47 protein-coding genes and 3 tRNA genes are annotated in these 54,933 nt (G+C 44.8%); 40 read left to right on the top strand and 10 right to left on the bottom strand.

Going from position 1 to position 54,933, the window contains the following annotated elements:
- The first annotated feature begins 155 nt into the window (after window positions 1-155).
- Complete coding sequence (locus GM612_RS10135; protein WP_155432248.1) at window positions 156-533, top strand: PH domain-containing protein; 378 nt, start codon at window positions 156-158, stop codon at window positions 531-533.
- Window positions 534-656: 123 nt separating this feature from the next.
- Here the strand turns inward: GM612_RS10135 and GM612_RS10130 are convergent, their stop codons facing one another.
- On the bottom strand, window positions 657-1,001 hold the full coding sequence (locus GM612_RS10130; RefSeq protein ID WP_155432247.1) for a hypothetical protein: 345 nt from the start codon (window positions 999-1,001) through the stop codon (window positions 657-659).
- A 1,182-nt stretch (window positions 1,002-2,183) separates the two neighbouring features.
- Here GM612_RS10130 and GM612_RS10125 point away from each other — a divergent pair.
- Window positions 2,184-3,716: a glycoside hydrolase family 30 protein gene (locus GM612_RS10125; protein WP_155432246.1), complete on the top strand. Its 1,533-nt coding sequence runs from the start codon at window positions 2,184-2,186 to the stop codon at window positions 3,714-3,716.
- Window positions 3,717-3,840: 124 nt separating this feature from the next.
- Here the strand turns inward: GM612_RS10125 and GM612_RS10120 are convergent.
- A tRNA-Thr gene (locus GM612_RS10120) sits at window positions 3,841-3,913 on the bottom strand.
- A 116-nt stretch (window positions 3,914-4,029) separates the two neighbouring features.
- Between GM612_RS10120 and GM612_RS10115 the strand changes: the two genes are divergently transcribed.
- Together GM612_RS10115 and GM612_RS10110 are read left to right on the top strand one after the other, a co-directional pair.
- Window positions 4,030-4,103: transfer RNA gene (locus GM612_RS10115), tRNA-Pro, on the top strand.
- A gap of 65 nt (window positions 4,104-4,168) precedes the next feature.
- Window positions 4,169-4,253: transfer RNA gene (locus GM612_RS10110), tRNA-Leu, on the top strand.
- Window positions 4,254-4,295: 42 nt separating this feature from the next.
- Here GM612_RS10110 and GM612_RS10105 read toward each other — a convergent pair.
- A complete protein-coding gene (locus GM612_RS10105; RefSeq protein WP_155432245.1) occupies window positions 4,296-4,847 on the bottom strand; it encodes an NUDIX hydrolase in 552 nt (183 codons plus the stop codon).
- An 84-nt stretch (window positions 4,848-4,931) separates the two neighbouring features.
- Between GM612_RS10105 and GM612_RS10100 the strand changes: the two genes are divergently transcribed.
- Entirely contained in the window at window positions 4,932-6,128 is a 1,197-nt protein-coding gene (locus GM612_RS10100) for a cation:proton antiporter (RefSeq protein ID WP_343031887.1), read from the top strand.
- A 136-nt stretch (window positions 6,129-6,264) separates the two neighbouring features.
- Here the strand turns inward: GM612_RS10100 and helD are convergent, their stop codons facing one another.
- Window positions 6,265-8,574, bottom strand: coding sequence for an RNA polymerase recycling motor HelD (helD, locus tag GM612_RS10095; protein ID WP_155432243.1), 2,310 nt, complete (start codon window positions 8,572-8,574; stop codon window positions 6,265-6,267).
- 450 nt (window positions 8,575-9,024) lie between these two features.
- Between helD and trpS the strand changes: the two genes are divergently transcribed.
- The 21 genes from trpS to GM612_RS09990 all read left to right on the top strand — a co-directional run bounded on the left by trpS (window position 9,025) and on the right by GM612_RS09990 (window position 29,866).
- On the top strand, window positions 9,025-10,041 hold the full coding sequence (gene trpS / locus GM612_RS10090) for a tryptophan--tRNA ligase (protein ID WP_155432242.1): 1,017 nt from the start codon (window positions 9,025-9,027) through the stop codon (window positions 10,039-10,041).
- A 62-nt stretch (window positions 10,042-10,103) separates the two neighbouring features.
- Window positions 10,104-11,030 carry a Ppx/GppA family phosphatase gene (locus tag GM612_RS10085; protein ID WP_155432241.1) on the top strand — a complete coding sequence of 309 codons (927 nt, stop codon included), beginning with the start codon at window positions 10,104-10,106 and terminating at the stop codon, window positions 11,028-11,030.
- A gap of 12 nt (window positions 11,031-11,042) precedes the next feature.
- Window positions 11,043-12,299: a hydroxymethylglutaryl-CoA reductase, degradative gene (locus tag GM612_RS10080; RefSeq protein WP_155432240.1), complete on the top strand. Its 1,257-nt coding sequence runs from the start codon at window positions 11,043-11,045 to the stop codon at window positions 12,297-12,299.
- A 38-nt stretch (window positions 12,300-12,337) separates the two neighbouring features.
- A complete protein-coding gene (locus GM612_RS10075; protein WP_155432239.1) occupies window positions 12,338-13,297 on the top strand; it encodes an IpaB/EvcA family protein in 960 nt (319 codons plus the stop codon).
- A 21-nt stretch (window positions 13,298-13,318) separates the two neighbouring features.
- Window positions 13,319-14,017, top strand: a complete 699-nt coding sequence (locus GM612_RS10070) for an NAD-dependent protein deacylase (RefSeq protein ID WP_155432238.1) — start codon at window positions 13,319-13,321, stop codon at window positions 14,015-14,017.
- 59 nt (window positions 14,018-14,076) lie between these two features.
- Window positions 14,077-14,664, top strand: a complete 588-nt coding sequence (locus GM612_RS10065; protein ID WP_155432237.1) for a TMEM175 family protein — start codon at window positions 14,077-14,079, stop codon at window positions 14,662-14,664.
- A gap of 26 nt (window positions 14,665-14,690) precedes the next feature.
- Complete coding sequence (locus GM612_RS10060; protein ID WP_343031886.1) at window positions 14,691-15,536, top strand: DUF72 domain-containing protein; 846 nt, start codon at window positions 14,691-14,693, stop codon at window positions 15,534-15,536.
- A 229-nt stretch (window positions 15,537-15,765) separates the two neighbouring features.
- A complete protein-coding gene (gene metG / locus GM612_RS10055) occupies window positions 15,766-17,823 on the top strand; it encodes a methionine--tRNA ligase (protein ID WP_155432236.1) in 2,058 nt (685 codons plus the stop codon).
- Between the two features lie 92 nt (window positions 17,824-17,915).
- On the top strand, window positions 17,916-18,692 hold the full coding sequence (locus tag GM612_RS10050; protein WP_155432235.1) for a TatD family hydrolase: 777 nt from the start codon (window positions 17,916-17,918) through the stop codon (window positions 18,690-18,692).
- Window position 18,693: 1 nt separating this feature from the next.
- Window positions 18,694-19,263 carry a ribonuclease M5 gene (rnmV, locus tag GM612_RS10045; protein ID WP_155432234.1) on the top strand — a complete coding sequence of 190 codons (570 nt, stop codon included), beginning with the start codon at window positions 18,694-18,696 and terminating at the stop codon, window positions 19,261-19,263.
- Window positions 19,260-20,144, top strand: coding sequence for a 16S rRNA (adenine(1518)-N(6)/adenine(1519)-N(6))-dimethyltransferase RsmA (rsmA, locus tag GM612_RS10040; protein ID WP_155432233.1), 885 nt, complete (start codon window positions 19,260-19,262; stop codon window positions 20,142-20,144). The genes rnmV and rsmA overlap by 4 nt, the downstream gene beginning before the upstream one ends.
- A gap of 202 nt (window positions 20,145-20,346) precedes the next feature.
- Window positions 20,347-20,607 (top strand): Veg family protein, encoded by a 261-nt coding sequence (locus tag GM612_RS10035; RefSeq protein WP_155432232.1) that lies wholly within the window; start codon window positions 20,347-20,349, stop codon window positions 20,605-20,607.
- Window positions 20,608-20,876: 269 nt separating this feature from the next.
- Complete coding sequence (locus GM612_RS10030) at window positions 20,877-21,956, top strand: hypothetical protein (protein ID WP_155432231.1); 1,080 nt, start codon at window positions 20,877-20,879, stop codon at window positions 21,954-21,956.
- Between the two features lie 341 nt (window positions 21,957-22,297).
- The gene (gene ispE, locus GM612_RS10025) at window positions 22,298-23,149 is read left to right on the top strand and encodes a 4-(cytidine 5'-diphospho)-2-C-methyl-D-erythritol kinase (RefSeq protein ID WP_155432230.1); all 852 of its coding nucleotides are present in this window, start codon (window positions 22,298-22,300) and stop codon (window positions 23,147-23,149) included.
- Window positions 23,150-23,161: 12 nt separating this feature from the next.
- Window positions 23,162-24,085: an alpha/beta hydrolase gene (locus GM612_RS10020; RefSeq protein ID WP_155432229.1), complete on the top strand. Its 924-nt coding sequence runs from the start codon at window positions 23,162-23,164 to the stop codon at window positions 24,083-24,085.
- 108 nt (window positions 24,086-24,193) lie between these two features.
- The gene (locus GM612_RS10015) at window positions 24,194-24,889 is read left to right on the top strand and encodes a metal ABC transporter ATP-binding protein (RefSeq protein ID WP_155432228.1); all 696 of its coding nucleotides are present in this window, start codon (window positions 24,194-24,196) and stop codon (window positions 24,887-24,889) included.
- Window positions 24,882-25,673: a metal ABC transporter permease gene (locus tag GM612_RS10010; protein ID WP_155432227.1), complete on the top strand. Its 792-nt coding sequence runs from the start codon at window positions 24,882-24,884 to the stop codon at window positions 25,671-25,673. The genes GM612_RS10015 and GM612_RS10010 overlap by 8 nt, the downstream gene beginning before the upstream one ends.
- Before the next feature lie 250 nt (window positions 25,674-25,923).
- Window positions 25,924-26,769, top strand: coding sequence for a pur operon repressor (gene purR, locus GM612_RS10005; RefSeq protein WP_343031885.1), 846 nt, complete (start codon window positions 25,924-25,926; stop codon window positions 26,767-26,769).
- A gap of 68 nt (window positions 26,770-26,837) precedes the next feature.
- Window positions 26,838-28,217, top strand: coding sequence for a bifunctional UDP-N-acetylglucosamine diphosphorylase/glucosamine-1-phosphate N-acetyltransferase GlmU (gene glmU / locus GM612_RS10000; RefSeq protein ID WP_155432225.1), 1,380 nt, complete (start codon window positions 26,838-26,840; stop codon window positions 28,215-28,217).
- Between the two features lie 58 nt (window positions 28,218-28,275).
- Window positions 28,276-29,253, top strand: a complete 978-nt coding sequence (locus GM612_RS09995) for a ribose-phosphate diphosphokinase (protein WP_155432224.1) — start codon at window positions 28,276-28,278, stop codon at window positions 29,251-29,253.
- A gap of 274 nt (window positions 29,254-29,527) precedes the next feature.
- The gene (locus tag GM612_RS09990) at window positions 29,528-29,866 is read left to right on the top strand and encodes a DUF3899 domain-containing protein (protein WP_173021263.1); all 339 of its coding nucleotides are present in this window, start codon (window positions 29,528-29,530) and stop codon (window positions 29,864-29,866) included.
- Between the two features lie 277 nt (window positions 29,867-30,143).
- Here the strand turns inward: GM612_RS09990 and yidA are convergent, their stop codons facing one another.
- Genes yidA through GM612_RS09975 form a run of 3 tightly spaced genes read right to left on the bottom strand, consistent with a single transcriptional unit; the run spans window position 30,144 to window position 33,167 of the window.
- Complete coding sequence (gene yidA / locus GM612_RS09985; RefSeq protein WP_155432222.1) at window positions 30,144-30,950, bottom strand: sugar-phosphatase; 807 nt, start codon at window positions 30,948-30,950, stop codon at window positions 30,144-30,146.
- Between the two features lie 15 nt (window positions 30,951-30,965).
- Window positions 30,966-32,315, bottom strand: a complete 1,350-nt coding sequence (locus GM612_RS09980) for an HD domain-containing protein (protein ID WP_155432221.1) — start codon at window positions 32,313-32,315, stop codon at window positions 30,966-30,968.
- Window positions 32,316-32,342: 27 nt separating this feature from the next.
- A complete protein-coding gene (locus tag GM612_RS09975; protein WP_155432220.1) occupies window positions 32,343-33,167 on the bottom strand; it encodes a lipoate--protein ligase family protein in 825 nt (274 codons plus the stop codon).
- Window positions 33,168-33,408: 241 nt separating this feature from the next.
- Here GM612_RS09975 and GM612_RS09970 point away from each other — a divergent pair, with 241 nt between their 5' ends.
- From GM612_RS09970 to GM612_RS09950, 5 genes are all read left to right on the top strand, one after another.
- Complete coding sequence (locus GM612_RS09970; protein ID WP_155432219.1) at window positions 33,409-33,852, top strand: YwiB family protein; 444 nt, start codon at window positions 33,409-33,411, stop codon at window positions 33,850-33,852.
- Between the two features lie 44 nt (window positions 33,853-33,896).
- On the top strand, window positions 33,897-34,556 hold the full coding sequence (rpoE, locus tag GM612_RS09965) for a DNA-directed RNA polymerase subunit delta (RefSeq protein ID WP_155432218.1): 660 nt from the start codon (window positions 33,897-33,899) through the stop codon (window positions 34,554-34,556).
- A gap of 351 nt (window positions 34,557-34,907) precedes the next feature.
- Window positions 34,908-36,518 (top strand): CTP synthase, encoded by a 1,611-nt coding sequence (pyrG, locus tag GM612_RS09960; protein ID WP_155432217.1) that lies wholly within the window; start codon window positions 34,908-34,910, stop codon window positions 36,516-36,518.
- A 233-nt stretch (window positions 36,519-36,751) separates the two neighbouring features.
- The gene (locus tag GM612_RS09955; protein ID WP_155432216.1) at window positions 36,752-38,032 is read left to right on the top strand and encodes a UDP-N-acetylglucosamine 1-carboxyvinyltransferase; all 1,281 of its coding nucleotides are present in this window, start codon (window positions 36,752-36,754) and stop codon (window positions 38,030-38,032) included.
- Window positions 38,033-38,137: 105 nt separating this feature from the next.
- Window positions 38,138-38,389: a type B 50S ribosomal protein L31 gene (locus GM612_RS09950; RefSeq protein WP_155432215.1), complete on the top strand. Its 252-nt coding sequence runs from the start codon at window positions 38,138-38,140 to the stop codon at window positions 38,387-38,389.
- Between the two features lie 120 nt (window positions 38,390-38,509).
- On the opposite strand, the gene GM612_RS09945 is transcribed toward GM612_RS09950, so the two are convergent.
- Window positions 38,510-39,754 carry a multidrug efflux MFS transporter gene (locus GM612_RS09945; protein WP_155432214.1) on the bottom strand — a complete coding sequence of 415 codons (1,245 nt, stop codon included), beginning with the start codon at window positions 39,752-39,754 and terminating at the stop codon, window positions 38,510-38,512.
- Window positions 39,755-39,931: 177 nt separating this feature from the next.
- On the opposite strand from GM612_RS09945, the gene GM612_RS09940 reads away from it, so the two are divergent.
- A complete protein-coding gene (locus GM612_RS09940; RefSeq protein ID WP_155432213.1) occupies window positions 39,932-40,633 on the top strand; it encodes a class A sortase in 702 nt (233 codons plus the stop codon).
- A 126-nt stretch (window positions 40,634-40,759) separates the two neighbouring features.
- On the opposite strand, the gene GM612_RS09935 is transcribed toward GM612_RS09940, so the two are convergent.
- Window positions 40,760-41,218 carry a low molecular weight protein-tyrosine-phosphatase gene (locus GM612_RS09935; RefSeq protein WP_155432212.1) on the bottom strand — a complete coding sequence of 153 codons (459 nt, stop codon included), beginning with the start codon at window positions 41,216-41,218 and terminating at the stop codon, window positions 40,760-40,762.
- 198 nt (window positions 41,219-41,416) lie between these two features.
- Here GM612_RS09935 and GM612_RS09930 point away from each other — a divergent pair, with 198 nt between their 5' ends.
- The 7 genes from GM612_RS09930 (at window position 41,417) to GM612_RS09900 (ending at window position 48,124) form a co-directional block, all read left to right on the top strand.
- Window positions 41,417-42,202 (top strand): hypothetical protein, encoded by a 786-nt coding sequence (locus tag GM612_RS09930; protein ID WP_155432211.1) that lies wholly within the window; start codon window positions 41,417-41,419, stop codon window positions 42,200-42,202.
- Between the two features lie 106 nt (window positions 42,203-42,308).
- Entirely contained in the window at window positions 42,309-43,679 is a 1,371-nt protein-coding gene (locus tag GM612_RS09925; protein WP_155432210.1) for a UDP-N-acetylmuramoyl-tripeptide--D-alanyl-D-alanine ligase, read from the top strand.
- A gap of 208 nt (window positions 43,680-43,887) precedes the next feature.
- Complete coding sequence (gene cshA, locus GM612_RS09920; protein ID WP_155432209.1) at window positions 43,888-45,417, top strand: degradosome RNA helicase CshA; 1,530 nt, start codon at window positions 43,888-43,890, stop codon at window positions 45,415-45,417.
- Between the two features lie 303 nt (window positions 45,418-45,720).
- Window positions 45,721-46,083, top strand: coding sequence for a holo-ACP synthase (acpS, locus tag GM612_RS09915; RefSeq protein WP_343031884.1), 363 nt, complete (start codon window positions 45,721-45,723; stop codon window positions 46,081-46,083).
- A complete protein-coding gene (gene alr, locus GM612_RS09910) occupies window positions 46,080-47,192 on the top strand; it encodes an alanine racemase (protein ID WP_155432207.1) in 1,113 nt (370 codons plus the stop codon). The genes acpS and alr overlap by 4 nt, the downstream gene beginning before the upstream one ends.
- A 264-nt stretch (window positions 47,193-47,456) precedes the next feature.
- Entirely contained in the window at window positions 47,457-47,705 is a 249-nt protein-coding gene (locus GM612_RS09905) for a hypothetical protein (RefSeq protein WP_155432206.1), read from the top strand.
- 32 nt (window positions 47,706-47,737) lie between these two features.
- Window positions 47,738-48,124 (top strand): type II toxin-antitoxin system PemK/MazF family toxin, encoded by a 387-nt coding sequence (locus GM612_RS09900; protein WP_155432205.1) that lies wholly within the window; start codon window positions 47,738-47,740, stop codon window positions 48,122-48,124.
- A gap of 61 nt (window positions 48,125-48,185) precedes the next feature.
- On the opposite strand, the gene cbpA is transcribed toward GM612_RS09900, so the two are convergent.
- Complete coding sequence (gene cbpA / locus GM612_RS09895) at window positions 48,186-48,827, bottom strand: cyclic di-AMP binding protein CbpA (protein ID WP_155432204.1); 642 nt, start codon at window positions 48,825-48,827, stop codon at window positions 48,186-48,188.
- A gap of 569 nt (window positions 48,828-49,396) precedes the next feature.
- Here cbpA and GM612_RS09890 point away from each other — a divergent pair.
- Window positions 49,397-54,933: mucin-binding protein (locus tag GM612_RS09890; RefSeq protein ID WP_155432203.1), on the top strand; the 5,537-nt coding region annotated here is incomplete at its 3' end.

Raw genomic sequence — 54,933 nt, 5'->3', positions numbered from 1 at the left:
TTCGATGACTACTTTTTTTGTTTTTTCGATTGCTGTTTAATTAGACACCTAATTAAACCTTGCTGTTCTTTTTTAACGTTAAACACCTCTAGCATTCATTTTATTATAGATGTATGATTATTCCGTTAAATCAATCTTATAGGGAGATATACATTATGAAATTAGTAACCAAGATACTCAGTACAAGTTTGGTATTGGGAATAGACTTCGTAACCGTGGCAATTGCCAAGCCAGTCAACGCTCTCGCAGCCTGGCAAGATCACTATCGAGACAAAATATACTTAGTGCGTGTAAAGAAAGCAACTAAAGCAGAAAAGGTTAGAACAATTGGGGGTTCTGTGGCATATCGTACAGTCAAAAGAGTCACTTTACATAAAGGTGAAGTGGTTAAAACGTGGTATCGAACACAGGGTGGATTTATGTGGATGTTAGAAGGTGGTAAGCACGGGAAATATAATAGCAATTATCACTACAGTTGGAATGTAAATTGGTCGAAAAAATCATTTAAGGTCGTAAAGACCTATCGTGCATAAGGTCTACCTTTTAAAGAAAGTCATTGCGAAATGAGAATAGCAAAACCATTTGTATATATTAAAAAACCCGCCTTCTGAGCCATATTTTAAAGCTCAGAAGGCGGGTTTTTAATCGTGTGAAAATCAATATATATCATGCCAATTGTCATCATCATGCGAGTGCATTGCCCAACTATCTAGCCAGCCATTATCATAGCCGGAATCCCAGCTATCATCGGTGGGGGTATCAGCATTGACACCCAAAAGCCAAAATACAAACCGCATGATCATCAAAACGACAATAATAGGAATGAGCCATATTAATAATAGTTCGACTCCGGACCAAATAATCGCCCAAAAACCAGCTGTCACGTGGGCAAGCCATTTAATAATTGGCTTCAAAATCTCAAAAAAGAATAGAAAAGTTCCACCAACTGTAAACCAGTGGTAAGACGCTTGTTTTTTCTTGAAATGGTGTCCCTGTGCCATGATACCACCAACCTTTCTGGGTTAACTGGCTATGTAGAGTAATATGATTATTTATTGTCATTTTGATTTTCGCTTGTTGCTTTGATTTAAAAAACCCGTATTTTAACCATTTGAATATTTTAGGTTCAAAGTTTTTACGACTAGCAGAAATACATATTATCAACCCTTATAGTTATTTTAAACTGTAATAGTTGAATTAATTCTGACTTGCTTGTTATGAACAAGTTAATCATCAATTTCAATCAGCAAATTCACGCATATCAAATTATACTGAAAATAGCATTATTAACTGAGGTATCCGAACTGAATTTATAGTAAAAAATTCCAATATGATTATTCTGTACAACTTTTGCCATGTCACTCGTATTTTTAAATGTTTATTAGTGAATATTTTGTGAACTAGAATCAGTAGTAAGTTTGTCTGTTAGTTGAACTATGTTTGTTTTGCTGTTCTATACTATAGTACAGGTTGCAGATTTAACCATTTGCTTTACCTACATATAACTCCATAATTTCAGTATAACAGGGTATACGTAAAGTACAATATTATTTCTGACGCGTGACGGCTAATTTGGGACAACTTTTCTGCAACTAGTTAAATAAAGTTTTATTTGTTGCTGTCAAATTATAATCACAGTTCCGAAATCAAATTACAGAGGCATATTATAGAAGTACCATGTTAGTTTGTGGTTCATTACTAAATTCTCAATAGAGAAAATTTGAGAAAAAGCGCTATCTGAAGAACATCTGATTTAATGACCTTTCATCGTAATCCTCTCTATATTTTTTTGGAGCATTCCAAGTTTTAAACGCTATTTGATATTCTCCTTGATTGTTTGATTAATTCCAGCAAAATTTATTTATGACATTTCAAAGTATCCTACCTTGACTGGGTATCAGTCCTTAACATCTCAACTATACTTAGCTTCTTTATTTGTAACAATCATGAAATGGATTTACCAGCCTTGCAATGCCTAATTTGTCTGCTAACCTGAAAGTCTGCATACACTTCATTAGCAAACTATCTTTCAGAAATTGTCAGTAATCTACTGAACAATTTCTATTGACAAAGAAACCGTTTTCAAAGTAAACTTAAACTGTTATATTAGTTTGCTAACCAGAACAAATGAATGCTAAGAATAGCATTCGATTAGCTGAGTTGTGAAGAAAGGATGTATTTGAATGTCTACAAATAGACCAAGTCAAAAGTATACGAATGAATTTTGGACTGCCACTTCCGGAGATTTAACCCAGAAACGGGAACCACTTAGTACACCAAAGTACTCATCAAAGCCTGACCAAGCTATACCAATCGTAATTGATCCCGCAATCAAACAACAGGATTGGATTGGGGCTGGAGCTGCATTGACGGATTCTGCAGCATCTCTGATTTGGCACTCCCAAAACGAAAAACAACGTGATCAATTACTCCATGAACTTTTTGATCCAGATCAAGGCGGTTTCTCAACACTTCGGATTCCCTTAGGATCATGTGATTTCCAAAGCCAGGAATATTATACGTATGATGACGTTCCATTTGGTGAACAAGATTATAAACTGGAACATTTTTCAATCGGTACCGGCAAGCCTGGAGCATCGGATGCAACTAAAGACTTAAAGTATATTGTGCCAGTTTTGCAGAAAATTCTAGCAATTAATCCGGCTGTAAAAATCATTGCCTCTCCTTGGTCTTCGCCTGCATGGATGAAGAACACAGGCCATTTAACTCATGGCGGGCGTTTACGATTTGGCGAATTTACAGGGAATGGTTATGATCCCTTTATTGATTCGTTTGAAGGAGTCTATGCTAATTATTTTGTAAAATACATTGAAGAATATCAAAAATTGGGGATTCCAATTTACGGTGTGACTGTCCAAAATGAGCCTTCTAATGCTTCACACTGGCCATCGATGGTTTGGACTCTTGATGAACAAGCAGAATTTGCTAAAACATATCTTCGTCGAGCACTGGACCAATCATTTCCGTCTACTAAGATTTTTATCAATGATGATAGCTTACATGCTCTGGACACACCAATTAGCGAACATGTTTCCCCTGAGCAGGCGGCTTCAATCGACGGGTTAGCTGTGCACACGTATGCAGTTCCATATAATAATTTATTCAACGGTATTCGTCGTTATCCAAACTGGCAGTTAGTTATGACCGAACGTCGTTGCATGATGGAGGAAACTCCAGAAGATGCTGCACATATTATGTTTGGTTCGATTGGTAATTGGTTAGTACGTCATGGTCTTAGTATGATTACTTTGTGGAATTTAGCGCTGGACGAACGCGGTTTACCAAATGCTGCAGATTCAACTGGTCGCCGTGGGGTGGTCACTATCGATCATAAAACGGGTAAGGTCCAACGGAATCTTGAGTATTATATGTTGCGAAACTTTGGCCAAGATGTTCCAGTCGGTGCAACCGTTGTCCAATCTTCTAACTACACAACAGATGGCATTAAAGGTGGTCTTGGCTCGGTTGCATTTGTAGCAGAGGGAAGCCTGACAGCCCACTTATATAATCCTTCTAGTGAGCCGATTACAGCAGCAGTTACCGTAAATGGCGATGGGGCTGCTTGGCAAACAGTTGTGGTTCCAGCATGGGGAACAGTCAGTTTGCATAAATCAGTTCATGAGATTAACACTTCAAAAATTCCTGAAGATGATTCATTCCCATTAAACCCAACGCCTGCTAATAATTATAAATAGTCGGTTGACAGATTTTACTGAATACTTTTTTGTTTATAATTTCAATATTTTTAATTTAAAAAAGAGCAATCAACGTTAAATCTCACGCTGGTTGCTTTTTTCATATTTCCCAAAAGTTCGTGCAAGCCGCTTATCGGATTTGAACCGATGACCTCTTCCTTACCATGGAAGTGCTCTACCTTCTGAGCTACAGCGGCATTTATATTATACTACATGAACTTGAAGCAATGCATTTCTTCTAGAAAATGAAAATTAACTAGTCAAAATAAACCGAGCGTAGTATACTTATAAAGTTGGTATTTTATCAAGGTATCGGGAAGTAGCTCAGCTTGGTAGAGCACCTGGTTTGGGACCAGGGGGTCGCAGGTTCGAATCCTGTCTTCCCGATTGTATATCATAAAAGGCTTGGATTCTTCGAGTGAGTAAGATATGCTTTTTACAAATATGCTTATGCCGGAGTGGCGGAACTGGCAGACGCGCTGGACTCAAAATCCAGTGTCCGTTGAGGACGTGTGGGTTCGAACCCCATCTCCGGTATATTAAAAGGGAACGTGCATGAGCACGTTCCCTTTTTGCCTTTTAAGCAATGAAAAGTTGATAGTAGCCCACCGCAGCTAGCGCCTGGGCAGTATTGATCTTTCCCTGTTTAAGGAATTGCAGGACTTCGTTAAGACTGACAAGCTGGACATTCACGTACTCGTCAGCATCAAAATGAGTCTCGGTTTTGTTTTGCGGATCAAATTTGAGCAGCATTAGCGCAGCTGTTTGATCCATAAAGCCCTCAGAAGAAGTGATGGTGGTCATTACTGTAGCCGAGTCAGCAATAAAACCAGTTTCCTCTTTGAACTCGCGTTTGGCAGCATCTTCTGGTGACTCACCTTGGTTGATGATGCCAGCAGGCAACGAAACTGAATCCGCATTGATCCCGACTCGGTACTCGCTGGTTAACGCAACCTGATTATCCGGAGTCACCGCTAAAATCGTAATTGTTGGATCAGTATGAATCAAATCACGTTCGACAGTCAGACCATCTGGCGTGTCGATTTGAAGTTGATCGACCGCGAAGACTCGGCCTTGATATTGACGCTGACGCCGTTTAATTTTGCCAGATTGATGCCAATTTTTAAACATGTGCAAGATTTCCTTTCAGGTTCGTGTTATATTCTAATTAGTACTGTGTATAGCAGCACCATTTTACTACAAGAGGTGGTTCAAGTGAACTTCATTGGAACATTATGCCTCCTATTAGTTTTAACCACTTTTGCAGGGCACTTCTCGACCCGTCTTGGTATTCCATCCGTGATCGGTCAAATTCTGGTTGGTATCTTAGTTGGACCGGCGATTCTTAACTGGGTTCAGCCAACTCAGATACTGAGTATTTTTTCAGACATTGGGGTTGTCCTACTGATGTTTATTGGCGGATTGGAAAGCGACTTGACGCTGTTACGGCGCTTCTTTAAACCAGCCATTGTGGTAGCGTTGAGCGGCGTTATTATGCCGGTGGTTCTAATGGGCGGCGCAGCAACTGCATTTCACTATTCATTGTTCGAAGCAACATACATAGGTGTTATTTTTAGTGCAACGTCAGTTTCGATATCAGTAGCAGTTCTTCGCGATTACCACGCTCTGGATACCTCCGAAGGGGCAACGATTCTCGGTGCAGCTGTTGCCGACGATATTATGGGTGTTATTTTACTGTCGATTATGATCAGCTTGATGGGTACGCAGGGATTAAATACAGCTGGGTCGCACACGAATTTAGCGTTGATACTTTTAGAACAGCTAGCCTTCTTTGGTGGTACATATTTGGTTGTGCGCTGGATTGCGCCATACCTGATGTCGCTTAGTGAACGAATGTTGATGAACGCTAGTGTGACGATCATGTCAATGGTAATCTGTCTCGCGATGGCTTGGTTATCTAACGCTGTCGGGCTGAGTGGGGCTGTTGGCGCCTTTTTTGCCGGAATTGCTGTCGCTCATACGCCGTATCGTGAAGTTGTCGAAGCACACACCGAGCCTATCGGTTATGCGGCCTTCATTCCGTTATTTTTCGTTGGGATCGGGTTGAGTATGTCATTTCGCTATTTAGGACAATCCTTGTGGCTGATTATTGTCATGACTATTCTAGCCTGCCTAAGTAAATTGTTAGGTTGCGGTCTGGGTGCCCGTTTAACCGGGTTTGGCAACCACAGTAGCTACGTGATCGGTACCGGCATGATCTCTCGAGGTGAAATGGGCATGATCACTGTTCAGATTGGGTTGCAGTCTGGCTTATTGTCAAACGCGACGTACTCTAAGATGGTTTTAGTCATTATTTTAGCGACGATGATTGCACCATTCATGCTGAAACAGTCACTGAGAACCGGACCAAAGCAGCAGGCTAGACAAGTGGCAGTAAAAAGTGACAACTGAGCTAAGTGCTTTTTTGAATGAACAGGGACATTCGATTAATTTTTTGAAATGCATTAGTGCATCAACAAAATTGGCCATAAATTAAAGCGGCAACCGATTTCCTTTTGAGGGGGATTCGATTGCCGCTTTAGTAGTTTTAATTTGTTAATTCGTGTTCGATCTCTAATACTGAATCAGGCATCTTTTCTGAAGCAATCAATGGTGAAACTGGACCGATACTCATTAATACCAGCTGGTGCATTGCACGAGTCGCAATGGTGTATAACGTACCGGTAAATCGGTCATCGGGGAAATTAGTAGCTGAGACATCCCAGGCGATCACGGCGTCAAATTCCAAGCCTTTTGCGAGGTAGATTGGCATGACAAGTGTGCCCTTGGGCAGCGATAGGTCAGCATCCGTCATTAATGTCACATCATCGTTTTCGAAGTGCAGTTTTTGGTAAACCTGATGGGCTTGTTGCAGATTCTTTGTGAGGATCGCGACCGTACCGTTATCCGCGCGTAGATCGGCAACTTCTTGTATCAAGGCGTCTAAACCGCTATCTAAATCGTAACGAATGACCATCCGCGGCAGTTTGCCTGGACGATTAAAGGCTTCAATTTGATCACCATCAGGTAATAGGGCTTTGGCAAACGTCGTGATTGGCAACGTGGAGCGATAGGAACGGTTCAGTTTTAGGAGCCGCGGTCGGCGAACATGAAAGGCTGACCGCAAGCTGGTCAGTAACGCTTCCGGAGACTGCACAGCCTTAAAAAGGGCTTGTTCAGCATCACCAAGAAAAGTCATTTGCGCCTTTGGGAAGGCGTGGTGAAGATACTGCAACTGAGCAATCGAATAATCCTGCATCTCATCCACAAACAGGTGTTGCATGGCGTGATTTTGGCCACCACCGGTCAAAATATCACGCATGTAAAGGAGTGGGGCAGCGTCGACGAGGTCGCACTTATGAAATTCGATGTCGTGCATGAACCGCTTCTTACTGTCAGCCATTGCGTGGGGCGCAACGTCTTCTGGTGGGGTGACCGTGTCCATGAAGTCGGCATACTGGCTATCAATATCTAGGAAGTAATTATTGTAAATGGCATCGTAAACTTTTCTCAGCCGACGAGTCACAATTTTGCGGGCAATGTAGTTGGTCTCCGCATCCACTTCTTGAAAGTCATAACGCCGTTTTGATCCCAATAATTCATGATATTGTTCATCGGAGAGCTGATCGATTTGTTCGGCGACCCAGTCAGACTGAGCTTCCTGATTGATCCGGTGTTTCAAACGTTTGATCAAGATATTCTTGGTTCTTAAAAAACGTTCTGCAGGTTGCAGCTTGGGTAAGTCTTGATAGATTTTTTCGATTTCGGCTTTATTAAAGAATATCCGACCATCAAAAAAGATGTGGTTAAATTTGAAGTGCTCAGGTGCTAAGTGCTGACAATAATCAGCAACTTGGTGCATATAAGCAGACGAAGACTTAAAGTCTTGTAGTGCTTGTTGCTCGAGGGACAATTCAGCATCTTTTTCATAGCGGTCAAAGAGTGACTCAACATCGAGGCCTTCCAGGCGCTGTGAGAGAAATTCAGCTAGTGTGACCTGACGCATATTACGTTCGCCTAAACTTGGCAGCACGTCTGAAATGTAGTGGCTGAAAAGTTTGTTAGGTGAGAACAGCACAATTTGATCGGCCTGCAATTCCTGTCGACTATGGTAAAGCAGAAAAGCAATCCGCTGGAGGATGGCAGAGGTTTTGCCAGATCCGGCAACTCCCTGCACCACTAGTAGGTCAGAACGAGTATCGCGGATGATATCGTTTTGCTCGTGCTGAATGGTAGCCACGATATTTTGCATCGTTTCGTCATTTTGCTGACCAAGGACGTGTTGCAGTAACTCGTCGCCAACAGTTTCATTGGTGTCAAACATACTTTCAATGTGGCCGTTTTGAATCAGAAACTGACGCTTTTTCTTAAGTGAAGTCATTTGCTTGCCGGCCGGGGTGTCATAAGTGACATCACCTAACGTCCCGTTATAGTAAATGGCTGAAATTGGTGCCCGCCAGTCGTAGACCAGAAAGTTGGATTCGTCATCTGTGAAGGAGGCTGTGCCAATGTAAAGTTTTTCCTGTTCTGATTCACCGGGATCTTGAATATCAATACGACCAAAGTAGGGTGATTTTTGCAGTTCCTTATAAACGTTTAATTGACCTGCGATGATCTGTTCATTTTCAATTAGTCGTGAAGCAAGAGCCCGTTGCTGCTGCAGCTCGGCTGAAGTTTCAATTCGGTCGTCAACTTCAACGTAGTTTACGGAAGTATTGGCACTGTAATTTTCCTGTACCAACTTCATTTCCGAACGGGCTTTGCTATATTCCATAGAAACCGATTTAACTTTAGCGGCAATTTGGTGAATCACCGAATCAACGCGCTTTTGTTCTACTTTTTGTTCATGTGATTCCAAAGAACCGCCTCTTTCGTTTAATGTGCTTGAACCATTTTAGTGTGCTTAACCAAGGTTGTCAATCGGTATTACTCAATCGATGTTTTCACTTAAACCCTGCTATTTTTTGCATGCCGAATTAACCTTAAACCACCAGACAATTTTGACATTCCAGCAAATATTGCTTAGAATAGTAAGCATTAAATAGTAAGCATTGAATAGATGATAATTCGTCAGTGCGTACGCTAGCCGTCACGTAAGAGAGACCGAGAAAGCTGAAATCGGTCACGATGGCTGCTTTGGAGCTGACTTGTGAATTAAGGGTGCCTCCGTATCGGCGAGAGTGGTGACTTTTTGGTCACAATTAGGTGGTACCGCGGTTGACGTCCTATTGCATGCGCAATGGGACGTCTTTTTTTATCCGGTAGCATCGCGATTGATACGAGCCTGACAACTGAAAGGATGACGATGATGAGTAACAAGAAAATTATATTAACGGGTGACCGCCCAACTGGTAAGTTACATATTGGACACTACGTTGGTTCATTACAGAACCGGGTCAAATTACAGAATTCCGGTGATTATGATTCTTTCATTATGATTGCTGACCAACAGGCTTTGACCGATAATGCCCGTGATCCAGAAAAGATTCGTAATAGCCTTATTCAGGTCGCCTTAGACTACCTAGCCGTTGGAATTGATCCTGAAAAATCAACGATTTTAGTCCAATCACAGATTCCAGCTCTCAGTGAATTGACCATGCACTACCTTAACCTCGTCACTGTGTCACGTTTGGAACGGAACCCAACGGTAAAAACTGAGATCAAACAGAAGAATTTTGGCCAAAGCGTGCCAGCCGGATTCTTCATTTATCCAGTTAGTCAAGCTGCTGATATTACGGCCTTTAAGGCTACTACGGTTCCCGTTGGTGAAGATCAGGAACCGATGCTGGAACAAACACGCGAGATCGTTCGCAGTTTTAATAGCATTTATGGTGAGGTACTGGTTGAACCAGAGGGCTACTTCCCACCAGAAGGTGAGGGCCGAATTCCTGGCTTAGACGGGAACGCCAAGATGAGTAAATCCTTGAATAACGCGATTTACCTGTCTGATGATGCGGATACCGTTCAAAAAAAGGTCATGTCAATGTACACTGATCCGACTCACATTCACGTTGAAGATCCTGGTCACATTGACGGTAATACCGTGTTCACTTACCTGGACATTTTTGATAGTGATACGCAAAAAGTTGCAGAACTGAAGGCACAATATCAACATGGCGGCCTTGGAGATGTTAAAATTAAAAGGTATCTAAACGATGTTCTTCAAGCCTTTCTAGACCCAATCAGAGCCCGTCGTCAACGGTACGCTCAAGATATTCCTGGTGTTTACAAGATCCTTAAAGACGGCAGTGAAAAGGCTAACCAAGTGGCTAATCAGACACTTAATGAAGTCGTCAATGCCATGGGATTAAACTATTTCGGTTAATCAAACTCTGAAGGCGACGTTTTTGAGGAACTTTGCTGTTAAGTAGAAAGGAAGTTCGGCATATGGATAATTTAGTGATCGTTGATTTGGGCTCTAATTCGGTTCGGATGACGATTAATGAGATTCGGCCGGACAGAACCTTTCGTGAAGTTAGCCGTTTCAAAGAAGATTCACGCTTGTCTGAGGGCATGGGTTCAGAAAAAGTATTACAGGAACCAGCCATCAAGCGAACCTTGTCGGCGTTGCAGCACTTTAAGGAACGTTACGAAGATTTGCCTAATTTGACGGTCAAAGCAATTACAACGGCCGCTGTCCGTCAGGCAATTAATAAGGAAGACTTTTTACGCCGGGCTGCCAATGAAGTTGGTCTGCATTTTGACGTTTTATCCGGCGATGATGAAGCCTTTTATGATTATCTAGGCGTCATGAACCGGCTGCGGGTCGAAGATGGCTTGATGCTTGACATTGGTGGCGCTAGCCTTGAAATAGTCGACATTCGGTCTGGTAAGGAAGCTAATTTAATCAGCATTCCTTTCGGTGCCGTTAACCTTTCAGAACAGTTTAAGCTCGCAGATCGAATCGACGCTGCCGATTTCTTTGAGGCCACGATCTTTTTGCGGCAACGGTTAAAGGATATCTGGTGGCTCAATGAAGCCAAGAACAAACCGTTTATCTTACTGGGGGGCGCTAACCGCTCCCTTGCCCGGATGAGTCGGCGGCAGCAGCAGGTTTTACACGTTGAGCAGATTCACGGCTACCAGCTTGCCACGCAGGAAGTATTTCGCCTGTTTAGCATGTTGCTGAGTAAAAATGGCGCTGAACGACGGCAGATTTCCGGCCTTGAACCAGATCGCGCCGACATAATTGTTGGTGGAATCATGCCATTAGTGCTATTGTTGCAGATGTTGGACTCCGACCGGGTGATTTTCTCGGAGAGCGGGGTACGTGAAGGCATTATCAACGCGTATCTAAATCAAGATTATGAATAAGGATAGGTAAGCATGAAACCTGCATTTTCACACTTTTACAAGCGGACACCTGCTGAACGGCTAGCAATTTTAGCCAAAACAGTGGGACTGTCTGATGATGAGCAACAGACCTTAGCAACTCGTGCGGCGGATGGGGATGCGCCGTTACTGATTGAAAATTATTTGACCGCGTATCAGTTACCAGAAGGCGTAGCGGTCAATTTTCGCGTGAACCAGCACGATTTCATTGTCCCCATGGTAACGGAAGAACCCTCCGTGATTGCCGCTGCCAGCAACGGGGCAAAGCAGTTAGCACAGGCTGGTGGCATCACAGCCACGTTGCGTTCGCGGCTGCTAACGGGTCAAGTGGTTCTGAGCGACGTGAAAGTGTTTGCGTCCATTGATGACTGGGTGGCACTGCACCAAAGCGAATTGCTGGAGGTTGCAGCTCAAGCCCACCCGTCCATCGTTAAACGCGGCGGTGGTCCTCGCAAGGTCAGCGTTCGTGATTTGGGGGAGGGCTTCGTGTCCGTTGACTTAACGGCTGACGTTAAAGCGGCGATGGGTGCAAACATGATGAACACCATGCTGGAAGCCATTGCACAGTTGATTCAAAACAAACTGCATCATACGACGTTGTTTAGCATCCTGTCCAATGCGGGTGATCAAAGCTTAGCCACGGCGGAGGTCTCAATTCCGGTCACACAGCTAGGCACGGATACTGCAACGGCGCAGCAGACTGCGACCCGCATTGCCCAGGCCAGTCGTATCGCCCAACTGGACCCGATGCGAGCGGTGACCCATAACAAGGGGATCATGAACGGGGTTGACGCGGTGGTTATTGCCATGGGTAACGACTGGCGTACAATTGAGAGCGCCGCCCATGCATTTGCCGTGCAAAACGGGCAGTACCGCGGGCTGAGTCAATGGCGAGTCGATGGTGATCAACTGGTTGGCAGCTTAACGTTACCATTACCAGTTGGGACAGTCGGCGGTGCCACCAAGGTGCTGCCACTCGTCACGATCAATCAAAAAATTGCCCAGGTTGATTCACCAGAAACATTGATGAAGTTGATCGTTGCAGTGGGGCTGGTACAGAATTTTGCAGCGCTTAAAGCTTTGGTCACGACTGGGATCCAAGCCGGACACATGAAAATGCAGTTGCGGTCGCTTGCCATGTCAGTGGGCGCTACGCCGGAACAGGTTCCAACCCTCGTCAAGTTGCTGCAACAGCAAGCTGACCCCAATGAAGCCGTTGCCAAGCGGCTCTTAAATCAATTAAAATATTAATCAAATAAGTCTAGATTAGGAAGTAAGGGAAGACGACCATGCAAAACATTGAAATTAATTCTGAAGTTCAATCTTTATTGGATGCAGTGAATAAACTGTTCCCAGGAAAAGTTGAACTGCAGTTTATTGGTAAATTGCAGAGTGGCTATGTTCGACATGATCAAGCACAGGCTGTTCAGGATAAGGATCAGATCATGGTTCAAATTAGTGATCTGACGGCACCGAATTACACCGCGTCACACGAGTTATTGCACATCTTAATGACTTTGAAGGGTTTTCCACAGATCTACTTTGCCATTTCTACCGGTGAGACCCAGTTAGACCAGCAGCTTATGATGCTAGGCACCGAACTGTACGATACGGTCAGCCACTTAGTTGTCGTCAGTGAACAGCGAAAGCACGGGCTGATCGATGATGAGATTGAAGCGGACTACCTCAAAGGGATTCAAGCTACGATCACGCCGGAACCCGATCCAGTGGATGATAAAATGACGTTGCGGTTATTGACGCTGACTGATGCATTAGTCTTTTACGGCGACGGCAACCAGCAGATTAACGCGCAATTAAAAAAGGATTATCCGACTGCATTTGCCGCCGCTAAAAAACTGTATGCGCTGATCACGGAGAAGCCAGTTGATTCGCCATTCACGCTTCGGCGCAACATTGTGAAGCTTTTTAAGGCTTTTGATTCTCAACTACAGGACTGGGGCTTGCCACCAATCAACATGACCGAGTTCGCTACCATTTCTAACGTCGTTTCTAAACGGCAGTTGCGCTTGGAAGTGCGTCAGTTGTTTGAACTTTACCATTCCGACATGGTTGACATTAAGTCCAAACGTCGTGCGTACGTGGGCATTAACCGAACGGATGGGCAGAATTCCTTTGTCATTTCCGCACCAACCAAAAATAATGATACGCCAGACTACTATAAAGCGGTGTATGCACTATCGGTGGAAGAACTGTTTAAGAAACTTGAAATGCCGTATATTTTACGGTAAATCCATGAGGAGGGTTTGCTGATGGATGAAACGATTCAAAACGCGTTTGAACAATCAAAACACATCGTTTTTCTAACTGGTGCCGGGGTCTCAACACCGTCTGGGATTCCTGATTACCGGTCAAATAACGGTTTGTACACGCATCACAAGAATGCGGAATACTATTTAAGCCACACGTGTTTAACGCAGGAACCAGCCGTTTTCTACGACTATGTTAAGACCAATTTATATAAGCCAGATGCTAAACCAAACGTGATCCACGAAAAGCAGGCCGCTTTGACGCAGCAGGACCGCGCCACTATCGTCACGCAAAACATTGATAACCTGTACCGTGAGGCTGACGCCAAGCACCTTGTGGAATTTCACGGTAATCTATACCGCGTCTACTGCCAGAAATGCGGCCAGCAAGTAGATTGGCACCAGTATCTAAAGAGTTCGGTTCACGAGGGCTGCGGTGGTCAGTTACGGCCAGATGTGGTTTTGTATGAGGAGGGGCTCAACGAGCAGAATATATCAAATGCAGTTTCAGCGATGAGTAATGCTGATTTGATCGTCATCACTGGGACCTCGATGCGCGTCTATCCGTTTGCCGGTTTGCTGGACTATCGTAATCCGATGGCGCCAGTGATCGTGATCAACAACGAGCCACTATCATTTCCCTTTCACTTTGAAATGGTGCAAGAAGATGCGGCGAAGTTTTACGATGACCTAAAAGTTTAAGTGCTATTTGTTTTGACGGCCGGTTTTACCGGTCATACATAGGAGAGGGGTGTGACACAGTGGGAAAAGACCGCTTAGAGGCGTTTACTGACGGTGTGATGGCAATTATCGTGACCATTTTAGTGCTGGAAATTCCGGAACCGGACGGCACCACGTTTGCTGCATTATGGCCACTGCGGTATAAACTGATGTTATACCTACTCAGCTTTTTGACGGTCGCGGTTTACTGGAATAATCATCACCACCTCTTTCAAATTACAGAAACAGTGAGTGGCACGGTACTCTGGGCCAATAATTTATTCTTGCTAACGATCAGTTTAATGCCTATTGCGACTGCCTGGGCGGGCACGCATATCGATTATTTTGCGCCGGAATTCACCATGGGAGTCATTTTTCTAACTGTTAACATCAGTTTCTTTTTGCTAGTCCGGTCGCTGGTATCCGCCCATGAGCGTGATTCCGCGTTTACTCAGTTCTTTGGCCGTGGTTATTTTAAACCTTGGTTTTCAATGGCAATGACGCTGATTGGTATTTTACTGGACTTTGTTTGGCCACCGTTTGTTGCCATCTTCGCGTTTGCCAACTTAGTCCCTTGGATTATTCCGGATCATCGAGTTGACCATTATTTGAAAAATAATCCTTCCTAGATCAGCAGTAAAGTGAGGTGTCAATTGTGATCACCATCGGATTAACAACTTGGACGGAACATCCAGCGCTGATTCAAAACGTCGACCGGCCAGTTAAACTGGCTGAGTACGCGGCGGCTTTGCCAGTGGTTGAAGTCGATACAACTTTTTATGGAATTCCCAAAGTTAGTACGGTCGAAAACTGGCAGAGACAGGTTCCTGCTAAATTCCAGTTCATTGTCAAGGCCAATAAACTGATGACTAAGCACGACTACGGTGAGGAAACCGCGTCAGATGAGGAGCGTACCCAGGCGTTTACAGCCTTTCGCCGCATGGTTCGACCACTCGTGAAAGCCCATCAGTTGAAGGCCGTCTTGTTTCAGTTTCCACCCTTCTTTCAGCGCACAACTGAAAGCTTGCAGTGGCTATTTGAAGTCCGTGACCAGATGGCTGACCTCCCAATTGCCGTTGAATTCCGGAATCCAAGCTGGTATGATCCGGCGTTAACGGATGATTTAATGCGCTATCTAAAGGGCCTTCATATGACCCACGTGATTGTTGATGAACCCCACCGGCTAAATGACGGCGTACCGTTTACACCGACAATTGCGGATGATCAGCTAGCATTACTGAGGCTTCATGGCCGAAACGAAAAGGGCTGGTTTGACCGTGGTCAAGATTGGCGGGGTAAACGGACGCTGTATCAATATAGTTCCGAAGAGTTGGCATCCTTTGCCCAAACAGTTCGGAAACTTGAGCCTCAAGTTAAAGAAGTCTGCGTGATTTTTAATAACAACTCGGCTCACGATGCCGCCCCCAATGCTTTGACATTCAAAGACCTCCTGCATTTATCATGGCACGGCTTAGGGCCACAGCAGATGAGCTTGTTTTAACGGTCAATAAAATTTATAAGATGAGTCGAAGCGTTTTGGAAATGTTTACCACCCATTTGCATTTCATTAAAACCCGGCTATCATTAACCTCAACGCGATTCTAGCAGAGTTAATGACGCCCGTGCGCTTCCTCCGCTTAGCGCTTTATGCTATACTGTTAGAGACTTTTTAAACTATTTTAATAATCAAATTTAAAAATAAAAACTATCGAAAGGGGCCTGTTGATAACATGACAGAAACCAAACCAACGTATTACATCACTACACCGATCTACTATCCATCTGGTAAATTACATATTGGTAACTCCTATACCACGATTGCCTGTGACGCCTTAGCTCGTTACAAGCGTGAGACTGGTTATGACGTGTTCTTCTTGACTGGAACGGATGAACACGGCTTAAAAATTGAGGAAAAGGCGGAACAGCTTGGTACCGACCCCAAGAGTTACGTTGATGAAATGGCAGCTGGCATTAAAAAGCTCTGGAAGAAGTTGGAGATTTCCAATGATAAATTCATCCGGACGACGGATGATTATCATGAAAAAGCCGTTCAAAAGATGTTCCAGCAGCTTCAAGACCAAGGTGATATTTACCTTGGTGAATATGAAGGCTGGTATTCAGTTGATGATGAAGAGTACTTTACCGAAACCCAACTGGCCGAAGTTTACCGTGATGACAATGGTAAGGTGATTGGTGGTAAAGCACCAAGCGGTCATGAAGTGCAACTGGTAAAAGAACAGTCATACTTCTTTAAAATGGGTAAGTATGCTGATTGGTTACTGAACTATTACAAGACGCATCCTGATTTCATTAAACCAGCAACCCGAATGAATGAAATGATCAACAACTTTATTAAGCCTGGTCTAGAGGATCTAGCGGTTTCTCGGACTACCTTTACTTGGGGTGTACCAGTAAAGTCTGATCCTAAGCACGTGGTTTACGTCTGGATCGATGCCTTGACCAACTATATTACTGCACTGGGCTACGAAACTGATGATGACAGCCTGTTTAAGAAGTATTGGCCGGCTGACGTACACATGGTGGGTAAGGAAATCGTTCGGTTCCACACTATTTACTGGCCCATTATTTTGCACGCCCTTGGTTTGCCGTTGCCAAAGACCGTCTTCGGTCACAACTGGCTCTTGATGAAGGACAGTAAAATGTCGAAGTCAAAGGGAAACGTAATCTATCCCGAAACGCTGGTTGACCGTTACGGCCTTGATTCAGTTCGTTATTACCTGATTCGTGCAATGCCTTTCGGAAATGACGGCTCGTTTACGCCGGAGGATTTTGTTGATCGTCTCAACTACGATCTAGCAAACGACCTCGGTAACTTGTTAAACCGGACCGTTGCGATGATCAATAAGTACGAAGATGGTGTTGTTCCTGCCTATCAGGCCGGAGTCACTGATTTTGACGCCTCTTTGGAAGCTACCACTGTTGAAACCTTAGCGAATTTCCATCAGCAAATGGATGATCTTCATTTGTCCGATGCACTGGGTGAGATTTGGAAACTGATTGCGCGGACGAATAAGTACATTGATGAAACTGAGCCATGGATCTTAGCTAAAAATGACGATGATGATAGTCGCGCCAAGCTGGCTGCAACAATGGCTCACCTGGCTGCCAGTCTGCGGGTGATCGCTTATTTGATCAGTCCAGTTATGACCCACGCACCGAAAGAAATTTTGAGCCAGTTAGGCATGAGTTTTGACCAGGATATTAACTTGAAAGATTTAGCTCTGGCAGATTTGCCAGCGAACACTAAAGTCGTTGAAAAAGGAACACCGATCTTCCCTCGGCGAGACGCTGATGAGGAAGTTGAGTTCATTGCCAATCAAATGACCAAGTCAGACAAGAAGAAGGGTCGGGCCGCAATGGAAGCTGCTAAGGAACAGGCCCAGACAAATAACGGTGTTTGGAATCCTGAAGATACCGAGTTGAAGTCTGCCAAGAAGCAGGTTCGTTTTGAAGCCTTTGATAAGATCGAACTGAAAGTTGCTGAAATTATTGATGTTCAGCGCGTCCAGGGTGCCGATAAGTTATTGCAGTTCCGGTTGGATGCCGGTGACTCTGATGACCGTCAGATTTTGTCTGGGATCGCCGAATATTATCCAGAGCCAAAGGACCTATTGGGTAAAAAGGTGCTGATCGTCGCTAACTTAAAGCCCCGTAAGATGCGTGGTCAGGTCAGCCAAGGCATGCTGCTGTCCTCTGAAGACAGCCATGGTAAAGTTCAGCTAGTCACGGTTCCTGACAGCCTCGAAAATGGCTCAACAGTTGAATAAATAACTGAACTTTCGCATGGTGCGAGAGCCGAAATCCGAATCTTCAGATCTTTGAATTTTCGGATTTTTGTGTCAATGCAGGAGATATAATTATGAAAATATTTGATTCACATACGCATTTAAATAGTCCCGAATTTATTAACGACGTCCCGCGATATCTTAAGCAAGCTGCCGACTTAGACGTCGACAAGATGACCATCGTGGGGTCAAACACGGAATTGAACCGTGACGCACTTAAACTGGCGCATACGTACCCGCAACTCTACGCTGCGGTTGGCTGGCATCCAGAAGATGCTAAGTTTTATGACGCTAATGCAGAAAAGGAATTAGAAGAACAGCTCGATGAAGACCGCGTCGTTGCACTGGGCGAAATTGGGCTTGATTATCATTGGGACAGTTCCCCGCAAGATCTGCAGCGTCGCGTTTTTAAACGGCAGATTGAAATTGCTAAATCGCATGGTTTGCCCATTGTGGTTCACAATCGAGATGCATTTGAAGATACCTACAACATCATCAAATCAGTCGGCATTCAAGATACTGGCGGTGTGATGCACAGCTTTAATGGTGACCCCGAATGGCTGAAGAAGTTCCTTGACTTGGGAATGATGATTTCTTATTCTGGCGTCGCTAGTTTTAAGAATGCTCATGAAGTACATGATTCAGTTCGGGCAACCCCACTTGACCGGATGATGGTGGAGACTGACGCGCCTTATTTGACGCCGGAACCCCATCGCGGTGAACAAAACGAACCCGGTTTCACCCGCTACACCGTTGAAGCAATCGCTAAAGAACGGGAAACAACACCGGAAGAAATTGCGGCTGCCACTTGGTCCAATGCCCATCACTTTTTTGGCATTAAGGAGTCCTAGATTGAAAACTATCAAAGAAGTCATTGTCGTTGAGGGCAAGGACGACACGAAACAAATTGCTAAAGCGGTTAATGCTGACACCATTGAAACTAGGGGGTCAGCAGTTCCAGAAGAAACGCTAGACTTGATTGAAGAAGTTGCTAAAAAACGCGGCATCATTATTTTTACCGACCCTGATTTTTCGGGTGAAAAGATTCGTAAAATTGTTTCTGAAGTGGTGCCAAACGCCAAACATGCATTTCTACCGAAGGCGGAGGGCGTTCCAAGCAAGGCTGGTGGTTCTTTAGGTGTCGAACATGCCAGTCCGGCAGCTATTCAAGAAGCGCTGGAAAACGTGTATACTGAGGCTGATGAAACCGTTGAAACCATTAGTCAGGCTGATTTGATCAAGGCTCGATTAGTGGGCGGTCCCGAAGCAAAGGCGCGTCGAGAAGCGCTTGGCGAGCGACTGCGGATCGGTTACGTTAACGGCAAACAACTAAAAAAAAGGCTATCAATGTTTCAAATCAGTCAGAAAACTTTTTGGGATGCAATTCAAACGATTGACCAAGAGGAGCGTGAACGCCAATGAATATACCGTTAATAGCAAGTCCGGCACGAACACAGGCGATTATTAACCGCTATGGTTTAAACGTTAAAAAGAGTTTAGGTCAAAACTTTTTAACGGATGCTAATATTTTGGAACACATTGTGAAAGCCGCCGATTTATCGCCGAAGGATGATGTGATTGAGATTGGGCCAGGAATTGGCTCTTTGACCGAATTTCTAGCCAAAAATAGCCACCAAGTTTTGGCGTTTGAAATTGATGAACAGCTCATCCCGATTCTTGATGAGACGCTTTCACAATATGACAACATTACCATCTTGAATCAGGATATTTTAAAGGCCAATTTACCCAAGGTGATCAAGGAACATTTTGAGGCAGGACGACCCTTGAAGCTGGTCGCCAACTTGCCTTACTACATTACGACGCCGATTTTGATGAACGTTTTGCAAAGTGGGATTCACTTTGATGCCATTACGGTCATGATGCAAAAAGAAGTCGCTGATCGCTTAGTTGCTGTTCCTGGAACGAAGGCTTATGGCTCCTTGTCGATCGCGGTTCAATATCAGACTGATTGCCGGGTTGTTTTTGAGGTTCCCCGGACGGCGTTTATTCCACAACCAAACGTTGATTCAGCGATTATTACTATGACTAAGCGGGAACCGTTTGATCCGGTACCGTTTGATGAAAAAGCCTTTAGTAAATTTGTTAAAGGTAGTTTTCAGCACCGACGTAAGAGCTTTTGGAATAACTTGCTGGCAATTTTTGGTAAGGATCAAGAAGTTAAAGACCGCCTAACAAATGTCTTGAATGCAGTTCGAATATCACCACAAATTCGTGCGGAAAAGCTGACCATTGAACAATTTATTGAGATGGTGAATGCACTTCATGATGAGGGTCTTTTGTAATAACAATAATTTTTACAAAATAATTTTGGGTAGCCCACTTGTTCACAGTAATATACTGTCAATGTTATTGGGTCAAATCCCTGAGTTATCACTATGTAATCGAATTTTTAATCACTTAATACTTGTTGTCGATTGCGTGTTGTGGTATAATTTGACTTTTTTGTGAAACCATGATAAAATGTTTCACACAAGGGGTGAGGTTATGCCAACAAGTTTAGCAACGATTAAGGACCGGCTATCAACTCATATTGGTCAGGAACTTATGGTAGTCGCCCAGGCAGGGCGCAAAAAGACAACGGAACGTCACGGAATTTTAAAGGAAACCTATCCAGCGGTTTTTGTTGTCGACTTAGATCAAGATGAAAATTCATTCGAGCGTGTCTCGTATAGTTATACGGATATTTTGACACAAAATATCCAACTTAACTTCGGCGATGACGATAAGGCGGATGACAATCAGTAAAAAAAGGTCGTTCAGGCCTTTTTTTATTGCCCTGATGATCTGGAAAAGTCGATGATGTCTTCTTGATTTAACGATTGACGATTGATTGCTAATGAATTTGAAATTGAAAGAAAAAGGTTATTTTTCGATTAACGTTTTAACTAGTTGTGCTATCATTAATACGTACGCAATCTTGGGGGAAGTTGGTGTGGGTACTGTTAGCCACAGGTTAGCAGTCTAACTAGTTTAGTCCTGGAAAGTGTATAAATAGTCTGTAGGGGGAATATGACATGAAACATTCAGCATTACTTTTAGGTACGGTTCTTGGAACGGTCGCACTATTTGCATCTTCAACGGCTGCCAACGCGGCTTCGTATACGCAGCGGAGCAACGCGTTAACGCAGTATTCTTCAAGTAGCTTGCGCGTCGTTAATAACAAGGCTACCGGTTTCGTTAAGGCTGGTACATATCAGTTCGCTAAGAACACGTCTGGCGCCAATACCATTTCAGGGGTTGCCGGCAATCAGAAATGGACGTTGAAAACTAAGTATCAACTACCAACGACCCACGCTGCAAAGGGTAACAGCAAGTACGATATGACTAATCCGCAATCTTCAGCTTACGATGGTGGGCACTTCCTTTACGTTGTCTACCAGCCACATTACACCAAAGGGATGACTAATAAGGGGTTTGTTGCCCGTTATGACCTGCGAAAACTGGATGGCATGTCACTTGCTAAGCAGCAGGAACTGCTTGACAGTAAAACTGGCAGTTCAGCTGTTAAAATTGGTGGCATCTTTACGACTGGTCATGGTCAGTCTCTGGCTTACGATAAGAAGCACCATTCGTTGTACATGTGGCGTGATAAGACCTTACAAGCGACTCGAACTTCCACTTTGCAACGCATCAGTACCAGTTCGTTGAAACCAAACAAAGCCATCACTTTCCATATGACTAACCATGGTGCAAACGTACCTGGTGGCCATGAACTGGCCTTTGATCACAGCGGTAACGCCTATTTTTGGACGGTTTCAGGATCACGTGTCAAGGTTTATAAGGGGACGATCGGTTCCAAGACCGTTCATTTCCGCTTGACCAAGCAGATGTTCTCACATCGTCCTGGTACCCACGAACAAGCGATGGGCTATAATGCGCATAACGGTCGTTTGTACTTAGTTGCTGATGATTCAATCACCAGTTTCCCAGCTAAAAAGCTGAATGGCCGAGGATCGTTAAAGGCCAGTGATTTCAAATACACAAAGTTTAATTCACACCGTGAATTTGAAGCACTGAACTTTGACAACAGCGGTCATGGGATGCTGTTAAGTAACCGGAATCCTGAAGTTTTACGCAGCACCACTGCTTACTAAGATAATTTTTAATGTTTGGCGAATGTGAAAAAAGCGTTTGAAAGCGATACACCAGTGAGTTCTCCGAAGTTTTTGAGGGAACTCTCTTTTTGTATTATTTTATGGACGTGAGCTGATTTTTGGCGTCAATTTAAGTCAATTAGTAGTCTAGAAATAATTGGAGATCAACTTGTAATTGTTAGTTTTACCGCTTTTTAAAGGGTGAAGGGAGAAGATACTCCCGAGTGCCTAAACGCCTTGCCTACACCCCTAAAGTCTGCGTATAATACCTATAATAACTTTATACAGAGGAGTACCAATATACGAAAACGTTTCATAACTGAACTGTAGGTGATCAGAATTTGAAAGTAGTTGAAAAGGCAGCAGCTAAAGTAAACCTGGGCCTTGATACACCGTTTCGCCACCCTGACGGCCAGCCAGAGTGGGATATGGTCATGACTTCCATTGACCTTGCGGACTACGTTGAAGTTCGTGTGACCGGATCTAGACACATTAGTGTGTCTTCTGATTCTGGCTTTTTGCCCAATGATCAACGTAACTTAGCATTCCAGGCAGCCTCGTTATTGCAACACACGTATCAAATAAAAGCTGGCGCCAACATTAAAATTAAAAAAAATATTCCGGTTGCAGCCGGCTTAGGCGGTGGCTCGTCGGATGCTGCCGCGGTGCTTCGCGCGCTCAATCGATTATGGAAGATCGACCTGCCAATGAGCCAACTAGCTAAACTTGGACTCAAAGTGGATTCGGACGTGCCATACTGTGTATTTGGCAAAACAGCACACGTTACTGGTCTTGGGGAGCAGATTCGGGTTTTAGATCCCGCTTTGAAACCAGTCTGGATCGTGCTTGCCAAGCCAAATGTCAGTGTTTCCACGCCAAGTATTTTGCGTCAGATCAATTATGATTCTTTGGCTCATCCTAATATTAGCGGTGTTTTAACAGCCATTGATCAGGGCGACCATGATTTATTGCTGGCCAATATGGGTAATGCGTTGGAACCGATATCGGCCAAGCGCTACCCAGAGATCAAACGAATCAAGGAACGGATGAAAGGTTACGGTGCCAAAACAGCCATTATGAGTGGCACTGGCCCCACAGTCTTTACTGTTTTCAATAAGGAATCCCGTGCTCAGCGGGTATTTAATAGCATTCGAGGCTTTTGTCCGGAAGCCTATTTGGTTCGTTCACTATAAGGAGGGATTTATTTGTCGAAATGGATCAAAATTTCAGCAGCTGCTGTTGCGGCGGGTTTTACCGCTACCATCGCAGCGAGTGTCGCCGTTTATCACAATCTGACCCACATTAGTGATAGTGAAAAAGATCAGGGGCACCATAAAGCGGTGGCCGAAAATACCCCTGAAGATAACGTCTGGTACTTAAAACAGCCAATTCAAGAGTGGCATCAACTAACCCCTGACGGATTGACCCTACGAGCTAGCTATATTCCGGCATCTTCAAACAGTCAGCGGGTCGTTATTTTAGCCCACGGGATTAATCACGCTCGTGAGCAAATGATCCCGTATGCGCGACTGTTCCACGAGAATAACTTCAACGTTTTAATGCCTGATGCCCGCGCTCAGGGACAAAGCGATGGGCACCGAATTGGCTTTGGCTGGCCGGATCGAAAAGATTACTTGCGCTGGGTCGATGAAGTGATTCAGCAAGTTGGCACGGATGCGCAAATCGTGCTGATGGGATTCAGTATGGGTGCAGCCACGGTTTTAGCTGCAGCAGGTGAGAATTTGCCCGCTAACGTTAAGGCAATTATCGCTGATTCCGGATTTGCGTCGATTTATCAGATGGCCAAAACAACCCTGCGGCGTGATTTTCATCTACCGGCCAATCCAATCGTCCCGATTGCTGATTGGTTGGCACGGTGGCGAACTGGCTCAAGATTGAGTCAGGAACGAGTCGATGAGCAGTTGAAACACGCTCACGTTCCGATTTTGATTATCCATGGCACAAAGGATCAAGTCGTGCCGTTGAAGCACGCCAAAACACTTTACGAAGCAATTCAGGGACCTAAGCAGTCCTACATCGTGCCCAATGCCCAGCACATTGGGGCCTATGCGCAGGATCCAGCCCGCTATCGTCAAGTTTTGCACGATTTTTTGGCGCAATATTTGTAATTTTCATTGACATCTTTTCAAAAACCTTTAGAATTGAATAGTAATCATTACTGTTTACAGTAAAATAAAAAAGAGCACCTGGTAGTGCTTTTTTTGATTGGAGACAATATGACCGATTCGATTTTACAACTAAAGCAGCTTTCGTTTGCCTTTCCAGATAAGCAGGTGATCAATGACCTGTCCTACAACCTAAAAAAAGGCGATTTTTTAAGCATCGTTGGTGAAAACGGAGTGGGAAAGACGACCTTGATGCGGCTGATTTTACAGGAATTGAAGCCCACTAGTGGCGAATTGGCGTTCCTGCCAAATCGAAACGCCGTTAAAGTAGGGTACGTTCCCCAGTTCCGGAATGTCGATAGTGAATATCCTTTGAGTATTCAAGATTTTGTGGGGCTCAATTTTGCCCGCTTCGGTGTCCCTTGGCTCACGGGCTCAGAACGCAAGCGGGTCCGTGAGATCTTAAAGGAAACCAAACTCAATGACATTCGTAAGCGACCACTGGGGCAGGCCTCTGGTGGTGAAAAGCAGAAGGCCTACCTTGCTCAGGCATTATTGGATCGACCAAATTTACTGATCTTGGATGAGTCGACTGCCAGTCTGGATCCGGTTGCTAAAACCGAACTTTTAGACTTAGTCAAGCAAATCAACAATCACCAGCAGTTGACAGTCATTTTTGTGACCCACGATATTCCCTTAGCGCGCCGATACGCAGATGACTACCTCTTTTTGAGCCCTGGCCATTATGAAGCCGGTAAAATTACCGAATTAACGAACGAGAAAGTGGGCGCAATGAATAATGCTTAGTTATCCTTTTATGCAAAACGCCTACATGGCGGGAACTTTAATTGCAATTATTTCGGGTATTATGGGCGTCTTCGTCATTGCTCGAAACATGTCTTTTCTGACCCATACGTTATCTGAGATTGGGTTCGCTGGCGCAGCTTTCGGTATTTTCCTGGGTTGGCAGCCGTTGAATGGGATGCTGCTATTCACCACCATCAGCTCCATTGGAGTTGGTGAACTGGGTGCGAAGTCTTCTCGACGTGAAAATTCTATCACGGCGATTTCAGCCTTGGCAATTGGCTTAGGGATCCTGTTTCTTTCCCTTGCCGACAGCAACGCGAGTTACGCCACTGGCATCTTATTTGGTAGTGTAATTGGCATTAGCCGCGCCAACGTGATTCAAATGGTGGCCCTGTCGGTAGCCGTCCTGATCGTAATCGCCTTGATCTACCGGTTCTTGAAGTTTGATTCTTTTGATCCGGTTGGTGCACGCGTTCAAGGCCTTTGGACCCGGACATTGTCAGTGATTTTTCTGGTTTTGCTGGCGTTTTCAGTGAGTGTTGCCGCCCAGATCGTTGGGTCATTGCTGATTTTCATTTTGCTCACTTTACCGGCAGCTGCTGCAAAGTATTTTGTTCATACGGTCGGTATGATGAGTACGGTAGCAGTGGCATTTGCACTGATTGGCGTTTGGCTTGGCCTGTACCTCAGCTACGTGACGAATTGGCCCGTTAGTTTCTTCATTGCAGTGATTGAAGTTTTGTTTTACTTTTGTGCGCTGATTTACCAGCGGATTCGGGCTTGATCATTGTCATCGTCAACTTTTTAGTGAATTTTAACGAGGATCATCATCTTGAATGAATCAAGGTGGTGGTCCTTTGAATGTCTAACGCGTAAAACCGCATATCACGGTTAAATACAGGATAGTAAAACGAATTATCATCTTATCATAGTTAATAAAATTATGAGATTCGGAGAATTCGTAGTCAAAACCCGAACATTTATGCTAGAATGGGATTATTAAATATGTTGGATGTTCCATGGAGGATACGAAAGTGAAAGTACGAAGAAGCGACCGGTTGATTGATATGACTCGGTACCTTTTAGAGCGGCCTCATCAGTTGGTGTCGCTAACCTTTTTTTCTGAACGATACGGTTCGGCCAAGTCTTCAATCAGTGAGGACTTGACCATTTTAAAGCGCACCTTAAAAGCTCGTGGGACGGGAATCTTGGAAACAGTTCCTGGGGCTGCAGGTGGCGCTCGTTTTCTGCCGTACATCACACAGGGGGAAGCAACGAAGTTCGTTGATAGCGTCATTGAATCGTTATCGGAGGCTGACCGGTTTTTACCCGGCGGTTACGTTTACATGTCAGATTTGCTGGGCCGTCCCAACGTGTTACGTCAGGTTGGCCGACTAGTAGCAACTCAGTATCTGCATGATAACGTGGATGCTGTGTTGACTGTAGCGACAAAGGGGATCCCAATTGCCCAGAGTATCTCGGAGCAGTTAAACGTACCATTTGTGATTGCCCGTCATGATTCGCAGATCACTGAGGGTTCAACAGTGAGTGTCAATTACGTTTCCGGTTCCAGCAGTCGAATTGAAAAAATGGCGCTGTCGAAGCGCAGTTTAGAGCCCGGTGCTCGTGTCCTGATCGTGGACGACTTCATGAAGGGTGGCGGCACGGTCGGCGGTATGCAGTCACTGATCAAAGAATTTGACGCTACTGTGGCTGGCGTTGCGGTGTTTGCTGAAGGTGCGTTTGACGGGGAACGGGTCGTACCTAACTATACGTCCGTGCTGAAGATTCACGCGACCGATGATCACGTTGACGTGACACCCGGCAATTTTGTCGAGCAGATTTTTACGTCGGAACGAGTCAGTCAACTAACGAATTAAGCCGTTTTACGATAGAATAATAACGATGGTAAGTGACGTTGTAATTTACAATTTAAGGAGTTTAAGTAATGGGTACTAGAAATACAATCATTCTGGCTGCCGGTAAAGGCACCCGAATGAAGTCAAAGCTCTACAAAGTCTTGCACCGTGTCTGTGGCCGTGCAATGGTCGATCACGTGTTAACGCAAATTGAAAAAACGGACATGGATCAAGTTGTGACAGTCGTCGGCTACGGAGCTGAAAAGGTTGAGGAAACACTTGGTGATCGTACCAAGTACGTCCTGCAAAAAGATCAGTTAGGAACTGGTCATGCGGTTTTGCAGACCGAGCCGCTTTTAAAAGACCAGCAAGGTACAACGCTGGTGGTCAGCGGCGACACGCCACTGCTGAGAGCAGAGACCTTTGAGAAACTTTTCAAATACCACGAGGCCAAAAAAGCGGTGGCCACGATTTTAACAACTCAGATGCCGGATCCAACTGGCTATGGCCGCATTGTGCGTAATGATATTGGGATCGTTGAAAAAATTGTTGAGCAAAAAGACGCCACGAAGCAGGAACAAGAAATTAATGAAATCAACACCGGCGTTTATGTATTTGACAACCAAGCCCTTTTTTCCGCACTGCATAAAATTTCTAATAATAATGCGCAGGGTGAATACTATCTGACTGACGTCATTGAGATTTTGAAACAGCAAGGAGACATTGTGGCCGCTTACCGGATGCCTGATTTTGAAGAATCCATGGGCGTTAACGACCGGGTAGCACTGGCTAATGCCACCAAAGTTATGCAACGACGGATCAATGAAGCCCATATGCGCAATGGCGTGACGTTGATTGATCCGGAAAATACCTATATTGATGTTGACATCAAAATCGGTTCCGATACGATTATTGAACCTGGTGTTTTATTGAAGGGCAAGACGGTCATCGGTGATAACTGTTATATTGGTGCGCATTCAGAGTTGCATGACACCGTCCTTCACGACAACGTTTCGGTCACGTCTTCATATCTGGAAGATTCTGAGATGGAAGATGGTAGTAACATTGGTCCGATGAGTCACTTGCGGCCGGATTCTCACATTGGCAAGAACGTTCACCTTGGTAACTTTGTTGAAGTCAAAAAAGCGACGATTGATGAAGGCACGAAGGTGGGGCATTTGACCTATGTGGGTAACGCTCACCTTGGTAAGCGGATCAACGTGGGTTGTGGCGTTGTTTTTGTCAACTACGACGGGGCCCATAAACATGAGACAACGGTTGGTGACGATGCTTTTATTGGCAGTAACTCCAACCTGGTAGCACCACTGACAGTGGCAGACCATTCATTTATTGCGGCTGGCTCAACCATCACGGATGAGGTTAACCAATATGATATGGCGATTGCCCGTGCTCGGCAGACCAATAAACCGGGATACTTCAAAAAGTTGCCGTATGATCCAGAAAAGTAATGTACTGGTAATGTGATATATTGTAGAATGAACGTAGAAAATGCCATTGGAGGATCTCATGTCAGAGAAATATAATGACCCAAAGTTAAAAATCTTTGCGTTAAATTCCAACAAACCCCTAGCTCAGAAAATCGCTGACCACGTTGGGGTTGATCTTGGGAAAACATCAGTTGACCGTTTTAGTGATGGTGAAATTCGGATCAACATTGAAGAAAGTATTCGTGGCTGCCACGTTTACGTGATTCAATCGACATCCGCACCCGTAAATGACAACCTCATGGAATTGCTGATCATGGTTGATGCGTTGCGCCGTGCAAGCGCTGAAACAATCAACGTGGTCATTCCGTACTACGGTTACGCTCGTCAAGACCGTAAAGCTCGGTCGCGTGAACCAATCACGGCTAAACTAGTTGCTAATATGTTGGAAAAGGCTGGTATCAGCCGAGTCGTAGCGCTCGATTTGCATGCTGCGCAGATTCAAGGATTCTTCGATGTACCAGTAGACCATTTAATGGGGGCACCATTACTGGCCGATTACTTTTTGAATCATGGCATTGCTGAAAATGCCGTTGTGGTTTCTCCAGACCACGGTGGTGTGAGTCGTGCCCGGGCGCTAGCCGAATTTTTGAAGGCCCCGATTGCAATCATTGATAAACGGCGACCACGAGCTAACGTGGCTGAGATCATGAACATCATTGGTGATGTAAAAGGCAAGCGTGCCATCATGATCGACGATATGATCGATACTGCCGGCACGATTACGTTAGGTGCTCAAGCTTTGATGGATGCTGGTGCACTGGAAGTTTATGCGAGTGCAACTCACCCCGTGCTTTCTGGTCCGGCAATCGAGCGGATTTCTAAATCAGCCATTAAACAGCTGATTGTGACCGATTCGATCCAATTACCACCAGAAAAACAAATTGATAAAATCAAGCAGATTTCCGTTGGACCATTAATTGGCGATGCCATCATCCGGATTCACGAAAATCGCCCTGTGAGCCCACTGTTTCATAATCGTTTTCGGGGAAATGATTAGTTTAATGATTAATAGATAAGTCTGATAAACCAGATTTCGGCTTATATGTCGAGGTAAAATAGGTGAATCTCCAAAATTGGGGAATTCACCTGTTTTGTCAGATAACGAAGATCTTTCATGAATCATTGACGCCTATGCGTGAGGCTTATTCGATAAAAGGGCCCAGGGATTTTTAAGCTTTGACGATTTCGGCTTTAGGGTTGCGCTATCGTCAATTCTCACTTATGCTAGATAGCAATAACTTTTGAATAGGTGAATGAGTGTGAAAATTATAATGCAGTATCGATGGGCGCTGCTGACCCTCGCAGTAATCTTAATTGTCGGGGTGATTGCCATCCCCCTTTCTTCCTTGATTGTGGTGGCCAACGTCTGGTTTATGCTAGGACTCGTCTTTTTAATTGGATCGGCATTTTTTATTTTGGAAAAGGGTCACTTATTCGCTGGCTGGCATCGACGTCGACGAAAGGGTGAAGACCCATTGCCAGAAGAAAAGATTGCACCTCGAGACGTTGCAACGGTCAAGAATGGTCCTATTATCGTGAACCGGTATGCCAAGTTTTGTTTGATCAATGCCATTGTTCTATTAGGTCTTGGCATATTCCTGACCCTATAATAAGTTCATGATTGTTCTAATATATAAAAATGGGACTGTGGTAAAACTACGATTATTAATAGTGTGACCAGTTTCTTCACGCCACAATTAATCCTTAATTTTCAATTTTATTAAGACGGTCATCTAGCTTAAACCTGCGTCAAAACTCAGAATTCGGCATGATAGGAAAAAGCGTCGCAGATTCCAAACTGGGATCCACGACGCTATTTGTTTGCTTTCAGTGTGTTTCACATTCTCGCTTTAAGAAAGGGCAAAGCCAAAACAATTGATTTAGAACTTAAAGTGCAAACTTTTCAATGGCGTAAGCGACACCATCTTCTTCATTGGTCTTGGTAACGAATTGGGCGGTCTTTTTCAAATCATCGATGGCGTTACCCATAGCAACGCCAGTGCCAGCAAATTTAACCATCGTCAAATCATTGCCCTGATCACCAATGGCCATCACTTCATCCTGTGCGATACCAAGTTGGGTTGCCAGTTCAGCAACCGCGTTACCCTTGCTGGCTTTTTTATTCATTGCTTCCAAGAAATAGGGTTCGCTTTGAACGACGTAAAAGCGTTCCTTTAATACCTCAGGGAAATTTTTAATGAAAGCGGATAGTCGCTTTGGTTCGTCAACAAACATTCCCTTAACAATCGTTAATTTATCAGTGATTTCTTCAGCAGTCCGGTATTTGATTGGCATCTTGATGAGAAATGCCTCTGCAATCGTATAGGGACTGATGTTGCGGTTGGTGGTGTAGATATAATCGGTGGTTTCCACATGAAAATGAACACCACCCTTTCGAGCTGCCGCTTCCAGATCGATATAGTCTTCTAAAGTAATGTTGTGATGAACAATGGCCTTGCCTGAAATCGTCTGGGCAAGACTGCCATTAAAAGTCACGACGTACTCGTTGTTACCGCTGATATCCAGCGGAGCCAGATACTGTTTAACTCCCGTAATTGGGCGACCAGTACACAGGACAACTTTGATGCCCTGTTGACGAGCGGTCGTTATGGTATCAATCGTATGTTGGGTAAGTTGTTTTTGATCGTTGACCAGAGTGCCATCGATATCAATTGCGATCAGTTTGATTGCCATGAAAATACTCCTTTGTTAAATAATGTAGTCATTGTGTAAATGGCGTTGAAAAGATTTATAAATGGGGTCAAAAAGCTCCACGTCGGCTTGCTTGTCCTCCAGCATTTCCTTTGGAAAGAAGAACCGCTGATCACCGGAAAACTTACCGGTGATCGCGCTGACCAGGGCGCTGACAGTCGATAATTCAATCAGATGACCATCCGACTGCATCAGCTCGATCTGCGTCATCGGTTTCTTCATTTTCGGATCATACGCATCGTAGGGTAGGTCGTAGCTATTGTTGGTTTCTGTATAGTATTTTGCATCGAAACCGGCTTTTTCAATCAGCTGCCGTAACATCGGAATCTTATTTTTGGTCTCATCGTTAAAGCGAACCGACTTGAGCGGTTTCCGATCCAAAAACCGGTGAGCAAGGTCGGCAAGCACAGGGTCACTCGACTGGCGCCAATGGGCGAAATAGGTCGTCAGGGTACCATCATCGAGTAAGAGGTAATCATCTAAATTAAACTGATGATTGAAAAACGGGAATAATAGGTAGGGAGCGCCTGCTTCATGAGCGTTATCACCGGTTGAGTAGTCTTCTTTTGCCCGTTGCAGCAGGTGATTTAAAATGACTTCCATGGAACGAGACGTCGGGTGAAAGTAAATTTGCTGGTACATTTGAAAACGGCTAACAATGTAATCTTCCACCGCGTGCATCCCGCTCACTTCAAAGGCAATCCCATCTTTATACGGTCGCATCACGCGCAGAATTCGCGTTAAATCAAACGTACCATACTTTGTTCCGGTGTGGTAAGCATCCCTCAGCAGGTAGTCCATTCGATCCGCATCAATCTGGCTGGAAATCATCTGGACGACTTGTGGATTCGGGTACTTTTTTTGAATCACCGAGGCAACTTGTTCCGGAAACTCTGGACTAACGCTGCGTAGTACCTGATTGACTTCAGTCGTTGGTGAAGTTAAAATTTCTGCGGTGATTTTTTCGTGGTCAGTGTGGAAAATGTGTTCAAAAGTGTGGCTGTATGGACCATGTCCGATATCATGAAGCAGGGCTGCGCAGAGCGCGACTAGCCGCTCATTATCGTCCCAAAGCCCGTCACCCGGTGTTTTTGATGGATAGTTACGTTTGAAATTATCGCAAATTCGCCGAGTGATCTCATAAACCCCTAAAGAATGCGTGAACCGAGTATGTTCGGCTCCGTGGAAAACCAGTGACGCCGTTCCCAACTGTTTGATTCGTCGTAAACGCTGGAATTCCTTGGTGTTGATCAAATCTAAGATCAGTCGATGCTGAACGTAAATGTAATTATGAACGGGATCGCGAAAAACCTTTTCACGCGGAAGCCGTTCTGCTTGATATGGCAATGTTTACCAACGCCTCCTGTAATCGTCTTAAATGCCAAGCTGTCGTTTTTGCATTTTGGCGAGTTCTTTATTGTATACTTTTTGAAATTCTGGGGTCTGAGTCGACGTCATCAACGTGTGACGGTCAAGCCGAATGCCTTGTTGCTGATAGGCAGCAAGCATGGCGGCCTTCACTTGGTCCAGTGACAGTGATTGATTCATAGCCTCTTCAACGTTGATCATGCTATCAGGCCAAACGTCTGGAAAATCCCATTCATTTGGCTGTCCTGCTAGACCAGTATCGTAAAAATCATGCACCATTGCCCCGCGAAAGTCCTGATCACCCAGGACACTAAGGTAGGCCATGACGACCAAGGCCTGGGTACTTCGGCGCTGGGAAATGCCGGCAAACTTACGACCATTGACGCTGAGGTCGTAATCTCCAGGACAGTAGGAATGCGTGACTTCATAGCTTTCTATTGCTAACATCGGAAACGTTTGCTGAATGAGCGACTTCATCAGTTCGTAGCCATCATTGACAGATAGGTGGTGTGAATCGGTTTGCGGAATAAATAACGACACGTTTAAGACGCCACCGTCACTGACAACGGCCAAACCACCAGAGTTACGGATGAAGTGGTCGTACCCATGGTCACTGACAATCTTGAGTGCCGACTGCAGTTCAGGCAGGTGCCGATCCTTAAGACCAAGGATCAAAGTTGGCGGCAAGGTCCAAAAGTGTAAGATTGCTTGGTTGGTGTTGCCACTTAAATCAAGCAGTGCGTTGGTCATGCCAAATGCAGCTAGTTTTTCCGCTTGTTTTAACGGTGTATCAATGATTTGTAAATTTGAAAATAATGGTTGTTTTTCCATGGTATCCCTCATCATTTGTAGCAGATAATCTGGTTTCATTATAGCGGAAAATGACGTTCACGTCACTTACTTTTGGACTAGCCCATTTAGCAAAGCCACCAACGTTACTTGAAAGAAGCCGAATAGCAGGCAGTTTGCCCACATTGACCGACCCAATTTTTGCCGAGTTTAATCGTGCCAATTCTTGGGTAAAAGCGTTATAATGTACACAACGTACTGAAAACAGAAGGGAAGGGTTGCAATGGATGACTTGTCAACCAGCATTCCAGTTGGCATTCACTTAACGACTCATACCGTCCAGGATGGTCAATCGTCTGACTATGCGCTCGACGTTGAGGGGCAAATTGTGCAGATCGGTGAGACCATCTATTTGCGGTATCAAGAGCCAGAAACTGATGATGAAAATGGTAGTGTACCTGTGACGATGAAGTTCTTACCGAATGGTGATGTGGCACTAACTCGCAGTGGTGAGAATCACTTACGAATGCATTTTAGCGCCGGTAAACGCATTCGAGCAACTTACCGCACACCATATGGATTGATACCAATTGAGACTGTGACGCCGCAGCTACGGGTCGGCTTCCATGAACGCCCATTTGGCGGCTCAGCGGCCATTGATTATCTGCTGTACGCCGGCGAACAATTATTAGGAAATTACGAGATACGATTGCAATTTACGGTATAACCGAGTATAGTGTTTCGTAGACTGTGGAAGGGACGTGCACCAGTTTGGAATTAAAAGTCTTAGAAGGCCAAAACAAAAACGAATTGTCGATGATTGAAGTAGCTCACGCTATCTTAGCCCAACGCGGGGATGCCATGCCGTTTGTTGACTTAGCCAATGAAGTTCAGGCATACCTGGGCGACTCGGATGAGGAAATTCGCGAGCGTTTGTCTCAGTTTTACACTGACTTAAACATTGATGGTAGTTTCATTTCGTTAGGTGATAACCTCTGGGGTTTACGGACCTGGTATCCATTCGAATCGATCGATGAAGCAACGGTCGGTGCCGAAGAAGATGAGGATCATCCAAAAACCAAGAAGCACAAGAAGGTTAACGCCTTCTTGGCCGATACGGCTGATGATGACGACGTGATCGACTACGATGACGATGATCCTGAAGATCAAGACGACGTTGATGTAGATGACGACGATCTTGACTCAGACTATGATGATGACGATGATGAAAGTGATGACGATGCAAAAGAGCTTGGCAAGTACAAAGCTGATTTGGCAGACATCGACGACGGTAACGATGACGATGATGACGACAGTGACAACATGCCAGACGGTATCGAAGGTCAACTTTCAGAATTTAACGTAGACGACGATGACGACTTGAGCGACGGGGACGACTCCGACGACGAGGAAGAATCGCAAAAGAAGTAAGCTTTGGTTTAAGCTCGGCCAGTTACTGGTTGGGCTTTTTTACTGGTCTAAATTTTGAATAATGATTTGAATTCAAACTAAACGGTGGTGGCTCCTAGCTCTGATGTGAATGGCTGATACTTAGCCCGATAGTTTGTGGAAACCTGAAAAATCTTCTTGGGGCGGGGTACGGTTGCTAAATGAAGTTTCCGCTTGACGCATTCAAGACATCTTGTTATTATGTTTTTTGGGCACCTTACGAGGAATCGTAAGGTCAACGTTCGAAATAAACGCTCCCTATTCGATTGAATAGGGAGTTTTTTATTAATTTGCGACTGCTTCACCCCAAACTAATCTATGAGGAGTTATACAATGACCAAATATATTTTTGTAACCGGCGGCGTGGTTTCTTCACTAGGCAAAGGAATTGTTGCGGCATCTCTTGGACGCTTGCTTAAGAACCGTGGGTTAAATGTGACCATCCAAAAATTTGATCCCTACATTAACGTTGACCCGGGGACAATGAGTCCTTATCAACATGGTGAAGTGTTTGTTACCAATGATGGGACCGAAACCGACTTGGATCTTGGTCATTATGAACGGTTCATTGACAATGACCTCAACAAGTATTCCAATGTCACGACTGGTAAGATTTATTCTGAAGTCTTAGAAAAGGAACGCCATGGTGACTATCTTGGCGCGACAGTTCAAGTGATTCCCCACATTACCGGAATGATCAAGGAAAAGATTATGCGGGCGGGTAAAACACTCAATGCCGACATCGTGATCACGGAAATTGGTGGGACGGTTGGCGATATTGAATCACAACCATTTTTGGAAGCAATTCGTCAGATGAAAGCTGAGGTCGGCGACGAAAATGTGGTTTACATCCACACAACTTTGATTCCCTACTTGCGTGCAGCTGGTGAAATGAAGACTAAGCCAACTCAGCACAGTGTTCGCGAACTACGTGGACTGGGGATTCAACCAAATATTTTGGTGGTTCGGACAGAGGCGCCGATTACTGAGTCAATGCGTAAGAAGATTGCCCTGTTCTGTGACGTTAAACCAAATGCGGTTGTTGAATCGATGGATGTCGACACGATTTATGAGATCCCGCTTCGCTTGAAGAAGCAGGGCATGGATCAACTGGTCTTGGATCACTTGCACGTGCAGGCACCGGAAGCAGATATGGATGCATGGCAAGCAATGGTCAACAAAGTTAATCATTTAAAGAAAACCATCAAGATTGCGTTAGTTGGCAAATATGTGGGGCTTCATGATGCTTATATTTCAATTGCAGAAGCCTTGAAGCATGCTGGTTATCCACTGGATGCTGACATTGACTTGCAAATGATCGATTCCGAGAAAGTGACGCCAGAAAACGTCGCCGAAACGTTGAAAGATGCTGATGGCTTATTAGTTCCTGGAGGCTTTGGCGACCGCGGAATTGAGGGCATGATCACGGCGATCCAATACGCTCGTGAAAATGACCTACCATTCTTAGGTATCTGCTTAGGCATGCAGATGGCCAGCGTGGAGTTTGCCCGCCACGTCCTCGGCTACACAGATGCTAACTCGACCGAAATGAACCCTAATACCACTCACAAGGTGATCGACTTGATGGCCGATCAGACTGACGTCGTTGACATGGGTGGTACCCAACGACTGGGGGCTTATCCTTGCAAGCTGCAACCCAATACGGTAGCTGCAGCAGCTTATGACAACCAGCCGGAGATTTCAGAACGGCACCGTCACCGTTACGAATTCAATAATGCCTACCGCGATGAAATGAAGGCCCACGGGATGGTCTTTGCAGGGACTTCGCCCGACGATCATCTAGTCGAAGTTATTGAGTTACCGGCCAACAAATTCTTTGTCGCCTCACAGTATCATCCAGAATTTCTTTCACGGCCTAACCGCCCAGAAGGGTTATTCAAAGCGTTTGTTGCGGCAGCTAACCATCAGCATGATGATAAATAAACAATGAGTCATAAAGAGGCCACGTGATTGTTGATGTCACGCGGCTTTTTTAACGAAATAGGCAATAAAATCGTGCTTTACTAATAATTCAATAAGAAAAGTTAATTTGACTGTCTCAAATATTACAAATTGACGTAATCGACGTTAAACTATTGTATTTTAGCTGCTCATTATTTATCATTGATTGATGATTGCACCGAAGCACGATTTTTATAGTAGAGGAATTATAGGTCATGAAAAAAATGATAATCCACGGTGGAAGGCGCCTGTCAGGTAGCGTCAACATCGGTGGCGCTAAAAACAGTACGGTCGCACTGATTCCCGCGGCAATCCTGGCTGATACACCTGTAAAATTTGATATGGTACCAGATATTCTTGATGTTCATAATCTGATGCTCATTTTGGAGTCCATGAATGTGCACTCCAAATTTGCGGACGGCGTATTGACTATTGACCCCACTGAAATCGTGGAAGCACCGATGCCCAGCAGAGCAATCAAAAGCTTGCGTGCATCATACTATTTCATGGGTGCATTGTTAGGTCGTTTTGGTCGCGCAACCATTACTTTTCCTGGCGGTGATAACATTGGCCCGCGCCCCATTGACCAGCATATTAAGGCTTTTAAAGCACTGGGAGCCGAAGTCAAAGATGACCACGGTACGGTTCACATTACAACTGGTGAGGGCGGTCTTCATGGTGCCCGAATCTTCTTGGATGTTGTCTCTGTTGGTGCCACGATCAACACCATTTTAGCAGCGGTCAAAGCAACCGGTTTAACGACCATTGAAAACGCCGCTAAGGAGCCAGAAATTGTTGATATTGCCACGTTTTTAAATAACATGGGTGCGCACGTTCGTGGTGCAGGTACCGATGTTATTCGGGTCGAAGGTGTGCCGGTTCTGCGGGCGACAAACGTGCATACGATTATTCCCGACCGGATCGAAGCGGGCACATTTTTGTCGATGGCTGCCGCAGTTGGCGATGGCGTTCATATTAATAACATTATTCCAGAACACTTGGAGTCGTTTACGGCTAAACTGATTGAAATGGGCGTTGATCTACAGATTGGTGAAGACTCAGCGTACGTTGGTCCTTCTAAGAATTTGAAGGCAATCCAAGTGAAAACCATGCCGTTTCCTGGCTTCGCCACCGACTTACAGCAGCCCATTACGCCATTATTACTCACGGCAAAGGGCAGCAGTGTCATTGTGGATACGATTTACCCGCAACGACTAAAACACGTTCCGGAGTTGCAAAAGATGGGAGCGAAGATCAGGCCTGAAAAGGACATGATCGTGGTTGACCATACTGATCATTTAAGGGGCGCCCAAGTCGAAGCTGGAGAGATACGGGCTGGTGCTTCACTCATGATTGCAGCGCTGATGGCGGATGGTGAAACCACCATTAACAACGCGGAAAATATTTTGCGCGGTTATGGCAGCATCGTTGAGAAACTCACGGGTTTGAATGCTGACGTGAAAATCGAAGACTCAGACCGAGTCGAAGAATTCTAGTTGGCTACTTGAACTGACCGTGTTCTTATGATATTCTATTTAGGTTGACGGTAATAATCAATCTCTGTTTCAGTCAATGATTCAGGGCAAAGGAGCGTAATAATTATGAAAAAAGGAATTCATCCAGATTACCACCAAGTGGTATTCCAAGATTCAAGTACCGGTTACAAGTTCTTGTCCGGTTCAACTGCAACTTCGCAAGAAACTGTTGAATGGGAAGACGGCAACACTTATCCATTGATTCGTGTTGAAATTTCTTCTGACTCACATCCCTTTTACACTGGTAAGCAAAAGTTCAACCAAGCAGATGGTGCTGTGGATCGTTTCAACAAGAAGTACGGTCTCAAAAACGACTAATAACAACAAGTAAGCCACTCACGTTTCGGCGTGGGTGGCTTTTTGTATTTTATGACGAAGTGACGCCGCATAAGGATATTATTTGACGATGAGCTAGAATTGAGAACTTACAGGAATGATTTAATTCTCATGTTTCAAGTGCTGGCGTCTTAGCGTTGCGGTGTTGTGCCAGAACAGCAGGAAGTTCATTAATACTAATACGGATGTAGAAATGAACACCCCAGAGTAATCGAAAACGGTTGAGACTGTCGAGCCAATCATGGGGCCTAAGACACTACCAACGGCTTGAAAAGACTGGTTCCAACTGAAGATTCGCCCGGTGACCTGTGGCGGTGTATTTTTCGACAAAAGTGTTTGAACAGCCGGGAGCATCGTCGCGTTGGAGATTCCAATCAAAAAGCGTAAAAACATGAGTTGCCAAACGTTGGTGACGAATGCCATTGGTAGGTAGACCAATATGGCAAAAATGAATCCCACTGTGAGCACCAATTCGGTTCCCACTTTATCACCTAGGCGGCCTAACTGCGGTGCAGCAAACAGGGCTGCCACGCCTGGAATGGCGGCAACGATGCCGCTAAACAACGTGATAGCCGATCCCTTTGGCATGATTTCGCGAACGTACAGGGATAAAATTGGTGAAATCGACATGTTTGAGGCCTGGATAATCAGCGTAGTGATAAACATCCCTAAGACTAGTTTTGGGTGCTTAATGACCCCGAGTACTTCTTTAGTCGAAAGCATGTTTTGTTTTTCCACCGGTTTAAAGGATTCAGTGACAAAAAAATAACTCAAGATGAACACTGAAAGTAACAGCGCACCCGTGATAAAAAAGGTGACGCGGTAAGAAAAAATTTCAGCTAAAATACCACCTAGCAGAGGGCCAAATAGTGAGCCGCCCACGTATCCGGTGGCCAATGTTCCTAACGCTTGGCCACTCTTGCTTTTCGGAGCTTGGGTCGCCATCAGTGCGTTGGCGTTACTGATGTAGCCAGAAAAGATCCCCTGAATGAACCGTAGCGCCATGAGTTCCCAAACGTTGGTGACGGCACCCATCAGCGCCATGACGATCGCCATTCCTAGCGATGCTCGGATCAGCATTAATTTGCGGCCCTTTCTGTCGGCCAGCCGACCCCACATTGGACTGGCAATCGCCGTCATCAAGTAAGTCGCAGAAAAAGTAATCCCGGAGTACAGGTTCAATTGGTCCTTGGTAAAGTTGCCTAAAGTATCCACGTAGAGGGATAAAAATGGCATGATTTCGCTAAATGCGAGACCAGCCATAAACGTACCAAACCACAGGACAAATAAATTACGGCGCCAAACTGGACGTTTAGGATGGGAGATAGTGGGTTCTGGTTCAGTCAAATGAGATCAATCTTCTTTCTTTCAATAATGGCTTTAATCAGGTAAAATGGACGAGTAAAATAAAACAGTAATACTAATAGATTAGCACGTTTTCAGTAGATAACAAGCCATACCAATCACGTGCAATCAACTGTTGGGCGCTTTCAAAAGTGTGTCAACGGGGATAGCGGGGATGTCATGAAAAATTCTGGGAGAAGTAAATTTACGAAGTGGGCGTATCGGGTTGGTTTCACAATCTTAATTTTGATTTCGTTGGGCTTGATTTTTAACCAACAAATCAAAAACTACATGGTCAGTTCTTATCAGCCCAAAATTACGGCTAAGTCGGCGGATGCTAACAATCGGAAAAAAGCTGATTTTAACTTTAAAAATGCTAAGGCTTTAAACTTTACAACGGTGGCAAAAGCCCGCATGAATTCGCAAAAGATTCTGACGATCGGTCAGATCCTAGTACCGAGTTCTAGCGTGCATCTACCGATTGCCAAGGGGGTCTCTAATCAGACCCTAGCCCTAGCTGCTGGCACGATGCGAGCGGATCAAAAAATGGGTCATGGTAATTACCCGCTGGCTGGTCACCACATGGTGCGTAAAGATATCCTCTTTTCACCCCTGTATTTTAAAACTCGGGTGGGTGATAAGATTTATCTGACTAACATGAAGAAGGTTTTCACCTATAAGGTTTACCGACGAGAATTTATCGCTGCCACACGCGTGGACGTGGTGAATCAGACTCGGGCTAATATCGTCACCTTAGTCACATGTGATGCCACGGGCGCCCGGCGATTAATGATTCGTGGGAAGCTGACCAACACCGCGAAGTATTCCGATACGCCAGTGAAGATTCAAAAAGAGTTCGCAGCTAAATTCAATAATAAGTAGCCTTACCTAAAAACATAGACTGTGGCCTCTTACCATTAAAAAATGGTTTCCCAAGTTCGGGAAACCATTTTTTAATGGTGGATGTTGATAGCTAAAAAGCTTAATCAGGCCATTCAAAAGCTTAAATTAGTTGGCTATTTGATCTAACCAGGCTGGCAGAGCACTGCTTAAAACTTGGTAGGTATATTCGAAGCGGTGAGTGTACCAGGGATCTGGAATCTCTTGACCCTGTTTATCAGGTAAAATATCTAAGCACAGGTGAATCTTTGACTGGTCTGCTGCGGGCGCCATTTGGCGAAGGTTGAAGACATTTTGACTGTCCATGGTGATGATATAATTGGCCCAGTCAAAGTCGCGTTGGGTAATCGGACGTGAGTGCATGTAGCTGTAATCAAGGCCGTGAGCCGCCATCACTTTCCGGGCACCAGGATGTGGCGGATTGCCCTCTTCTTCGCTGCTGGTGGCACACGAATCGACTTTAATCTGGTCGCTTAAGCCACGTTTGGCAACCAGTTCTTTAAAGATTGCCTCTGCCATTGGGGAGCGACAAATATTTCCCAGGCAGACGAATAAAACGTTGGTCATTTCAATGTCTCCTCTTTTGCTCGGTTTTCTACAATCATATTGGATATTGCTAAACCAGTCAAGCGAGTCATGTCGCGCCTGATAACTAGCCACTATACCTTCAATAAAATTTGTCTATATTCCCTTTTTAACCCACTTTTTATTTCAGTTTCGTAGTACAATGGGATAGTGAATATTTGAGAGAGTGTGAATAAAGAGATGCAAGGTAATTTTGTCTACATTAATTGGGAGCAGGTGAATAACCTGGTGATTTCATATGGCATTACACCCGCGGATTTCGTGAATGGTGTGCCAGATGTACCGCAGCGAATTGTGTTGATCGATGGTCGGCTTGAGGGAAATCAAGTCAACAGCCATACGCGGTTTCAAACCGTGACCGGTCAGAATTCGGTGCGGGAATTTTTGCTGGATAAAAGTGCTCAGCCAAAGGAATGGCTAGATTTCCATGAAACGGATGATTTAGACCTTCTGATGCCTGGCGAAATTGCCGAACTATTGTACATGGCGCATATGGGAACCCACTACCATTTGCCGCTCTATTCAAAACTTCAAAACGACTACGCGTTTCTGACTGTTAGCGATGATTTTACCAAAGTGTATTACCGGAATATGCGGACTTTTAACCATATTCTAGACGTTTCGCTCAAACGTCATCTTCGGCTTTTACACAGTAATCGCTGGATGATGTTTAACCGGCCATTTTCGGTCAGTGATGTACCGGGAGACATGATCAAGCAGTTGCAAACGGCCTTTACGGATGGTGTTATTTTTGCGTTTGATCAAGCTGTGGAACGTCGCCGTCGCTATCTGGTTCCAGTGAGGCTTCAGGAACATCCCGAACGTCAAAGCTGGTGGCATGATCGAATGGACGTTTACGATGCGACTCGTCAGGTAGCAACGATGAGTTATGATGTTGAGCAAAAAAAGTGGGGGCTTCAAATCACGGATGATACAGCATTTAATGCAAATGAAATTGATTTATGAGCGGACAAGTCAGCGGTGGTTGACTTGTTTCTTTTTTTAGATTTGGGGCGTGGTATAATAAAAAACGACCTGTTCCAAAAACGATATGTAAATAGGAGATTTTCTTATGAAAATGCAACTTGGTGAAATCGCTCGAGCGGTTTCTGCCCAAAATGATACGAGTAACTGGGATGAAATCGAAGTGTCAAGTGTCGCCTTTGACAGCCGTCATCTTGATTCTGGTGCCCTGTTTGTGCCTCTGGAAGGAGAGCGGGATGGCCATGAATTTGTTCAAGGCGCCCTTAAAAATGGTGCGGTAGCAACCCTTTGGAAAGCTGATCATGGTGCGGTGCCTACTGACATTCCAGTTCTGGTTGTAGAAGATCCGCTAAAGTCGTTACAAGCACTCAGCAAATATTATTTACTGAAGATCAATCCTAAAGTTGTGGCAATCACTGGCTCGAACGGGAAAACGACAACTAAGGACATGGTGGCATCAGTACTCGCCACACAATTCAACGTGACCAAAACGAAGGATAATTTCAATAATGAAATCGGAGTTCCGGTCACAATCCTGTCGATGGAATCTAATACGGAGATCATGGTCATTGAAATGGGTATGGATCGACCCGGTCAACTTGATTTTCTAAGTAAGCTGGTGTCACCGGACGTTGCCGTTATTACTATGATTGGCGAGGCCCACATTGAATTCTTTGGTACTCGCGATAAGATTGCGGATGCTAAGATGGAGATCACGCATGGACTGAAAGAGGACGGCACGTTTATTTACGATGGTGACGAGCCACTACTGACTGAACGCGCTAAGCAGATCGATCAGCGTCAGATGACTTTTGGTCGTCAGGAAACGGACGATATATACTCAACCAGTATCCAGACAACTGATACCCAGACCAGTTTTACCACTAATCAGGCACCAGATGAGACGGTGGTTGTCCCAATGATTGGTGATTACAACGTTAATAATGCACTGGCCGCGTTGAGCGTTGCCAAGATTTTTCATATTTCACCGAAGGCTGCAACGGATGCCTTCAAAGATTTAAATCTGACTAAGAACCGGGCGGAATGGGTACCTGGTGCAACCGGTGAACGAATTTTAAGTGATGTTTATAATTCTAATCCGACTGCGGTCAAAGAAGTCATGGCAGCCTTTACAAAGGTTGCAACCGAAGGCCAGCGGCGGGTCGTTCTCGGAGACATGCTGGAATTGGGCAACGAATCTGACGATCTTCATGCCAGCTTAAAATCGGCATTCGACCCAAAACTGATTCAGGATGTTTATTTGGTTGGGCCGCACATGCACGCATTGTATAGCGCCTTGCAAGATTTGTACGATTCCGATCATCTGCACCTTTACGAAACTGACCAGCAAGCTAAGCTAATTGCGCAGTTACAAGCAGATATTAAACCGACTGATATAGTACTGATCAAGGGCAGTCACGGCATTCACCTCGAAGATGTCCTGGCAGCCTTGCAATAAGCAATGAAATTCTTTGCTGAATACGCATCGGGGTTACTTTAGGATGCACGAAAAGTAATATGTGTTGCTTTTCTTTTGGCCATGATGTATGATACTTTAGTTGTAATTTTTTCGAACTAACACTTGTTATCGGAGAATAGGACGCTTCGTGAGACGGATTTCTCATAGTCCTATTTTCTTTGTAAAAGCCTATTAGGAGGATACTTATTTGAAGTTTTCAGAACTCGGGTTAACAAAATCCTTGCTTAAAGCCGTTGAGCGTAACGGTTACGAGGAAGCAACCCCCATTCAAGCACAGACCATTCCAATGGTATTGGAAGGTAAAGACGTTATTGGACAAGCACAGACAGGAACTGGGAAGACCGCAGCCTTCGCCCTGCCAATTTTACAAAATATTGATCGTGACGACCCGAATATTCAAGCCTTAGTGATCTCACCAACGCGTGAATTAGCGATTCAAAACCAGGAGCAAATTTACCAACTGGGTCGCGAAGAGCGGGCTAAGGTACAGGTTGTTTACGGTGGTGCTGATATCCGGCGTCAAATTAACAGCTTGAAAAATCACCCACAAGTCCTAGTCGGAACACCAGGACGTCTGTTGGACCACATGAACCGGCATACGGTCAAGTTGGATCACATCAAGATGCTGGTGTTGGATGAAGCCGACGAAATGTTAAACATGGGTTTCTTAGAAGATATTGAATCAATTATCAAAGCAACCCCGTCAGAGCGACAAACGATGCTATTTTCAGCAACGATGCCTGACGAGATTAAGCGGGTCGGCGTTCAATTTATGAAGGATCCGCAGTACGTCAAGATCAAGGCCAAGGAATTAACCACTGATTTAATTGATCAGTACTATATTCGCGCCAAGGACTACGAAAAGTTCGATGTCATGACCCGAATGTTTGATGTTCAAGCACCAGACTTGAGTATTGTCTTCACTCGAACAAAGCGTCGGGTGGATGAAATTGCTCGTGGCCTAGAAGCCCGTGGTTATAACGCTGCTGGAATTCATGGCGATTTGACTCAAAAACGCCGGATGCAAATCTTGAATCAGTTTAAGCATGGCCAACTTGATATCCTTGTTGCAACCGATGTGGCTGCTCGTGGGATTGATGTTGAAGATGTGACTCACGTATTCAACTATGATATTCCGCAAGATCCAGATAGTTACGTGCACCGTGTCGGCCGTACTGGCCGTGCCGGGCATCATGGTGTCTCATTGACCTTCGTGACCCCTAACGAGATGGACTACCTGCGTGAAATTGAAAAGTTGACTAAAGTGCGGATGTTACCATTGAAGCCGCCTTCGGAAGCAGAGGCCTTTAACGGTCAACTGAGTAACGCTGAAACCACCGTTAAGGAGCTTGTTGATAAGACCGATACTGAAAAGTATGCTGACGTTGCTTCTAAACTCCTTGATCAATACGAAGCCATTGACTTGGTTGCTGCGCTGCTGAATGATCTGACAAAGGACGACTCAACAAAGGTCCCAGTTAAGATCACGCCAGAACGTCCGCTACCACGTCGCCATGGTGGCGGCGGTGGCAGTCGTAACTATCACGGACGTGGCGGTAATAACCATGGTCGTGGTGGCAATCGCCGCTATGGTAAAAGTAATGATAACCACCGTCGTTATGGTTCTAACAAGGATCATCGTGACCGCGGTGGTAACCGTGACCGCAGAAAGAACGGCGGCAATAAGCACGGCTTTACTATTCGTAAAAAAGATTAATCACGAAATTTATAGTGGGTGACGAAACTCGTTTGGATTCTCGAGTTTCGTCATTCAAAAGAGGATTTTCTATTGTGGGGAATCCTTTTTTTATGGCCAAACATAGAGATCAGAGTGTGGTCCGTGGGATATGTGGGCCAGTAGTCTTGTAACACTCGCTTTTAGCAGGTAATTCGCACTCAACTCAATCTAAAAACAAGGTGAAAATCAATCAAGCCAAGGTGAGTAGGTGTCATGTTAAGGGATGGCTGTTTGTGGTAGAATAAAAGCTACGAAATAAGAGAGAAAAGTGAGGATCTGCAAGTGATTTACGGTATTGGTGTGGACATTGAAGAAATCGGCCGAATTTGTGCCGTCAAAGAGCACGAGCGGTTCGTTAAAAAGGTGCTAACTGCAAATGAGGCTGATGTCTATCATCAACTAACGGGAAAGCACGCGAATGAATTCCTAGCCGGACGCTGGTCAGCTAAAGAAGCCTATAGTAAAGCGTTTGGAACGGGAATTGGTCAGGCCGTTTCGTTTCAAGATATCGAGATATTAGATGATGAAAGCGGTAAGCCAGTCTTGAAAAAACACCCCTTTAACGGCAACGGGTTTGTTTCAATTTCCCATACCAGTCAATTAGTGATGACGCAGGTTTTGCTAGAAGGAGACGTTAAGAAATGACAATTGGTAACCATCGGCCCTCACAACTCGTGATCGATCAATCAGCCATCTACGATAATATTGCTGCTGAAAAAGCCCGTTTAAAGTCGGGTACAGAGCTATTTCAAGTTGTTAAAGCAAACGGTTATGGCCATGGTATTACACAGGTCGCTCGAACCGCTGAACGAGCCGGAGCAAGTGGCTTTTGTGTGGCAATTTTGGATGAAGCGCTGACGTTGCGGGCTGCGGGCTTCAATGAACCCATCTTAGTATTGGGTATCACAGAGCCAAAGTATGCTGATTTAATGGCTAGTCACCATATTTCAGCCACCGTAGGCTCAGTTGAATGGCTTGAATCGGCGGCCAGTTTTTTGCAGACTGGCCATCACTTAGCGGTTCACCTAGGGTTAGATACCGGTATGGGTCGGTTAGGATTTCAACAACCAGAAGAATTAAGTGTCGCTGTCAACTATTTAGAAACACATCCCCAGTTTGACTTTGAAGGGATCTTTACCCATTTTGCAACGGCTGATTCTGCTGATACCGACTACTTTAAAATCCAGGTTGCTCGCTGGCAAGCCTTCATGGCTGTGTTACCAAAACGGCCACGGTACGTTCACGTCTCCAATTCGGCAACGTCGCTTTGGCACGAAGTCTGCAATGGTAATATGATTCGTTTTGGTGTTGCGGCTTACGGATTGAATCCTTCTGGTACTGAACTAAAAGAGCCGTATAAGCTTAAGCCAGCAATGAGCTTGACGAGCCAACTAGTTTTCGTTAAGCAACTGCCTAAGGGCTATTCGGTCAGTTACGGTGCAACGTATACTGCAACGGAGGATGAGTGGGTTGGAACGTTGCCAATCGGGTATGCAGATGGTTACGAACGTCGCTTACAGGGCTTTCACGTGTTAGTTGATGGTCAATTGTGCGAGATTATTGGCCGAATCTGCATGGACCAGCTTATGATCCGGTTGCCTCAAAAATATGCCGTGGGTACAAAAGTGACGCTGGTTGGTGCCGATCATGGTCAATCGATTACTCTTCAAGACGTTGCGGATTACTGTGGAACGATTCACTACGAAATCGCCTGTGGCTTTACAGCGCGTCTCCCACGAGTGTATGTTAATTAACAGCTTATTTTGATTATCAATGTTTTTTCTATTTGCAAGCGATAATTGGTTTTTAAATATGATTAAAAAAGGCAAACAAAGTTGGTACAAAGCCAATTTGTTGGTCTTTTTCTATTTGATTACAAACCGGTTTTAAGTCGGATTTTTTTGCGAACAGGATGGAATTTACTTATCGAGGTAGAGTTTTGCTCTAAATACTTCTATTTTCCAGGCTTGAATGGTAGAATTATAAGAATAAGTGACAGGGATGAATAGGAGTCAATCATGAAGAATTACGTTGTTCGAAATATGAGCTGGCAACAGCAACGGTCTCAGCCTTCAATTTCTTTAAGTCGAAGCGCTTTGTCATTTGCCGTTTCTAACTTAGGGCAAATTAAACTAACCGCTGGAGTAGTTGCTAAAACTGAGGCTCTGATTGCTGGCTATCAAGCAATGGGTCAGTTAAATTCAGAGATTGTGCAGGAATACCTGCCGTGTGAAGCAGAAGTCGCCGAACTGTATTTGGATGCCTAACCATTATTCGACGAGGGATAGGGGATGAAAAAATGGCAAATGATGAGATCAAACGCGGTGATATTTTCTATGCGGATCTATCACCCGTGGTTGGCTCTGAGCAAGGCGGAGTTAGACCCGTGCTGGTCGTGCAGAACAACATTGGGAACCACTACAGTCCAACCGTGATCGTTGCCGCAATTACTGCACGGATTTCCAAGCCAAAAATGCCAACCCACGTTGGAATTAAAGCCCATCACTCAGGCATTGAAAAAGATTCGGTCATCTTATTAGAACAAATCAGAACCATCGATAAGCAACGACTGAAAGATCATGTCGACCAACTAGATGATGCGACGATGCAACAAGTTGACCGAGCTTTAGAAGTCAGCATTGGGTTGAATAAGAAGAGTGATTATAAGAAACGGAAACATGCGTAATAAAACTACATAGCAAAAGGGCCACCATCTGACTACCAAGATGGGGCCCTTTTTTTCAGTTTTAAATTTCATTGTGCAAATCTTCAATTTCAGGCACTCGGAATTCTTTGCGTTCCAGCGCATGAACGATTCGATCCAGCCGGTTCTTATCAACATCAGCTGGCAACGTAAACATGATTCGGTGAACCAGTTCGCCTTCCTGAGCATCTAGGCTGATAACGCTGACGATACTCGTATACTTGGTGATGATTTTGGCGCTGCCGGCTAAATCACCGCGGTTACCTGGTGAAACCACCGTCAGAACATAGGAACCGATGTTGACGTTCCACGCTTGTGACAGCATATCCATCAGACGTGTATGGGTCAAGATGCCGTAAAAATGGTTGCTAGCATCGAGAACGGCGATGTAGGGTAAATCTTTAATGGAGAAAAACACGTTAAAGAAGGCGGCGTTTACAGTGATGAACTTCGTGGCATTTTTTAATAAAGTGGTCACCGGTAGCTTCATGTCTCCACCACGAGACTTGTGCCGGTAAATATGCATCTTGTAGATATTTCCCCTAAAGATCGTTCCGGTTTCATCTAAAATTGGAACGCATCGATATCCAGTATCTTCAAGAACCTTTAATGCCTCTTCTAGGGTGACGTCTTCTTGAACGGTCACCAGTCGTTCCTTTGGCTTGACCAAGGATTTCAACAACATTTGGTGTAACCTCCTAATGATTAGAACTCTCTAATAAACTACCGCAATCATACCATAAAGGCCTTAAGATAAACAACCGGAATGCAGTTTTAACGCCAAAAAGAAATCCTAAAGGCGGATTAAAATTTAAATTAAAAGGGTTTTGTTGTCGGGTTTTTAAATTAAATCGATCCGCTAGCAAAGGGAAAATTCAAACAATCTTAAAATAATGAACTGTCTTTTTAGAAAATAGACTTAATTTATTGTAAATCCAGCTGATAGGGACTATGGTTATTTTATCCGGTTTGAAAGCGTAGTCTTAATTCTCAAAATATCGGAGATGTCTTTAACGACTGATATTAATGACATTCAAGCCGGTAAAACTTGGGTTAAATAATAATTTAGGGTCATAAAGTCATCAAAATGTCATCAATAATCAAGTATATAAGGTTGGCATTGGTAATGAAAATTATTATAATGTCTTTAAGAAGTTTTACGCTCAAGTAATCCTTTTGAATATGACGGTGGGGGGAGTTATTTTAATTTTTTATTCGGCATTTTAAAGTAGGCTTATTAAGGGAGGGGTAACCATGGGTAACATGGGTAAAAATAATCACAACCTAGTGCGAGACAGCAGTATTAAAAAGCAGAGGTATAAACTCTATAAAGCAGGAAAACTTTGGTTAGTTGCTGGTTTGACGACCTTAAGTTTGGGGCTAGCTCAGTTTGGGCTTGCTTCAGAAGTTAAGGCCGATTCTGCCACCAATGACGATCAAGGAGAATCAGAAACGACTGATGCAGGAACAAAACTGCAGCAGCCTCAAGTCGTATTATCTGCTCAGCAAAAGGTAAATGAAAGCGGTACCAATACGAATGTAACTTCTAGTACGGATACTGAACAGACGACGGCGACATCTGATTCGCAAACTTCACAAAATGCAGATACGAATGGTGCTCAAGTTGCCGAAACTGGGGCGTCGACTGCAACCGATACGACTGCTAGTGATACTGATCAGTCGAGTTCCACTCACAAGGCTGCCAGTCCAGTTAATTCTGGTAGCAAGACCGCTCAGACTAATACTGAAAATGATGGTGAAGATTCGGCGAAACAAACAACTGATCAATCTAACAGTAACAGCACAACTATCAATGATAATCGAAATGATTCAACATCGGATAACACTGCAAATGCTGAGACAGAAAAGCAGGCTGCCAATGCTACTGTTCAGTCGCCAGATCAAGTTACAGATCAGTCAGCCACCCAGTCTGCAGATTCGACAAACACTGATAAAACGGCAGGCGTTAGCGACGTAACGTCTACCACTCAACCAGTGACTGCGGAGACATTAAAAATTGATAAGCCCGCTGCTTTGGCAGCCAAGACGGCAGTTTCTTTACTACAGACAGAACAGGGTACGGACACCGCTAATGCAAAAACAGACGGTACTGCTACTGCTGACGATGGCACGACCAAAAGTACAACGGCTGATTCTAAATTACCAGCCGGTTTTACGGTAACCGATCCAGATTACGCAGCGGGCAGTTACGCAGCCTCAGTAGCCAACAGTGGGGACAATTACATTTATTACGAAATGGAAGTGAACAATTATCACCTTGATTTAGCGACTAACCGGCAAGATCCAAGTAATTTGATCTTAATTGTCAGCAAAAAAAATGGAACGGGCTGGAGCGTCGTGTCAACAACGCCAATTACAGGGAGCAGCTACACAGATCCGACAACGGGGACGATCGTCTATAACGATCCGCAAAGTGTTTATGTGAGTCACAGTAATATGACGATTGTCACAAACGTCTATGGGAAGCTTGGTGGTAATGGTTCAGGCTGGAACGGCGACGTGGTCATTAAGCCAGTTGTCCAAACCCAAACGACTAATTATGTTGATCAAAATGGTAACCCATTGGCTGGTGTCGATTCAGTTGAGATGCAGGGCTTATCAGGCCAAAAGTACACGACGAGTCCATCAGAAGAACTAGAAGGTTACACACCGGCTGCCAGTGATAACGCAAATGGCTACATGTCGCCATTTATCGCGAATGGGCAGTCGATTACGGAAGTTCTTCACAATGGTTCAACACCGTCGACAGTGAAATATACCGTTAAAGATATAGATGCAGGTACTATTCTTGCCGAGTTTACCTATGCAAGTGGTGCTACTGATTCTCATACATTAACTTATACTAAGGGAGCCGGTACTTCACTAGGTACAGGTAGCACATGGCAATTCGGTTCTTTTAAAGTTATCAATCCATACATTCCACAAACCACGACGATTACCTACACCTACGATGCCCAAAACGTTAATGTAAATGTCAAATACGTTGACCAAAATGGCAATGAAATTCCGGGTCAGGATCCGCTAACGAAGTCATTTGTCTTCAACGAATCGACAACCATCGACCATCCAACGATTAACGGTTACACGTTTGATACCAGTTATCCCGTAACGACAACGGACAACCCTGATAGTTATACGGTGACGTCACTGACGGCTGATAATACGGTTACGCTGCACTATAAGGCCAATACCGAGAAAGTGATCGTCAAACACGTGGATCAAGCTGGCAATTCTATTGGCACTGATTCGACTATTGATGCTGATTTCAACACTACCGTTGACCTCCCAAAAACGGATCCCAACTACTCAATCGATGGCTATGAAGTTGACCCAACAAGTCCGACTAGTTATAAAGTTTCGTCTGATGGTGACGGCACCAATGAAGTGACGATCCACTATATTCAGCAACAAAACGTTAGCGTACATTACGTCGATCAAAATGGCGCTGCTATCGATAGCAGCCTGCTTGGCAGTGCGCCAACAACCTTGAGGGGTATCGTAGATGAGCACCTGACGGTCACCAGTCCTGCTATTGCGGGTTATACAGCATATCCTGACAACCCAACTGATTACACCGTGGTTAACGGGGATAATTCAGTAACACTAAAGTACATTCAAACTCAAATCAAGGTTTCGGTTGGCGATGGCCCAGATTACGCAGTGGTGGATGGTAACGGTCAGCCGGTTAAACCGGACACTGCAGTCAATGGTACTGACGGACCAAAGTGGCCAACCGGTTTGACCGATGATAATTTGACCAAGACCGGCAATCAGCAAGATGATCTGGATAAAGTGGTAACGGAAACGATCCACTACTTGAATTCGGATGGCACGGTAGTCAGCACTACGACTGTGCCAGTCTACTTTACTCGGACAGCGACGGTCGACTTTAGTCAGCCCGATAAACCAGTAGTTACCTTTGGCGACTGGGTTGCAACGGCGGGCCCCGATTCAGTGACGACCAGTCAGGGTGCAGACTACACGCCGGATGAGACAGTTACGCAAAAAGACGGCTCAACTGCATTTGTATTCGACAGTACTGGCAAAGCCTTACCCGATGATGCAACTAAGATTGCAGGTCAACAGGTGACTGCTGATTCAGCCAATATTGATTATTACGTCGTTTATTCGCAAAATACAACTTATACTCGAACCATTCATTTTGTGAACGTTGATGCCAAGGCTGGTACGGATAATCAGTTGTTACCGGATCAGCAACAGACCGTCACTTTTGCACCTCAAGTCACCTTGAGTGTTGATAATGATCAACCAGCCGTTACTTTAGGTTCTCTAGTACCAGTTGATGGGACTGATAGCTTTGCGGCCTACACGGCACCTACCGTTGACAATTTTGCACCAACCACAACGGGGGCACCGGCAGCCACTATTACACCGACTTCTGATGGAACTGCGCTTAGTCAAGAAACGACTATTAATTACACTAGTGACACTAAGACAGTTAAAGTACAGGCTCAAGTTTTGGGACCTGATGGCAAGACCTATGAAGATTTTGGTCACGATGTGGATACGTCGTTAACCGGCAAAGTGGGTTCAAGCCAGACATATACCCCGAAGGCGTTTGCTGGCTATAGCACAGATACGACACCAGTCACAGTTAGTTTTGCTATCAATGCAGATGGGTCTTTGACGGATCCAATTGTTACGATCACCTACACGCGGAATGCACAAACGGGTTCGGTAGAATTTTACGATGACACGACCCAAACGGTTCTTCAGACGGATCAGCTCAACGGACTAACGGACTTGCCAATTGATTTCAGTACGGTCAATTCCGATCAACAAACCTTTTTGCAAAAGGGTTATGAGCTCGTTAGTTCAGACGTCCCGGACGAGGCTAACTTTGATACGGCTGATAGCGCATCACAGGACTTCATCGTTCATTTGAAGCACGGTTTATCTGATCCATCCACGCCAACTGATACCAATGATCCGCAATATCAAAACACGCATAAACAGTTCACGGTTAAAGTTACTGGAACCATGCCAGATGGCACGGCTGTGACTCAAACCAATGGGACTCAAATTTTAGGCTATCAACGAACTTACACAACTGATAAAGTGACTGGCGATGTGACTTATGGTGATTGGACCAGTGATGGTAGCACCTTTAGCGATGTTACTGCAACACCAGTAACGAATTACACGGCGAAGGCGGAAAATGGCAAATCCAGTGTGTCTGCTGATGATGTTGCGAGTCAACTAGCTTCGTTTGGAGCAGCAACGAGTACGGATGCTGGCGCCGCTAACTTTAACTTTGCTTATACGCAAACAACCTTTACGCCGACGAATCCAGGTACGGATGCCGGTAAGAACGATGCCACTGCTTTGACGAGAAACGTGATTGAAACGGTTAATTACCAGCAGGCTGATGGCACCAATACTTCGATTTCACAGACGGTTAAGGTTTATCGGACAGCGCAATTAGGAACCGATGGTCAGTACACTTATACAGCCTGGACGACTGATACCAATGGTGACGCGACGAAGGGTGACTCATCCGTTACTTTTGCGGCGGTCTCAGCAGATGATATTACCAGTCACGCGGCCAAGGGTTATGAACTGGATCAGGTTACTACTACGGCTAATGGCCAAACTGACACAGCCAATCAGGCCGTAACGATTGACCTAGCCAGTGCGGATGGCATTACGACAGACCTTAATGTGACGCGGGACGTTAAGTATAAGGTTTCGCAGGAAAAGGCGACGTTGACTTATACGGATCAGACGACTGGTCAGGTCATCGATACCGAGAGCCAGTCAGGTGACGGCGACACAGCTGTTTCATTTAACATTGCCGATAAGATTGACGAGCTTACAGCTGCTGGCTATCAAGTAGTGAATGATGCTGATTACACCAAGGCGCAGGCTGCACAATTTGATCTAGATCCTGATACTGACCAAACTTTCAATATTAATCTGACCGAAACTTCGACTACGCCAACGATTCCAAAGGATACCACTGAGAATTATTACGATGAGACCCACAAGACTTTAACGGTTACAGTTGATGGTGCTTTGCCAGATGGTACCGATGAGACGCCAACGAATGGCTCGCAAAAGGTTCAGCTTGAAAGGACAGTTAGCGTCAATAATGTCACCAAGCAACCCACTTTTGGCACTTGGCAAGAAGCCAAAGGCTCTGCTTTTGACGGCCCAATCGTGGCAAAAGTAGTTCCTGAATATACCGTAAATGATAAGAATGCTGTTACGATAGATGATATCGGGTTGAGTGCATTTGAAAATAGTGCTGATGATACGGACAGTAACTACACTTACTCATTTACCTACACGCGGACAACCTTTACGCCGACGAATCCGGGTACGGATGCCGGTAAGAACGACGCGAATGCGCTACAGATGACGGTTAATTATGGTGTTCAGTACGGTACTGATGCAGTTTCACCGATCAGCAGTAAGACGTTCTATCGAACGGCAACAAAGCAGGCTGATGGTAGTTATGACTATACAGTTTGGACCACTAATACTGACGGTATCAGCACCAGTGATGCCGACCAGCAGGTAGCTTTTGATCCGCTGAGTGATCTAAAGACACCTGCAGGTTACACTTCGGCAGTTACTACTACTGTTAATGGCACTGCACAAGCGGCCGCTAACGATTCGGTTACAGTTAACCCTGTCGAGCCGGGGAATACTGCGATTGAAGTTGTTCGTCAGGTTACCTACACGCCAGATACAAATACCACGGCCACCGTGACCTATCATGATGACACTGAAAATAAGGATGTTAG

Origin of the sequence: Secundilactobacillus folii (genome assembly GCF_009720675.1) — a bacterium.
Classification (GTDB): domain Bacteria; phylum Bacillota; class Bacilli; order Lactobacillales; family Lactobacillaceae; genus Secundilactobacillus; species Secundilactobacillus folii.
This window is presented reverse-complemented; position numbering and strand designations above follow the sequence as displayed.

Bases quoted from the DNA above. Each gene is read 5' to 3' on its own strand.
- GM612_RS10135 (WP_155432248.1), top strand. From the start codon at position 156: ATGAAATTAGTAACCAAGATACTCAGTACAAGTTTGGTATTGGGAATA.
- GM612_RS10130 (WP_155432247.1), bottom strand. From the start codon at position 1,001: ATGGCACAGGGACACCATTTCAAGAAAAAACAAGCGTCTTACCACTGG.
- GM612_RS10125 (WP_155432246.1), top strand. From the start codon at position 2,184: ATGTCTACAAATAGACCAAGTCAAAAGTATACGAATGAATTTTGGACT.
- GM612_RS10105 (WP_155432245.1), bottom strand. From the start codon at position 4,847: ATGTTTAAAAATTGGCATCAATCTGGCAAAATTAAACGGCGTCAGCGT.
- trpS (WP_155432242.1), top strand. From the start codon at position 9,025: ATGAGTAACAAGAAAATTATATTAACGGGTGACCGCCCAACTGGTAAG.
- GM612_RS10085 (WP_155432241.1), top strand. From the start codon at position 10,104: ATGGATAATTTAGTGATCGTTGATTTGGGCTCTAATTCGGTTCGGATG.
- GM612_RS10080 (WP_155432240.1), top strand. From the start codon at position 11,043: ATGAAACCTGCATTTTCACACTTTTACAAGCGGACACCTGCTGAACGG.
- GM612_RS10075 (WP_155432239.1), top strand. From the start codon at position 12,338: ATGCAAAACATTGAAATTAATTCTGAAGTTCAATCTTTATTGGATGCA.
- GM612_RS10070 (WP_155432238.1), top strand. From the start codon at position 13,319: ATGGATGAAACGATTCAAAACGCGTTTGAACAATCAAAACACATCGTT.
- metG (WP_155432236.1), top strand. From the start codon at position 15,766: ATGACAGAAACCAAACCAACGTATTACATCACTACACCGATCTACTAT.
- GM612_RS10050 (WP_155432235.1), top strand. From the start codon at position 17,916: ATGAAAATATTTGATTCACATACGCATTTAAATAGTCCCGAATTTATT.
- rsmA (WP_155432233.1), top strand. From the start codon at position 19,260: ATGAATATACCGTTAATAGCAAGTCCGGCACGAACACAGGCGATTATT.
- GM612_RS10035 (WP_155432232.1), top strand. From the start codon at position 20,347: ATGCCAACAAGTTTAGCAACGATTAAGGACCGGCTATCAACTCATATT.
- GM612_RS10030 (WP_155432231.1), top strand. From the start codon at position 20,877: ATGAAACATTCAGCATTACTTTTAGGTACGGTTCTTGGAACGGTCGCA.
- GM612_RS10015 (WP_155432228.1), top strand. From the start codon at position 24,194: ATGACCGATTCGATTTTACAACTAAAGCAGCTTTCGTTTGCCTTTCCA.
- GM612_RS10010 (WP_155432227.1), top strand. From the start codon at position 24,882: ATGCTTAGTTATCCTTTTATGCAAAACGCCTACATGGCGGGAACTTTA.
- glmU (WP_155432225.1), top strand. From the start codon at position 26,838: ATGGGTACTAGAAATACAATCATTCTGGCTGCCGGTAAAGGCACCCGA.
- GM612_RS09995 (WP_155432224.1), top strand. From the start codon at position 28,276: ATGTCAGAGAAATATAATGACCCAAAGTTAAAAATCTTTGCGTTAAAT.
- GM612_RS09990 (WP_173021263.1), top strand. From the start codon at position 29,528: ATGCAGTATCGATGGGCGCTGCTGACCCTCGCAGTAATCTTAATTGTC.
- yidA (WP_155432222.1), bottom strand. From the start codon at position 30,950: ATGGCAATCAAACTGATCGCAATTGATATCGATGGCACTCTGGTCAAC.
- GM612_RS09975 (WP_155432220.1), bottom strand. From the start codon at position 33,167: ATGGAAAAACAACCATTATTTTCAAATTTACAAATCATTGATACACCG.
- GM612_RS09970 (WP_155432219.1), top strand. From the start codon at position 33,409: ATGGATGACTTGTCAACCAGCATTCCAGTTGGCATTCACTTAACGACT.
- pyrG (WP_155432217.1), top strand. From the start codon at position 34,908: ATGACCAAATATATTTTTGTAACCGGCGGCGTGGTTTCTTCACTAGGC.
- GM612_RS09955 (WP_155432216.1), top strand. From the start codon at position 36,752: ATGAAAAAAATGATAATCCACGGTGGAAGGCGCCTGTCAGGTAGCGTC.
- GM612_RS09950 (WP_155432215.1), top strand. From the start codon at position 38,138: ATGAAAAAAGGAATTCATCCAGATTACCACCAAGTGGTATTCCAAGAT.
- GM612_RS09940 (WP_155432213.1), top strand. From the start codon at position 39,932: ATGAAAAATTCTGGGAGAAGTAAATTTACGAAGTGGGCGTATCGGGTT.
- GM612_RS09935 (WP_155432212.1), bottom strand. From the start codon at position 41,218: ATGACCAACGTTTTATTCGTCTGCCTGGGAAATATTTGTCGCTCCCCA.
- GM612_RS09930 (WP_155432211.1), top strand. From the start codon at position 41,417: ATGCAAGGTAATTTTGTCTACATTAATTGGGAGCAGGTGAATAACCTG.
- GM612_RS09925 (WP_155432210.1), top strand. From the start codon at position 42,309: ATGAAAATGCAACTTGGTGAAATCGCTCGAGCGGTTTCTGCCCAAAAT.
- alr (WP_155432207.1), top strand. From the start codon at position 46,080: ATGACAATTGGTAACCATCGGCCCTCACAACTCGTGATCGATCAATCA.
- GM612_RS09905 (WP_155432206.1), top strand. From the start codon at position 47,457: ATGAAGAATTACGTTGTTCGAAATATGAGCTGGCAACAGCAACGGTCT.
- GM612_RS09900 (WP_155432205.1), top strand. From the start codon at position 47,738: ATGGCAAATGATGAGATCAAACGCGGTGATATTTTCTATGCGGATCTA.
- cbpA (WP_155432204.1), bottom strand. From the start codon at position 48,827: ATGTTGTTGAAATCCTTGGTCAAGCCAAAGGAACGACTGGTGACCGTT.